Source organism: Acidobacteriota bacterium (assembly GCA_030949985.1).
Lineage (GTDB): Bacteria > Acidobacteriota > Polarisedimenticolia > J045 > J045 > JALTMS01.
Genome location: JAUZRX010000081.1, coordinates 1 through 57,671 on the forward strand (window position 1 = coordinate 1; position 57,671 = coordinate 57,671).

Annotated in this window: 44 protein-coding genes (1 of these 44 running past the window's edge); 28 read left to right on the top strand and 16 right to left on the bottom strand. The window is 69.8% G+C overall.

Translation table 11 applies throughout. The annotated features are described in order from the left end of the window. Positions 1-342: 342 nt before the first annotated feature. Positions 343-1,410: an XdhC/CoxI family protein gene (locus Q9Q40_13895; protein MDQ7008308.1), complete on the top strand. Its 1,068-nt coding sequence runs from the start codon at positions 343-345 to the stop codon at positions 1,408-1,410. Positions 1,411-1,427: 17 nt separating this feature from the next. On the opposite strand, the gene Q9Q40_13900 is transcribed toward Q9Q40_13895, so the two are convergent. Both Q9Q40_13900 and Q9Q40_13905 read right to left on the bottom strand, forming a co-directional pair. Next, positions 1,428-3,446 (bottom strand): Rne/Rng family ribonuclease, encoded by a 2,019-nt coding sequence (locus Q9Q40_13900; protein MDQ7008309.1) that lies wholly within the window; start codon positions 3,444-3,446, stop codon positions 1,428-1,430. Positions 3,447-3,506: 60 nt separating this feature from the next. Beyond that, the gene (locus tag Q9Q40_13905) at positions 3,507-4,421 is read right to left on the bottom strand and encodes a radical SAM protein (protein MDQ7008310.1); all 915 of its coding nucleotides are present in this window, start codon (positions 4,419-4,421) and stop codon (positions 3,507-3,509) included. A gap of 12 nt (positions 4,422-4,433) precedes the next feature. Here Q9Q40_13905 and Q9Q40_13910 point away from each other — a divergent pair, with 12 nt between their 5' ends. Further along, on the top strand, positions 4,434-5,645 hold the full coding sequence (locus tag Q9Q40_13910) for a hypothetical protein (protein ID MDQ7008311.1): 1,212 nt from the start codon (positions 4,434-4,436) through the stop codon (positions 5,643-5,645). Here Q9Q40_13910 and Q9Q40_13915 read toward each other — a convergent pair. Continuing rightward, a complete protein-coding gene (locus tag Q9Q40_13915) occupies positions 5,642-5,848 on the bottom strand; it encodes a cold-shock protein (GenBank protein MDQ7008312.1) in 207 nt (68 codons plus the stop codon). The genes Q9Q40_13910 and Q9Q40_13915 overlap by 4 nt on opposite strands. A gap of 170 nt (positions 5,849-6,018) precedes the next feature. On the opposite strand from Q9Q40_13915, the gene Q9Q40_13920 reads away from it, so the two are divergent. Then, positions 6,019-7,017: a TIGR00266 family protein gene (locus Q9Q40_13920; GenBank protein ID MDQ7008313.1), complete on the top strand. Its 999-nt coding sequence runs from the start codon at positions 6,019-6,021 to the stop codon at positions 7,015-7,017. A 1-nt stretch (position 7,018) separates the two neighbouring features. Here Q9Q40_13920 and Q9Q40_13925 read toward each other — a convergent pair whose 3' ends face one another. After that, entirely contained in the window at positions 7,019-9,442 is a 2,424-nt protein-coding gene (locus Q9Q40_13925; GenBank protein MDQ7008314.1) for a S9 family peptidase, read from the bottom strand. A gap of 104 nt (positions 9,443-9,546) precedes the next feature. On the opposite strand from Q9Q40_13925, the gene Q9Q40_13930 reads away from it, so the two are divergent. The 3 genes from Q9Q40_13930 to Q9Q40_13940 are packed head-to-tail and all read left to right on the top strand — an operon-like array spanning position 9,547 to position 11,678. Further along, the gene (locus Q9Q40_13930) at positions 9,547-10,524 is read left to right on the top strand and encodes an HD-GYP domain-containing protein (GenBank protein MDQ7008315.1); all 978 of its coding nucleotides are present in this window, start codon (positions 9,547-9,549) and stop codon (positions 10,522-10,524) included. Beyond that, positions 10,521-11,309 (top strand): cyclic nucleotide-binding domain-containing protein, encoded by a 789-nt coding sequence (locus tag Q9Q40_13935; GenBank protein MDQ7008316.1) that lies wholly within the window; start codon positions 10,521-10,523, stop codon positions 11,307-11,309. The genes Q9Q40_13930 and Q9Q40_13935 overlap by 4 nt, the downstream gene beginning before the upstream one ends. Positions 11,310-11,339: 30 nt before the next feature. Then, complete coding sequence (locus Q9Q40_13940; GenBank protein ID MDQ7008317.1) at positions 11,340-11,678, top strand: hypothetical protein; 339 nt, start codon at positions 11,340-11,342, stop codon at positions 11,676-11,678. A 179-nt stretch (positions 11,679-11,857) separates the two neighbouring features. Here the strand turns inward: Q9Q40_13940 and Q9Q40_13945 are convergent, their stop codons facing one another. Continuing rightward, positions 11,858-14,464, bottom strand: coding sequence for a hypothetical protein (locus Q9Q40_13945; protein ID MDQ7008318.1), 2,607 nt, complete (start codon positions 14,462-14,464; stop codon positions 11,858-11,860). A gap of 270 nt (positions 14,465-14,734) precedes the next feature. On the opposite strand from Q9Q40_13945, the gene Q9Q40_13950 reads away from it, so the two are divergent. Further along, positions 14,735-17,311, top strand: a complete 2,577-nt coding sequence (locus Q9Q40_13950) for a S9 family peptidase (GenBank protein ID MDQ7008319.1) — start codon at positions 14,735-14,737, stop codon at positions 17,309-17,311. 48 nt (positions 17,312-17,359) lie between these two features. Continuing rightward, complete coding sequence (locus Q9Q40_13955; GenBank protein ID MDQ7008320.1) at positions 17,360-18,127, top strand: thiosulfate oxidation carrier protein SoxY; 768 nt, start codon at positions 17,360-17,362, stop codon at positions 18,125-18,127. Between the two features lie 5 nt (positions 18,128-18,132). Here Q9Q40_13955 and Q9Q40_13960 read toward each other — a convergent pair whose 3' ends face one another. Both Q9Q40_13960 and Q9Q40_13965 read right to left on the bottom strand, forming a co-directional pair. Then, positions 18,133-18,654 (bottom strand): TerB family tellurite resistance protein, encoded by a 522-nt coding sequence (locus tag Q9Q40_13960; GenBank protein ID MDQ7008321.1) that lies wholly within the window; start codon positions 18,652-18,654, stop codon positions 18,133-18,135. Positions 18,655-18,710: 56 nt separating this feature from the next. Beyond that, the gene (locus Q9Q40_13965) at positions 18,711-21,413 is read right to left on the bottom strand and encodes a S8 family serine peptidase (GenBank protein MDQ7008322.1); all 2,703 of its coding nucleotides are present in this window, start codon (positions 21,411-21,413) and stop codon (positions 18,711-18,713) included. A gap of 140 nt (positions 21,414-21,553) precedes the next feature. Between Q9Q40_13965 and sppA the strand changes: the two genes are divergently transcribed. From sppA to Q9Q40_14005, 8 genes are all read left to right on the top strand, one after another. Then, complete coding sequence (sppA, locus tag Q9Q40_13970; GenBank protein MDQ7008323.1) at positions 21,554-23,281, top strand: signal peptide peptidase SppA; 1,728 nt, start codon at positions 21,554-21,556, stop codon at positions 23,279-23,281. Between the two features lie 186 nt (positions 23,282-23,467). Further along, on the top strand, positions 23,468-24,301 hold the full coding sequence (locus Q9Q40_13975) for an MqnA/MqnD/SBP family protein (protein ID MDQ7008324.1): 834 nt from the start codon (positions 23,468-23,470) through the stop codon (positions 24,299-24,301). 192 nt (positions 24,302-24,493) lie between these two features. After that, positions 24,494-25,348: a sigma-70 family RNA polymerase sigma factor gene (locus Q9Q40_13980; protein ID MDQ7008325.1), complete on the top strand. Its 855-nt coding sequence runs from the start codon at positions 24,494-24,496 to the stop codon at positions 25,346-25,348. 138 nt (positions 25,349-25,486) lie between these two features. Further along, positions 25,487-27,859, top strand: a complete 2,373-nt coding sequence (locus Q9Q40_13985; protein ID MDQ7008326.1) for a heavy metal translocating P-type ATPase — start codon at positions 25,487-25,489, stop codon at positions 27,857-27,859. A gap of 46 nt (positions 27,860-27,905) precedes the next feature. Next, positions 27,906-28,091: a hypothetical protein gene (locus Q9Q40_13990; protein ID MDQ7008327.1), complete on the top strand. Its 186-nt coding sequence runs from the start codon at positions 27,906-27,908 to the stop codon at positions 28,089-28,091. Further along, positions 28,073-29,926: a sodium/solute symporter gene (locus tag Q9Q40_13995; protein ID MDQ7008328.1), complete on the top strand. Its 1,854-nt coding sequence runs from the start codon at positions 28,073-28,075 to the stop codon at positions 29,924-29,926. Before Q9Q40_13990 ends, Q9Q40_13995 begins: the two co-directional genes overlap by 19 nt. Positions 29,927-30,141: 215 nt before the next feature. After that, positions 30,142-30,276 carry a hypothetical protein gene (locus tag Q9Q40_14000; protein ID MDQ7008329.1) on the top strand — a complete coding sequence of 45 codons (135 nt, stop codon included), beginning with the start codon at positions 30,142-30,144 and terminating at the stop codon, positions 30,274-30,276. Then, positions 30,273-30,764, top strand: a complete 492-nt coding sequence (locus Q9Q40_14005) for a PaaI family thioesterase (protein MDQ7008330.1) — start codon at positions 30,273-30,275, stop codon at positions 30,762-30,764. The genes Q9Q40_14000 and Q9Q40_14005 overlap by 4 nt, the downstream gene beginning before the upstream one ends. Positions 30,765-30,799: 35 nt before the next feature. Here Q9Q40_14005 and Q9Q40_14010 read toward each other — a convergent pair whose 3' ends face one another. Beyond that, a complete protein-coding gene (locus Q9Q40_14010; protein ID MDQ7008331.1) occupies positions 30,800-31,627 on the bottom strand; it encodes a phospholipase A in 828 nt (275 codons plus the stop codon). A gap of 73 nt (positions 31,628-31,700) precedes the next feature. Here Q9Q40_14010 and Q9Q40_14015 point away from each other — a divergent pair, with 73 nt between their 5' ends. The 7 genes from Q9Q40_14015 (at position 31,701) to Q9Q40_14045 (ending at position 42,454) form a co-directional block, all read left to right on the top strand. Next, a complete protein-coding gene (locus Q9Q40_14015) occupies positions 31,701-33,068 on the top strand; it encodes an iron-containing alcohol dehydrogenase (protein ID MDQ7008332.1) in 1,368 nt (455 codons plus the stop codon). Positions 33,069-33,267: 199 nt separating this feature from the next. Beyond that, on the top strand, positions 33,268-37,023 hold the full coding sequence (locus tag Q9Q40_14020; GenBank protein ID MDQ7008333.1) for a S8 family serine peptidase: 3,756 nt from the start codon (positions 33,268-33,270) through the stop codon (positions 37,021-37,023). 229 nt (positions 37,024-37,252) lie between these two features. Beyond that, positions 37,253-37,987, top strand: coding sequence for a DUF2202 domain-containing protein (locus Q9Q40_14025; protein ID MDQ7008334.1), 735 nt, complete (start codon positions 37,253-37,255; stop codon positions 37,985-37,987). 95 nt (positions 37,988-38,082) lie between these two features. Further along, entirely contained in the window at positions 38,083-39,384 is a 1,302-nt protein-coding gene (locus Q9Q40_14030; GenBank protein MDQ7008335.1) for a hypothetical protein, read from the top strand. Between the two features lie 65 nt (positions 39,385-39,449). After that, positions 39,450-40,754, top strand: coding sequence for a M48 family metalloprotease (locus tag Q9Q40_14035; protein MDQ7008336.1), 1,305 nt, complete (start codon positions 39,450-39,452; stop codon positions 40,752-40,754). 24 nt (positions 40,755-40,778) lie between these two features. After that, positions 40,779-41,651, top strand: a complete 873-nt coding sequence (locus tag Q9Q40_14040) for a hypothetical protein (protein MDQ7008337.1) — start codon at positions 40,779-40,781, stop codon at positions 41,649-41,651. Next, positions 41,645-42,454, top strand: a complete 810-nt coding sequence (locus Q9Q40_14045; GenBank protein MDQ7008338.1) for an alpha/beta hydrolase — start codon at positions 41,645-41,647, stop codon at positions 42,452-42,454. The genes Q9Q40_14040 and Q9Q40_14045 overlap by 7 nt, the downstream gene beginning before the upstream one ends. Here the strand turns inward: Q9Q40_14045 and Q9Q40_14050 are convergent. Then, positions 42,451-44,163 (bottom strand): glutamine--tRNA ligase/YqeY domain fusion protein, encoded by a 1,713-nt coding sequence (locus Q9Q40_14050; GenBank protein ID MDQ7008339.1) that lies wholly within the window; start codon positions 44,161-44,163, stop codon positions 42,451-42,453. The genes Q9Q40_14045 and Q9Q40_14050 overlap by 4 nt on opposite strands. A gap of 155 nt (positions 44,164-44,318) precedes the next feature. On the opposite strand from Q9Q40_14050, the gene gltX reads away from it, so the two are divergent. Then, complete coding sequence (gltX, locus tag Q9Q40_14055) at positions 44,319-45,818, top strand: glutamate--tRNA ligase (protein MDQ7008340.1); 1,500 nt, start codon at positions 44,319-44,321, stop codon at positions 45,816-45,818. 38 nt (positions 45,819-45,856) lie between these two features. On the opposite strand, the gene Q9Q40_14060 is transcribed toward gltX, so the two are convergent. Both Q9Q40_14060 and Q9Q40_14065 read right to left on the bottom strand, forming a co-directional pair. Then, on the bottom strand, positions 45,857-47,806 hold the full coding sequence (locus Q9Q40_14060; GenBank protein MDQ7008341.1) for a hypothetical protein: 1,950 nt from the start codon (positions 47,804-47,806) through the stop codon (positions 45,857-45,859). Continuing rightward, positions 47,803-48,630 (bottom strand): peptidylprolyl isomerase, encoded by an 828-nt coding sequence (locus tag Q9Q40_14065; GenBank protein ID MDQ7008342.1) that lies wholly within the window; start codon positions 48,628-48,630, stop codon positions 47,803-47,805. The genes Q9Q40_14060 and Q9Q40_14065 overlap by 4 nt, the downstream gene beginning before the upstream one ends. A 153-nt stretch (positions 48,631-48,783) precedes the next feature. Here Q9Q40_14065 and Q9Q40_14070 point away from each other — a divergent pair, with 153 nt between their 5' ends. The 4 genes from Q9Q40_14070 to Q9Q40_14085 all read left to right on the top strand — a co-directional run bounded on the left by Q9Q40_14070 (position 48,784) and on the right by Q9Q40_14085 (position 53,606). Further along, positions 48,784-50,352, top strand: a complete 1,569-nt coding sequence (locus Q9Q40_14070; GenBank protein ID MDQ7008343.1) for an MFS transporter — start codon at positions 48,784-48,786, stop codon at positions 50,350-50,352. After that, positions 50,349-51,101, top strand: a complete 753-nt coding sequence (locus Q9Q40_14075) for a hypothetical protein (protein ID MDQ7008344.1) — start codon at positions 50,349-50,351, stop codon at positions 51,099-51,101. Before Q9Q40_14070 ends, Q9Q40_14075 begins: the two co-directional genes overlap by 4 nt. A 130-nt stretch (positions 51,102-51,231) precedes the next feature. After that, a complete protein-coding gene (locus Q9Q40_14080) occupies positions 51,232-52,212 on the top strand; it encodes an ATP-binding cassette domain-containing protein (GenBank protein MDQ7008345.1) in 981 nt (326 codons plus the stop codon). Then, positions 52,209-53,606 carry an ABC transporter permease gene (locus tag Q9Q40_14085; protein MDQ7008346.1) on the top strand — a complete coding sequence of 466 codons (1,398 nt, stop codon included), beginning with the start codon at positions 52,209-52,211 and terminating at the stop codon, positions 53,604-53,606. The genes Q9Q40_14080 and Q9Q40_14085 overlap by 4 nt, the downstream gene beginning before the upstream one ends. Positions 53,607-53,618: 12 nt before the next feature. Here Q9Q40_14085 and Q9Q40_14090 read toward each other — a convergent pair whose 3' ends face one another. The 5 genes from Q9Q40_14090 to Q9Q40_14110 form a co-directional block, all read right to left on the bottom strand. Then, positions 53,619-54,407, bottom strand: a complete 789-nt coding sequence (locus tag Q9Q40_14090; GenBank protein MDQ7008347.1) for an enoyl-ACP reductase — start codon at positions 54,405-54,407, stop codon at positions 53,619-53,621. A gap of 54 nt (positions 54,408-54,461) precedes the next feature. Next, positions 54,462-55,358, bottom strand: coding sequence for an RNA polymerase sigma factor RpoD/SigA (locus tag Q9Q40_14095; GenBank protein MDQ7008348.1), 897 nt, complete (start codon positions 55,356-55,358; stop codon positions 54,462-54,464). 141 nt (positions 55,359-55,499) lie between these two features. After that, complete coding sequence (locus Q9Q40_14100; protein MDQ7008349.1) at positions 55,500-56,891, bottom strand: tetratricopeptide repeat protein; 1,392 nt, start codon at positions 56,889-56,891, stop codon at positions 55,500-55,502. Between the two features lie 20 nt (positions 56,892-56,911). Further along, the gene (locus Q9Q40_14105; GenBank protein ID MDQ7008350.1) at positions 56,912-57,589 is read right to left on the bottom strand and encodes a TonB family protein; all 678 of its coding nucleotides are present in this window, start codon (positions 57,587-57,589) and stop codon (positions 56,912-56,914) included. An 11-nt stretch (positions 57,590-57,600) separates the two neighbouring features. Continuing rightward, positions 57,601-57,671, bottom strand: the 3' portion of a protein-coding gene (locus tag Q9Q40_14110; GenBank protein MDQ7008351.1) for a biopolymer transporter ExbD. 343 nt of this gene lie beyond the right edge of the window; only the last 71 of its 414 coding nucleotides appear in the window; the start codon falls outside the window, past its right edge — the gene reads right to left on this strand; the stop codon is at positions 57,601-57,603.

Sequence of the window (57,671 nt, forward strand, 5' to 3'; positions counted from 1 at the left end):
CGAGGTGGACCTGCCGCCGACCTGGGAGGCGGTCTATCGCCGCCGCCTGCCCTTCCCGTCCCACCTGGAAGTCAAGCCCCACGACCTGAAGAACGCTTTCTGAGCGCGCCCGGCCGGCCCGGCCGATGGATCCCGGGGCGCCCCCGCGCCCGGCGGCGCCGGGAGGGGGGGCCTGCGGGCGCCGCCGGGCCGTCACCGGCTGGCGAGGGGGGGCTGCGGGGCGCGCTCCGGGGGGCCGGCGCCCGGCGGGAGGGCCCCCCCCGGCCGGGCAGCCGGGAACAACATTGTTCGCTCCACGGTGGGTATAATTGGCCGCCCCCCATCCGCCGGAAACGGCAGGTCATGAAAGAACTCGCAGACATCCTCGCCGCCTACGACGACGTGGGCCGGTCGGGGCCGGCCATGGTGCTGGCGACCCTGGTACGCACCTTCGGCCCCTGCTACCGCCGCCCAGGAGCGCGCATGCTCCTGATCGAGGGCGGGCACCAGGTCGGCCTGCTCAGCGGCCGCAACGTGGAGAAGGCCGTCCACGCGCGGGCCCGGAGCGTCGCGGAGGCCGGAAGGCCCGAGCTCTGCGTGTTCACCTCGGCGGAGCAGGCCCAGGGTATCGACGCGACGCCGGCGGAGAACCATGTCCTGCTCGAACCGCTCACCGGCGAGCCCGACGAACTGCCGTTGCGGCTGCTGCGCGCATGCCTCGAGCAGCGCCGTACCTACGCGGTCGCCACCGTCTTCGCCAGCAGCGGTCCCGACTGCCCGGCCGCCGGAGCGCGCTGGTTCCTCGACGAGCAAGGTCAGCTTTTCTCGCCCCCCGCCCCGGACGCCATCGACCGCGCCATTCGACGGGACCTGGAGTCCGCCAGCGCGGCCGGAGGGGCGCGGGCCCTGGAGTACGACTCGGATCAGGGCCGGGTGGAAGTCCTGCTCGAACGACTGACGCCACCGCCCGTGCTGACGATCTTCGGCGGCGGTCTCGACGTCTGCCCGCTGGTGAGAATGAGCAAAGAGCTGGGCTGGCATACCTGGATCGTCGACCCCGACCCGGCCTGTGCCAACAAGGGCCGCTTCGAACTCGCCGACCGGGTCATCGTCGCGCGTCTCGAGCAGTTCGAGGAGAACCTGCAGATCGACGACCACACCATCGCCATCCTCGCCACCCACAACTTCACCTACGACCTGCGCCTGCTCGCCTGCCTGCTCGGGCGGAATTGCCGCTATGTCGGCATAGTCGGGCCGCGGGAGCGTTCCGAACGCCTGCTCACGGCCCTGCGCCGGAAATCCCCCGCCCAGGCCCGAAAGGCCGCGGGGCGGGTCTTCGCCCCGGCAGGCCTCCAGATCGGCGCCGAAACACCGCAGGAAAACGCCCTGGCCATTCTCTCGCAGATACGCGCCCGACTCTCCGGCCGCTGAAGCGCGGCGTAGCCCCCTTACTCGGCGGCCGCCGGTTCCGCCTCGCCGACGGCCCGCACCCACCACAAGGGACGCGGATGGGGCCCCTCTTCGGTGTCGGCCCCGAGGGCCGGCAGGGCGGCGAGGGGGGCTTCCTGGCCGCCTGCGGCCGGCGACGGCGGCTCGTCGACCGCCCCCCCAGGCTCCGCACCGTTGCCGTCGTTCTTCTTGCGGCGGCGGCGGCGGCGACGTTTCTTCTTCGGCGTCTCGGCGTCGGCCGTATCCGCGTCGCCGGCGTCCACCGCTTCGGCCTCTTCGGCCGCCACCGCCTCGTCGGGCTTCTGGGCGGAGGCCCCTTCGTCGCCGGCCGAGCCCTCGGCAGCATCGGCCGCGGCACCGGTCTTCTTTTTCCGGCGGCGGCGACGGCGGCGTTTCTTCTTCGGCGTCTCGACGCCGTCCTGAGCATCTCCCCCCCCCTCGGAGGCGGCGGCCTCGGCTCCATCCTGCTCCTCTTCGATGGCGGCCATGATCTCGCTGTGTACCGGGGCTGCGACCACGGGCCGATGCTCGGAAGACCGGCTCCGCTCTTCCGTCAGCACTTCCATGTCGTCGCGCTTCATACCCGCACGCGCGTGCACCACGATGCGAGTCTCGAAACGCTCCTCCCAGCGGGCCAGCTCGCGCCGCTTGGCATTGAGCAGGTACTCGGCGACCTCCTGGGGAACCACCAGTTCGATGCGCTCGAGGTCGCCCTTGACCACCCTTGTCTGAAGCCGCCGAAGAACACCCAGCGCCGCGGCCTCGACCGTCTTGATCGACCCGGTCCCCTCGCAGGTCGGGCAGTCCGTGTATCGCAAGGAGGTCTTGTTGGGGTTCAAGCGCTGCCGCGAAATCTCCATCAGGCCCAGGCGTGAGATGCGCGTGATGTCGTAGCGCGCCTTGTCCTTCTTCAGCGCCTCCTTCATCGCCTTTTCCACCTGGCGCACGTTCTTCGACTGCCGCATGTCGATGAAATCGATCACCACCAGCCCACCCAGGTCGCGCAGGCGGAGTTGCCGGCCGATCTCGGCCGCCGCCTCCAGGTTGGCCTTCAGAGCCGTGTCCTCGATATGCCCCTCGTGGCGCATCCTGCCCGAGTTGACGTCCACCGACGTCAGCGCCTCCGTCGTGTCGAAGACCAGCGCGCCTCCCGACTTGAGCGGCACGCTGCGGCGGAAGATGTACTCGATCTGTTCTTCGAGATTGTGCTTGTTGAACAGCGGCCGCTCGCCCTGGTAGAAATGAACGGTCTTCTTCTTGTGCGGCAGGACGATCTCGAAGAACTGCTGGATCTCGCGCCAGGTTTCCTCGTCGTCCACCAGAATCTCGTCGATCTCCGGCGTGTAGAGATCGCGGATCGCTCGAATCACCAGGCTTCGTTCCTGGTAGATCAGCTTCGGCGCGCGGAGCTGGGCCGCCGCCTCGATCTTCTCCCACAAGCGGGTCAGGTACTTGAGATCCCGCTGCAATTCGGCCTTGGTCGCGGCGGCCCCGGCGGTGCGCACGATCAGCCCGAAGCCCTCCGGCGTCGGCAGACTCTCGAGGGTCTTGCGCAGCTTCTCCCGCTGCTTGTCGTCCAGCTTGCGTGAAATACCGGCACTCGAATCGTGCGGCGTGAGCACCAGGTAGCGGCCAGGCAGGGAAAAGTAGGTCGAGAGCGTCGGGGGCTTGCTGCCGTAGGCATCACGCACGACCTGCACGAGCAATTCCTGGTTGCGCTGCAGGTGATGCTCGATGCGACCGCGGGCCTGGTCGCCCCGGGGCGGGTGAATCTTGAAGTTCACTTCGTCAAGGGGAAGAAAACCCGCCCGGTCGTCGCCGATATCGACGAAACAGGCCTGCAAGCCCGTATGCACGGTCTCGATCTTGCCCTTGTAGATGTTGCCCTTCGTCGACCGGTGATCGAAGGTCTCGATTTCAAAGGTTTCGAGCACTCCCTCCGTCACGATCGCCACCCGGCTCTCTTCCGCGTGGGTGACGTTGATCAACATCAGGCTTCTTTTCTTTTTTTCGCTCACGCGCACATCTCCACGGGAGGTCGGGCCACGCCTCGAGGGCGACGTCACCGCTGATTCTCGTCATCCTGGTGTCCCCTCGGCGCTCGCGGGATAGATTTCCACGTCCACCGCGGGAAGCGCGGCGCGCACGACACGCGCAATCGCCTCGAGCGCGACGGCATCGAGGGCCCGGATCTCCGGACGGGGCGGCCGGCGGGCCACGGTGGTCAGTTGCACGGCCTGCAACCCACCGCCCGCGGCGACCAGCCCGGAGAGCCTCGCGGCATAGGCTTCGATCTCGCCCACCGCGGGAGCACGCCCCGCCTCTTCGAAGAAAAGGGATTGAATGACGAGGGGACGGCGACGGGCCTCCTCCTCGATGTTGTCGAGAATGCGGGAAAAGGGAATCTTCGTCACCGCCACGTGGCGGTAGAAGTCCTCCGTACCCGCATCCAGTTTGGCCCACACCCTCCCGCCGCGGGCGGCGAGGGCGTCGAGCCCCGCGCGCACCCGCGGCCGGTGGAACAGGCTCGCATTGGTGATCAGCGTCATGGGAGTCCCGGGCAGAGAGCGCTCGATGACGTCCCCGACACTCGTGACCAGTTCCGCCCAGCGCGGATAGCTCGTCGGTTCTCCGTCCCCGGAAAAAGCCACATCCGCCAGCCGCCGATGGGAGGGGGCGACCCCCTCGAGGGACGCCAGGGCGTCGAGCCGACCGGCGGCGGCGAGGCGGAGGATTTCATCCAGTTCCGCCAGCAGCACCTGCTCGTCGACCTGCCGCTCCGGCGGCGGCACCGTGCGATCGACCTGGCAGTAGAGGCAGTCAAAGTTGCACACCTTGTCCGGATTGAGATTGATGCCCACCGAAACGCCCCGGGCGCGCCGGGACAGGACGGCGTAGACGTAGCGCCGCCCTCCGAGACGTCTCGGGTGGCGCGTGAAGCTGAAGGCCTCTCGGCTGCGGGGCCCGGTCGCAGACCCTCCGGAGGGGCTCATCGAACCCCCACCGTGAGGAACCTCCAGGCCAAGGCGCCCGGCTCGGGGCGCGGGAAGAAACGCACGCTATCTCATCTCCAGGGCCTTACTATACTGGCGCCGGCCCCTACCCGGCCAGCCCACCTTCCCCGGGAGGTTCCCATCGACCCCCTCGTCCGTCACATCGACATCCTCGGTTCCCGGGCCCGGATCCTCACCGATTCGGCGGAACTGTGCCGCGTCCTCGAAGCCCGCCTCGGGGCTTTTCTCACATCGGTCGAGGCCGGCGGCCCCACCATCGAGGTTCGACTGGATCCGCCGCCGGGGCGGATGACCATCGCCTCCCAGCCACTGGACCTGGATCCCGCGGCCCCGCTGGAACAGGCCTTCGGCGTGATCTTCAGACACCTTCTCGACCGGGTCGGCGACTACCTGCTGCTCCACTCGGCGGCGTTGAGCGCGGGAGGACGGGCCCTGCTGGTGGCCGGGCCCTCGGGGTCGGGAAAGACCACCCTCGCGATGGCCCTGATCCGGCGCGGCCTGCGGCTGCTGAGCGACGACATGGCGCCGCTGGGCCTGGCCGACGGGCGGATCCATCCTTTCCACAAGGCCCCCGGAATCCGACCCGGCGCAGCGGCGAAGCTCGCGGGGGGCGCGACGGGCCCCCTCGATCCGGCCGGGCTCCCCCCCGGCACCCTCGAAGAGAGCCCCATGCCGCTGGGCGCGGTCTTCTTCATCGGGGGAGCGGGCGACGCAGTCGATCCCACGGCCGCCTATTTCTTCGTCCTGACCTTCTCGGGCCCTCCCACCGAGGAAGAAATCGCGGCTTTCAGCGCACTGCCGGGTGTCCACCTGGCGGCCCGGGAGGGCTGGGAGATCGTCCTGCGGATCGATCCCCGCGAGAATGCGACCGAGGCCTTCGAGGCCTGCCTGGCCCGTCACGAGGGCCGGCTCCTCGAGTACGGCACCATCGCCTCGGTGGATCGCTCGCAAGGCGACGCCCCCAGCGCCCAGACGATCCCGCCCAGTCGCGCCCTGGTGCTGCTGGCCCGTGAGGCACAGAACCGGCGTCGGGCCGGCGCCCTCGAGCAAGGTGCCGGCGGCGATCGTTGGCTCGCCGGCCTGGCCGAAGCGCTCAGGGACACGCCTTGCTGGAGCGTGGCGGCCGGCTCACCGGACCGGACCGCCGCCCTGATCCGCGAACTCTTCCTGGGCCCGCCCCGCCCCCGCAAGACAGCGGGCTAGCCTTCCGCGCGGGAGACGTTCTGGGCCTGCAGGCCCTTGTCCGTTTCGACGACTTCGAACTCGACGGCCTCGCCTTCCGCAAGGGTCCGGAAACCCTCGCCGGTGATGCTGCTGTAGTGCACGAAGACATCGGGTCCGTCGTCCTGGGAGATGAAGCCGAAGCCCTTCTCCTCGTTGAACCACTTCACTTTTCCTCTTGCCATGGTCCTCTCACGCTCGGTTTTCCGACCGCCTGCGGAATTCTATCGCCGAACCGGCCGGCGATGACAGTGGACAAGTATAGAATGGCTTTCGGGCGGTCGGACAGGCCGGAACAGCCCCGGAAGGAGCGCGACCTGGGCTCCCAGGATCATCGCAGCGGGAGGGAAGCGGAATGACCCAGTGGTACCTGAGTTTCGACGGCAAACAAATCGGCCCCCTCGACGAGGCCGCGGCGCAGGCGCAGGCCCAGGCGCGTCCCGACGGCCACTGCTGGCGGGAGGGCTTCACCGAGTGGTTGCCCGTCTCCCAGGTCCCCGAACTCGGCGGCCAGGCCTCGCCCCCGGCGCCGCCGGCCCACCCGCCCCGGTCGAAGGTCGCGGACGAAATCGACTACAAGCTGTTCGGCGAAGACATGCAATTCGTCGAGATCGAACTCGACCCCGGCGAGAGCGCCGTCGCCGAAGCCGGCGCGATGATGTACAAGGACGCCACGGTGAAAATGGAAACCGTCTTCGGCGACGCCTCCCAGGCCCAGCGAGGCTTCATGGACAAGCTGGTCGGCGCGGGCAAGAGGCTGCTCACCGGCGAGAGCCTGTTCATGACGGTCTTCACCCACGAGGGGTCGGGCAAGGCCCACTGCGCGTTCGCCGCTCCCTACCCGGGAACGATCATCCCCGTGTCGCTGCTCGACCACGGCGGCAGGCTGATTTGCCAGAAAGACAGCTTTCTCTGCGCCGCCAAGGGCGTGTCCATCGGCCTCCACTTCCAGCGCAAGATCCTCACCGGCCTGTTCGGCGGCGAGGGCTTCATCATGCAGAAGCTGGAGGGAGACGGCCTGGCCTTCCTCCATGCGGGAGGAACAGTGGTCGAGCGCCAACTCGCCCCCGGAGAAACACTGCACGTGGACACGGGCTGCATCGTCGGCATGCAGGAGTCCATCGGCTTCGACATCCAGCAGGTCGGTGGGATCAAGTCGATGCTCTTTGGAGGCGAGGGCATGTTCTTCGCCACGCTCCAGGGACCGGGCAAGGTGTGGCTGCAATCGCTGCCCTTCTCCCGCCTGGCGGGCCGCATGCTGGCGGCCGCGCCCCGGGCCGGCGGCAAGCGCCGGGGCGAGGGATCGGTGCTCGGCGGCCTGGGCGACCTGCTCGACGGCGACGGGAGTTTCTGACTCACCCGCCGTCTTCGTCCGGCGCTCCATGAATTTCAAGGGGAATCGCCGGCAGGTCGCTGACCTTGAGCTGCCAGCGATGATTCTCCTCGGGAATCTCGAACACCACGCTGACGGGCAGCACCGGGGGCTGGTGCTGTTCGCCGGCCCAGGCCTCGAGAGCACCCCGGCCCCAGAAGAGCACGCTCGCACCCTGGACCTCGAGCGGAACACCGATGGGCCGCAGCAGGGCTCCTTTCTCATCCACCAGAACGATGTCGGAACCGCCCCCGGAAGGCACCAGGCGCAGGAACTCCGGACCTGGCTCCCGGGCCGCGATCTGCAGGGAAATCTCGAGGAAGATCTTGCCTTCCGGAGGGCGGACGCCCGCGTACTCCTCCCGCAGACGGTGGCCCAGGGGAAGCAAGGTGACCGGATCTCCCGCCACCTCCCGGCCGGGAACATGGGGCCCCGCCACGCCCAGCACGTGCCGCGCCAGCCACTCTTCGATCCTCAGCAGGGCGTCGAGACGGTGACGGGGCTCGGCCAGGCCATGGCCTTCCCGGGGATAGAGCACCAGCTCGGTGGTGCGCCCCAGCGCCACCAGGGCGCGATGCAGGGCCTTGGCGTTGGTGAAGTAGGTATTGTCGTCCTCCCACCCGTGGAGGATCAGTATCGGGGCCGTGATGCCGTCGGCCCGGTAGAGGGGTGAGCGCTGCTGGTAGAGTGCGGCCTGCTGCCAGGGAGCCCCGCCCAGGTAGTGTTCCTCCCAGCTCGAGTAGGCGGATGTGGCGTAGTCCTGGGCCAGGTCGAAAATGCCGGCGATGGAGATCCCGGCCCGGAAGTGATCGGTGGTGGCCAGCATCCAGTTGACCAGGTAACCGCCATAGCTGGCTCCCGCCACGGCAGCCCGTTCCAGGTCGACCAGCCCCCGGCGCCGCAACTCCGCCAGGCCCGCTTCGATGTCCCGCACGTCACCGCCGCCCAGGTCTCCACGCAGGGCCAGGGCGTAATCCTGCCCCCCTCCCGACGACCCCCGGTACTGGGGCAGGAAGACCGCCCAGCCCGCGGCGGCCAGGGCTTCCGCATCGTAGACCCGGTAGGTATCGACGACCCGCCAATGGGGGCCGCCGTGGAGCCACGTCAGCACGGGAGGAGGAGCCGGGGTCGGCTCGGGGGGCAGCAGCAGCAGGCCCTCGTGATCGAAACCTTCGCACTGCCACGTGATGCGCTCCCGGCGCGCGCGTTGCCACTTTTCGGCGGGGGCGCCGAGGGCCGTGACGACGCGACACCGCCCGTCGGCCAGGTCCAGCAGAGCCACCTCGGGAGGCGCGGAGGCCGTTTCCATGACCAGCGCCAGCTTGCGGCAGGCGCGGGCCGCGCTCAGCCCGGAGAGGACCGCGCCCTCGGGGCCGACCAGTTCGAACCCTCCGTCGGCCGGATCGATGAGCGCCAGCCGGCTGACCATGCCCCAGGCCAGGAGCACCGCCACCCTCCCGTCGGGCAACGGCAGCATCTCTTCGAGATCTCGATCGAGGTCCCCCAGCAGGGGGCGCGGCGGCTGGTCCCGTCGCGCCAGGTCCCAGGCGAAGAGTTCCTGGCGGCTGTAGGAGACCTTGGGATCGGCCCAACCCCAGAAGAGCAGGAAGCGGCCGTCGGAGGTGAAACGGGGACCCGATTCGCACCCCCCCCGTCCTCCACTGACACGCACGGTATCACCCCGCTCGAGGTCCAGCAGCAGCACTTCCGCCCGGTCCTGGTCCTCGGGTCGCCCCGTGTGATCGGTGGAGTAGGCCAGCAGCCTGCCGTCCGGAGAGAGATCGAACTCCCCCACCCCCCGCCGCCCGCCGAGCAGACGGCGCGACTCGCCGCCCTCGAGGGGATGACTCCAGATCTCCCAGGTGGGAATCGCGGCGTGGGCCACCACCGCGTCGTCGTGGACCTCCCGCCGCTGCCGCCGCCAACTGCTCTCCGCCGGGGGGCGGGGCGCCTGCTGCAGGGTCACCACCGCCGTGCCGTCGTGGTTCCAGGTGCAGATCTCCACGCCTTCGGGAGCCTGGGTCAGCCGCCGCGCCTCGCCGCCCTCGGCCGGCAAGAGAAAGACCTGCCGTTTTTCCCCTCCATCCTCGCGCGCGTCGTCTTCTTCATCCTCGTGGGGTTGAGGCCGGAAAGTGACGAAAGCCAGGTGCCGGCCGTCCGGAGACCACCGCGGCTGTCCCGCATCGCTCAATCCCCGGGTCAGTTGCCGGGTCTCCACCGGGATCCCGCCGCCCCCGCTCAAATCGGCGAGATGTATCTGCCAGCGCTCCTCCCCCTTCTCCCAGTCCACCTCCCCCACGATGAAGGCCACCCGCCGCCCACAGGGAGACAGGCTCGGCTCACCCGGAACCTTGAGACTGATCAGGTCCCGCGCCGTCACGCGGCGGACTTGCCTGCTTTCGTTCATGGGACTCTCCTGGCGGCGGCGCATTCTACCGACCCGCCCCCGGCAGCCGCCACTTCCGCTCAAGCCTTCCAGGCCAGGGTCGATAAGCCCGGTGGGGAAAAACTGTGCCTGCCGATGTCGTCAGCCCGCCGAAAGCCTTTTTCTCGATCTCCCTCGAGATGATCGAGCCGGGCGAGCTGCTGCCCTGCGACCTGTGGCTCCGGCCGCCCGGCGGCGCACCGGTGCTCTACCGCTCCGCCCGGCTGCCGTTTCTCGAGGAACATCGCGAGCGACTGGAGCTGTCGGGTGTCGACGTGCTGCACATCTCGTTCGAGGACGCCGAAGCCTGGTCCGACTTCGTGGCGGAGCGGCTCAAGCGCCGCATCCTCGACCCCCACCGCCCCATCGAGGAGCGGGTCGACGAACTGATCAACAGCTCCCGCACGTTGATGCGCGAGGTCTTCGACGACCCCCGCGCACCCGGTGTGCGGCGCACCATCGAGCACCTGGGCGACACCGTCAATCGCCTGATCGCCGAACCCGGCGCCTTCCACAGCGCCGTCCGCCTGATGGAACACGACTACTACACCTACACCCACTGTTTCCATGTCTCGGTCTACGCGGTGGGCCTGGGACGAGCAGCGGGCATCGACGACCAGGACTACCTGACGAGCCTCGGCCAGGGGGGGCTGATTCACGACGTGGGCAAGACGAATCTTCCCGCCGGGCTGATCAACAAGCCGGGACGCCTGAGCGAAAGCGAGTTCCGGCTGATGAAGACCCACCCCGAGCAGGGCATTAAGATTCTCGACCAGATGAACTGGCGCGACCCGATCGTGCGGGACGTGACGCTCAGCCATCATGAACGCCTCGACGGCTCGGGCTATCCCCGGGGCCTGGCGGGAGATTCCATCTCCGTCGCCGCGCGCATCTCGGCGATCTGCGACGCCTTCGACGCGATGACCACGGACCGCTCCTACAGCCGCGGCATGAGTTCCCTCGATGCCCTGAAGATCCTCCGTGGCGACCACCGCAACCGCTACGATCAGCGCCTGCTCGAGACCTTCATCCGCATGCTGCTCGACCCGGAGAAATCATCATGAGCATCCTCGGCTTCCTCTTCGGCACCGCCCGGAACCAGGCCCCCGGCACCCCACGAGCCGGGGAGTTGGAGGAGACCCTCGCCGAGTACCGGCGTCGAGCGCGGCGCGAGCCCCGGCAGGCCGCCGACTGGCAGCGACGCATCGCCGAAACGCTGATCCAGGCCGAGCGCCGGGACGAGGCCGTCGAGGCCTACCTGAAAGCGGCGGAGATCTACGAAAAGGACGACCTGAATCTCAAGGCGATGGCGATCTACAAGGCGGTGCTCCGGCTGGATCCGGAAAACGAGGTGGTGCGCGGCAAGCTGGGCGAGCTGGCCCGCGCCGAAGAGCCGGCAGCCGCAGACCCGCCGGGCGACCCCGGTGCCATGACGCTGCGCACGCGCCTGCAGCGCTACGCGCCGCTCTTCTCGGAAATGGACCGGGAAACCCTCTGCGCGGTCGTCGAAGTAATGGCATGCCACCGGCTGGAAGCGGGCGAGGTGATCTTCCGCCAGGGGGATGCCGGCGACTCCCTGTTCATCATCACCTCCGGTGAAGTGGCCCTGACCGTGGAAGGCGCGGACAAGGAACCGATCGAACTCCAGCGCCTGAGCGATGGCGCCTGTTTCGGCGAGGTCTCGGCCCTCTCGCGCCTGCCACGCAACGTCAGCGCCATCGCCACCACACCCACCGAAGTGCTGGAGTTGAGCCGGGACTACCTGGAAGCCGTCTCGATCGCCCACCCCCAGGTCTGGACCATTCTCGAGCGTTTTCAGCAGCGCCGACTGGTGCCGGTGGGCTGCTAGCAACCCGCGCCGGTATGGGACAATGCTCCCATGCGCGCCCTGCTCAGAGCCTGGCGGCGCCGGCGACGGCAAGCCCGCCTCCACCGGTGCGCCCACCGCGAACTGGACCGACTCTTCTTCGAGCGACGGCAGGTGCTGGCCGCCGGTCGCCTCGAACCCCGCCACCGCTCCCGCATCACCCTGCTCGAAGTCGAAGCCGGTGCCTCCGGCGAGGTGAGACGCATCCTCTTCGGCATCATCCGTCATCCGCGGCCCCACCCCCTCGCACCCAGGGGTGACGAGGTTCTCGAGGTGCTCGAGTACCTGCCCGGCCGGGGGCGGCTGTCCGTGGCCGGCAGCCGCAACCTGACTCGTCGCGGCAAGCCCTGATCCCGCCGGGACCCGCCACCGAGGAAGAAGGGCAGGGGACGGCAACGCGGGAGGCGTGATCGCCTTGACCGACATCGGTGTCGACAAGTTCCATCCGGGACCCGGCGTCCCCGCCCGGCGCGCAGGGCCTCGCCCTCAGCGAGCCGCAGGAGCGGGTGACGCGGATCCCTTGTCGCCGGTCACTCCTCCGGCGGCTCTTCGTCGAAGGGATCCCGTCGGGGCCACAGGGCCCGGGCCACCACCAGGGCGAGGACCAGCAGGCCCGCGCCCAGGCTGGCCCAAAACGGCCATTCGACGCGCGGAGCGGCCACCACGCGGGTGTCGCCGTAACCGATGAAGCTGAACTCGACCGTACTCTCGCCGCTGACGGTCAACAGCTCGTTGCGGGCCGCCTTCAACGCCTCGATCTTGCTCTGCCCGCGCCCCAGCGCCCGGTAGAAGGCGGGCCAGAAGATCTTCCCGTCCCGCGGTTCGAGGTCCGCCAGGGGAACCAGCGCGGCCCGCGCACCGAGGGCCGCCACCCGCATCGCCATCCGCACCCACGAAGCGGGATGTCGCGCCCAGCCTCCCGCGGGGGCCAACGCCACCAGGCTCGGCCCCTCCCCGATTTCGAACAGATCCTCGCAGCTCGTGGTCGCCGGCTCCGCGTCCTTCCGGCCCCCGGGCAGGAGCAGAACGATCTCTCCCGTGCCCTGCCCGGCGGCGAGCAGGGGAAGCGCGAGGTGCACCACGCCCCCCAGGCCGCGCAGGCTGCGCCGGGCCCGGGCGGCGAGGTCGGGCGCCGGACCGAGCACCTGCGCAGGGGCGAAGGCCTCGGAGAGGTCGAGGCTGGTGCCGGGGAAACCCGGCACCGACTCGTTGACCAGGGCGAGGAAACCCGCCTTCTCCCGCTCGAGCCGCACCCGCGTTCCCGCGGGGTCGATGACCCCCCCCAGCGAAGCGACCAGGGCCACCTGCATCGAGCCGTCGAGACGCCGCTGATCGGGACGCGCGCGGGCTCCCTCCGGAGGCACCAGCCCTCCCCAGGGCACCGCGGACAGAAAGCCGTCGGGACAGATCATCAAGCCGGACTCGGCCGAGTAGCCGTCGAGCAATCCCCCGAGGAGCGTCCGCGACGCCGCCTCGACCACCGCGGTCGGCGGCGCCGGAACCGCCAGCGATTCCGCGGCCTCGAAAAGCCGGTCGCCGGCGGGCAGTTCGACGGCGCGGGTGATGCCGGGCTCCATCAGCCAGGCGAAGGTCCGACTCTCACCGATGGCGAAGTAGATCAGCCCGGTGTTGCGCGCGGCGAGGTAGCGGCGAATACGGGAAGCGTCGGCTTCCCAGCCGCCGGCGGCGAGCCTCAGGGCCGGATCGAGAGTGGTGCGGACTTTCTCGGCCTCCTCGAGCCGGGCTTCCGAGCGGGCGGAGGACTCGACCTTCTGGGGCACGGCGGAAGCGAGGGAAAGCTCGATGGCCCGGCGGGGCAGAACGGGATCGACCAGCCGCTCGCCGGGCATCCCGGCTCCGGGCCACGCGGCCAGGGCGGCCTGGGCATGAACCTTGGCCAGCGGGCGACGCCCCCCCCAACGAGCCTGCACCGCGCGATCCATCTCCACGACCGCCAGCCAACGGGACGACCCCGCGGCCCGCGCCAGGTCCGCGGCCCGCGACAGGCGGGAGGAAGCCGACACGTCGTCTCCCTGCTGCAGATCCACCCAGCTCCCGGCGATGGCTCCCAGCAGGGTCATCCACAGCGGGTCGCCGGCGGCCGCCCCGGCCCGCTGGAGGGCGCGCCGGGCCTCGCCCGGACGCTCGAGGTGCGCCAGGGCCAGGGCCCGCAGCACTTCGATGGTGCGCAGCGTCTCCGCGTCCGGATCGAGGGAAGCGACACGGTTGAGCACGTCGAGGGCCCTGCGAGCCTCGGCGGCCTGCCGGGTGCGGACGAGGACCCACGCGGCGTCGAGACCCGCCTGCCGCCGTACCGCCAGGTCGACGACAGGGCTGGCCATCGCCCTTTCATGGGCCGCCACCAGTGCGACCCGGGCCGCCGGCAGACGCCCGAGCAGGGACTGGGCCGAGGCCTTGCAGACCGCGGCCCGGTACTGCAGGCGCGGGTTGCCGCTCACCAGGTCGGCCACCAGTGAACACCAATAGGCGGCGGAGGGCTCATCCTCGAGGGCCAGCAGCCATTCGCCGGCCCTCAGGGCCACCCGGGGGTCCACCTCGGCGGACTCGCGCCCGGCCGCGAAGCGGTGGAGGACTCCCAGCGCGGCCAGGCGCTGGTCACACAGCGCTCTCGCCTCGGCCACCATCAACGCGGCCTCGGGCTCGGCCGGCCGCCAGGGAGCCAGGCTCCCGAGCAGACGCTCCGCCTCGTCGCAGCGCCGGCCGTGCGCCAGGTCCAGGGCGCGGGCCGCCCGATGCAGGCCGTCACCGTCCTCGGCCAGGAAGACCCGGCCTTCCTGCCCCGGCCCGTAGTGCACGAGGCTGCGATAGAGCGCCGCGATCACCTCCCCGGACTCCCCGGAGCGGTGACGCAGAACACGGAGGATCCGGGGGAAGGCCTGCCGGGGAACGCCCCGGGCCGCAGAGAGCCGCACGGCCGCCAGGGCCCGGACGGCCGGATCGGCGGGCAGACCGGGGATCGCCTCGGGCCCCCGGACCAGGCTCGCCGCGCCGGCCTCCCCGATGGCGATGCGCACCCGGCGCTCCACGTCCAGCACACCGGCCGCCTCCTGGCCTCCGGCGACGAGAACCGACCCGATCCCCACCCCGGCCAGCAGCAGCGCTCTCCCTCGCAACACCCGACGTCTCCTCGCCCCCGGCCGGCATCGTCACCGACGCGACGCTGTGGCCCGGGCCGGCGTCCCGGCCGGGCACCGCCGAGGAGGATAACCCGTCCACCCAATCCCGGTCAGCGACTTGGCGCCGACAGCGCCCGCCCGCCATCGATCGCCCGGGAACCGCGCCGCCAGTCGCGGCGAACACCAGCTTCGCCGGCTCGCGCCCGGCCCTGCCCGCTGAACGCCGCCTCGGTAAGATGGGGGGCGAGCGCGGAGAGCGCGGAGGAACCGATGAACGGAATCCGGCCGACATCGACGTCCGTCGCCACCCTGGCCCTGGTGGCCCTCGCACTGGCGACCCCTGCCGGAGCGACGGCAAGCGAGACTTCCGGGTCGGGCCCGCAGCCGGGACAGTGGCTTGTGGCGGGCCCCCTGCCCGCGCCGGCGAGCCCGCCTCCCGGCCTCCTCGCCCCGGAGATCGAAACCGTCGCCGAAATCGACACCCATCGCGCCTGGCCCGTGGCGGGTCGACCCCTGGCGGAAACCCCCGACCTCCGGTGGCAGGCCGTCGAGGCGGAGCCGGGGCCGCGCCTCGAGCAGGCCGGCATCTACTGGGTCGCCACACGCCTGCACCTGCCGCGCTGGACCGAAGTGACCCTCGAGGCCCGCAGCGCCGCCGGCCTGACCGTCTACGCCGACGGCGAAGAGATCGCCTCCCGCGGGGCCCGGTCCGAGCCCTCGTCCCTCGAGGCCACGGTGGCCCACGCCCGCGGCCTGGTCTCCCTGCTCCTGCGGGTCGAGGTGGTGGACCCGACCCCGCTGCCGGCAACCCTCGCGCTGGCCGCCGCCGGCCGGCCCGCCGTCTCCCTCGCCTGGTCCGCCACCGGGCCGAGACCCCTCTTCGACTACGCCGACCGGAGACGGCTGGCCGACTACACCAGCCTGGCCGTCTCCACCGGCGGCCAGTGGATCGCCCGCAGCCTGCGTCGTGACTCTTCGGGTGCCGGCGCGCCCCTGTCGACCCTCGAGGTGCTCGACCCGCGGGGGGCGCTCGTCGCTTCAGGACTGGCCGGAGAGGGCGCCCGCGCGCTGGCCTTCTCTCCGGTGGAAGACCTGCTGCTGATCACGCGGCCCCACGGCGAGGGCACCGATCTGCTGACCTGGAAGGCGCCGCGGGGCCCCCTGCGCCGGGTGCTGGTCGGTGAAGAGGGCCTCGCCTGGGCAGGCTTCGCCCCCACGGGCAAGGCACTGCTGGTGCTCTCCTCCACCGGCGCCAGGCGCAGCCGGCGGGACGACGAGACGGCCCGACGGCGAACGGCGCCGCGGGAAGGGCTGCCCGACTACCTCACCGGGCCCCACCTCCACCTGGTCGATCTGGCCACGGGCAACCGCCGGCGCCTGACCCTGCCCGGCGATTTCGTCCTCGACGGCGCGTGCTTCGCCGACGACTCGCACGTGGTGTACGCCCGCACCGTGCCCCGCCGGGAGCGCCCCTGGTTCCAGACCGAGCTGCGCGAGATCGACCTGCGCAGCGGCGCCGACCGGTTGCTCCGGGTCTTCGTAGCGGGCTGGGAATTCCGGCCCCGGGCGCTGATCGCCGAGCCCGCCGGGGAACGCGTCGCCTTTCTCGGACCGCCCGCCGAACTCGGCCCCGGCAGGGGGGAACACAACGTCTACAACGCCCAGATCTGGGTCCTCGACCGAGCGAGCGGCAGCCTCGAACGCATCACGGGTTCCGGCGCAGAGGCCTACGGGGGACGGGGCGGCGTTCTGGTGTGGGCGGGGGCAGGCCGAATGGTGGCCACAGCCACCACCGGGGCCCGGCGGCGGTGGGTACGCGTCGAGGAGACGGACGACGGGTGGAACGTGCTGCCCCTGCCGGCGGAAGGCGAAGTTCTGACCCGCGCGGCGGCCTCTTCCGACGGCCGTTTCCTCGCCTCGGTCCTCTCCTCCCCGACCCGTCCGGCGGCGCTGTTCTTCACCTCGCTCGAACAGGGCACCGGGAATCGGGTCGAAGAGCCCAACGCCGCCGTCGCGGAAGAGTGGATGCTCAGCGCGGCGCGGGACGCCTCCTTCCGCGGGCCGGGCGGCGAGCGTATCGAAGCCTGGTACTACCCGCCCCTTTTCGCCTTCGAAGCGCGCCGGATTCCGCTGGTGGTCTACACCTACGGCGGTGCCGTCCCCACCCTGCGCGCCTTCGACCCGATGCACCAGTTCCTCGCGGCCCACGGCTATGGGGTGCTGGTGATCAACCCCCGGGGCGCCTACGGCCGCGGTGAGCGTTTCGCCGATCATCACGCCGGTGACTGGGGCCCCAAGGCGGCGGCCGACGTGCTGGCGGGCATCGACGCCCTGCTGCGCGCGCACCCGGAGATCAACCCCGCCTCCGTCGGGCTCTACGGCGGCTCCTACGGCGGATTCCTCACCGCCTACCTGCTTTCCACCACGGATCGCTTCGCCGCGGCGGTCTCCCTCTACGGGATCTCCAGTCTCGCCTCCTACTGGGGCCAGGGAGACTGGGGGTGGACCTACGGCGACATGGCGTCGGCGGGCGCCGCCCCCTGGACCGATCCCGACCTTTTTGTCCGGCACTCGCCGCTGTTCCGCGCGGAAAAGATCCACACCCCCCTGCTCCTGCTCCACGGAACCGCCGACGGCAACGTCCCTCCCACCGAGTCCCGGCAGCTCTTCACCGCGCTGAAGATCCTCGGCCGCCCGGTGGAATGGGTCCTCTTTCCCGGCGAAGACCACGGCATTTCGGGGACCTTCGAGCGCCGCACCGAACACCGCACCATGATCCTCGAGTGGTTCGACCGCTTCCTGCGGGACCAGGGCGAGGCGTGGGAGCACCGCTGGAAGAACCCGTGACCCGTCCCCCGGCATGCGGGGGGCGGGCACGCAACGAGAGGAGTCTGCATGCAGGAGTCTTCGGTCCCCCCGCGCCGTTTTCCTGGACCCCGCACCTGGCTGCCCGCCCTCGGCATCCTTTGCGTCCTCGTCACGCCGCCCGCGCCTCCGCCGGCGGCGGCAGAAGCCGTCGTCAGTCCGTCGATCGCCGGGATCCTCCAACACCTCACCGGCGTCGGGGCATACACCCCAAGCGACGCCATCGCACTGGTGGTTCCCGATCGGGCGGACCGGGGCGAGCGGGTCCCCGTCACCGTCCACGTCCGGGACCGGGCCGTCGACGCCCTGTTCGTCTTCGTGGAAAGCGCCGCCGAGCCCCTCGCGCTGCACCTGTGGCTGACTGATGGGGTGACGCCGCGGATCGTCACCCGGGTACGCCTGTGCAGGACCGGCCGCGTCGTCGCCGTGGCGCAGACGGCCGAGGGGCTGATCGGAACCGCGCGCACGGTCTACCTGGGGGCCCGGGCCCGGTGTGCGCCAGCGGCCGAGGTCGTCGACGGGGGCGGCACGCTGCAGGTCCGCACCCGGGTGCGCAGCCGCCGCGGACGCGTCCGCTTGCGCACCCGGGTCGCGCCGCCACCGCCCCCCGGCACCCGCCTGGCGAGCCTCTCCCTCCATCACGGGGACGAGGCGATCTTCCAGATGCAGGCGGGCGCCTCACTGGCCGCCACGGCGCCCCTCGAACTCTCGTTCACCACAGCGCCGAGCGCCTACCTGCACCTGCGCTGGACGGACAACCACCAGCGCTCCGGTGAACACTCGCTCCACCTGCCCTGAGCCCGTCAGGAATCCCGCAGCACGTTGAGGTGATCACGGTAGCGGGAGCGGATCGCGATGAAGTCCCGGTGTTCGAGGTTGAGTTCGCGGGAGATGTTCCGGATCTCGTTGTCCTCGACCACCGAGATCCCCCCCTCGGCGGCCGAGACCGCGAAAAGGCAGTCGAGCAAGGCCAGCTTTTGCTCCCGAGTGGCCATGCGCTCGAATTCCCGGGTGACGGAAAAGTTCTCCCGACCGCCGAAGAGAATATTCTGGCTCTTGGCCATCTGTACGACGATCACCGCCTGCTCGAGGGGCAGTCCGCCCCGTTCGTGTACCAGGCGCTCCATTTCGCGGGTCTCGTCCTCGCCGATCTCGTTGTCGGCATGGGCCACCCGGCCCAGCAGCCAGGCGAAACAGGCGATGAAGCGGGCGCGCCGGGGTTCGAGCTTGTCGAGGGCGTCGACGATGCGCCGCACTGCGGTGACCCGGGCCGGATCTCCTTCCATGGCCGTGCGATCGAACCCGAGAAAAGACAGCAGAGACATCGGTCACCTCGTTTCGGGCACCACCTCACCACGATCGCCGGCGTCCCGCAAACGGCTCAGGGCTGAATCGATTCCACCCGGTAGAAGTACAGGGCAGGCGTCGGGGCCGCCGCGTCCACGTCGGTGAAGCTCTCGAGTACGGGCCGGCCCACGGTGGAAAAAGGCCCCTGGGCGGCGGTCGAGCGCTGCACCCGATACCCCAGCTCCGGATCCCGCCCCCCCGCGGCGGAGGGCGGATCCCAGCTCACTTCGATGTGACCTCCGGGAGCACGGGCCAGGCGCACTGTCGCGCCCACGGCATCCGGCGCGGGGTCGGCGGCGATGGACCAGGGCTGGCAGTCGAGGGATATCCCCGTCAGCGTCAGATCGTCGAGACCGCCCTCCACCACGTCCTCGCCGCCGGCGTCCTCCACGAGAAAGCGCACCGAGGTGGTGGCCGAAGGCGTCATCAGGTCGGACAGGACGATCCGCCGACGTCGCCAGCGGTTCTCCGTGGCGGTGATCTCCTCCACCAGGGTCCAGTCGGTTCCGTCGGCGCTGGCCTCCACCAGGTAGCGATCCTCGCCGCCGGCGTCGGCCCCGTAGAACCAGCGATGGAAGACCAGTTCCAGCTCCCCGTGGACCGAGGCGTCCACGGCAGGAGAGGTGAGCACGGTCCGGCCGGCGTCCACGTCCGCCGCCAGGGGATCGGTGGGACCGTTACCGCTGACCCAGGCCACCGTCCCGGGATCGGCGCTGTGGTCCTGGCCGGGATTGGCGGCGGTCCCCCCGTGCAGCGTGCCCACCGGGACCTGGCGCACCCAGGCCCCCGCCGTGGCCGTGCCCGAGACGGTGAAACCCGCCGCCTGCTCGAACTCCGTGGCGATCAAGTCCTCCCGGGTCTCCGTTCCCACCGGCACGAACACCGCCTCGATCCGTCGCCGACCGCCCTCCCGCACCTCCACCTCCAGGCGCACCCGCCTCGCACAGGTGCCCGGCCCGAACTCCGCGGAGAGATGCGGCGCGACGGTGGAAGCCGTGGCCTGGGGGCCGATGGCTCCGATCCACTGGTAGCCGTCCCGCACCTGGACTTCCGAGCCGGCCCCCAGCAGCACCTCCACATCGGTCAGGGTGGACGAAGAGGTGTTGGCCACTTCGACGCGCAGCCGGTCGATCTCGCCCTCGTCGGCCGCCCCATCGCCATCGCCCCGGGGCGGACCGGGGTCGATCACCTCCACCACCCGCACCTCGAGGGGCGGCCCCAGGGCCGAGGTCGCCGCGAGAGCATCGGGGAACCCGGCACCGAAGCGGTTGTCGCGACCTGCCGGCCCCTTGTCGACGGCGGTCTCGAGCAGGGCCCGCGCCACCTCGGCGGGGCTCGCCCCGGGGACGGCCTGCAGCATCAGGGCCGCGATCCCGGCGACCCGCGGCGCCGCGGCGGAGGTGCCCCCGTAGGAAACGTAACCCCCTCCGAGGGCCGTCGTCGTGGAGTTGTCGCCGGGGGCGACCAGGTCCGGTTTGCCCAGGCCCGGAGAGCCGTCCCAGGTGGGATAGTCCCGGTACCCGGGGGGCATGTCGAAGGGGTAGGAGGCATCCCGGTGGGCCTTGATGTCGGTCCACTCGGACGGCCCGTGGGCCGAGGTGACCGCGATGGACAGGGAGCGGGCGTCCACGTTGCCCACCGCCAGTACGCTGGCCAGCCCTTCCTGCGGCGTCTGCTCGGGGTGATGCCACGGCGGCGGGCAGTTGGCCGGCGCCGCCACGTTGTAGGGGACCGGTTCGGCGTCCAGGGCAGCCCCGGTGTTGCCGGCGCTGTTGACGTGCAGCACCCCCGCGGCCAGTTCCACTTCCGCCTGACGGCGCCACGAGGCGTAGTCGGGCGAGAAGGACCACTTCCAGGAAGAGGACTGGCTGATGATCGCCGCGCCGTTGTCCACGGCGTACTGGCTGGCCTCCCACATGGCCGATTGAGTCGAGCCTCTCCGCAACACCATCAGCGTCGCGTCGGGCGCGACACCGGTCTGCTTGCCGGCACTGCCGTCGCCCGCGATCAGGCCGGCGCTCTTGGTGCCGTGACCGGAAAGATCGGAGGGATCGTTGTCGTTCGAAGAAAAATTCCAGCCCCGGTCGTCGTCCACGTAACCGTTGCCGTCGTCGTCGATGCCGTTGCCGGGGATCTCGTCCTCGTTGACCCACAGGTGGTCCGCCAGGTCGGGATGGGAAAAGTCGACGCCGGTGTCGATCAGCGCGACGACGACGCCCCGACCGGTCAGTCCCCGATCCCAAACCTCCGGCACCCGCAGGGCGACCAGGGGGGGTTCGGGAGGCACGCCGCGATTGGGGCCTTCACCCTGATCGTCGATCTCGGCGTCGCCGCGGGGGGGGTCGGCGAACACCGCCTCCACCGTCGGCAGGGCGGCGACTTCCCGCCAGGCGCCGTCGTCGGCGTGGGCGCAGACCACGGAAGGCCCCCACAGGACCCGGACGTTCTCCGCCCCGGCCGCCGCCAGGCGCGCCAGCACGTCCCGCGCGGCGAGCGCCGTCTCCCGGCGCAGGTCGTCCACCAGGCGGCGCCGCATCTCACCCGCCGGCAGGTCTTGCCAGCGCCGCACCCTCTCGAGCGGGCGGATCGCCCGCACCAGGCGCGCACAGCGCGGCTCGAACGCGGCGGGCGCCGCCGGCGACGGCACCGACCCCGCCACCAGCGACAGGACGGCCGCCGCCAGCAGGGGCATGCCCCGCGGCATCCGTGATGCGCCTGTCCGGCCCTGGCTCTTCATCGGCGGTTCCCGGCTCCTTCTCCTGCTCCTGTCTTGGAATACGGCGCCCGGCCAGCGCGAGCAAGTCGCCCGCGGCGCCCCCGCGACCGGCGCCCACCCCCGGGGGGGGTAGAATGCCGCATCCAGGAGGAGAGCCCTCGATGACACGAGCCGGCAAGCTGGCCCTGCTTTTGATCGCCTTGACCATCGCCCTGGCCATGGTCGCCATGGTGGGAATCGTAGCCTTCCTGTCGGGCGGGGGCATGCCCACCGGGCCACGCCCGGTACTCGCCGTCTCCCTCGGCGGGCCGCTCCCTGAAAACCGGGCCCGCGGACCGCTCGAGGGGTTCTTCGGCGAGGGGGGCCCCAGTCTGCGAGAAATCCTGGAAGGCATCGACCAGGCGCGGAAGGACCCGAAAATCCAGGGACTGCTGGTGGAGGTCGACTCGGCTCCCGGCTGGGCCCAGGCCGAAGAGCTGCGCAAAGCCATCGAGGCCTTCTCCGCCGACGGCAAGTGGTCGGTCGCCTTCACCGAGAACGCCGGCTCGGCGGGAGCCTACCTGCTCGCCACGGCCTGCCAGGAGGTGGTGCTCGCGCCGCCGGGTGAAGTGGGCCTCTACGGCCTGCGCGCCGAAACGCCCTTCCTGCGCGGCCTGTTCGACAAGCTGCACATCCTGCCCCAGATGGCCCAGCGCAAAGAATTCAAGAACGCCGCCGACGTCTACATGCGCCGCGACTACAGTCCGGCCCACCGCCAGGCGATGAACAGCCTGCTGGGGGCGATCTTCGGCGACCTGGTGGACAGTATCGCCGGGGCGCGGGGGCTGACTCCCGAGCGGGTGCGGGAGCTGGTCGACCAGGGCCCCTTCCTCGCCAACGAAGCCCTCGAGGCCTCGCTGGTCGACCGCCTGGCCTACAAGGACGAAGTGCTCAGCTCGATCCGCGCCCGGGTCGGAAGGGACAAGCCCTTCATTCGTGTCGAAGACTACATCCGCCGCCACCGGGCCCACCGGAGCCGGGGCGCGGGCATCGCCCTGATCTACGCCGTGGGCACCATCGCCCGAGGCGAATCCGAGCAGCGGCCCCTGGGCGACACGATGATGGGCTCGAAGACCATCATCCGCGCCCTGCGCGAGGCGCGGGAGGACGACAGCATCAAGGCCGTGGTGCTGCGCATCGACAGCCCGGGTGGATCCTACGTGGCCTCCGACCTGATGCGCCGGGAGATCGTCCTGACCCGGCAGAAAAAGCCGGTGATCGCCAGCATGGGCAACGTGGCGGCTTCCGGCGGCTATTTCATCGCCATGCAGACCGACCATATCCTGGCCGACCGGGCCACGATCACGGGCTCGATCGGTGTGCTCTCCGGCAAGCTGGTGACGGGCCGGTTCTGGGACGACATCACGGGCATCCATTTCTCGGGCATCCAGATCGGCGAGAACGCCGACATGTATTCGAGCCTCGAACCCTTCGACGAGCAGGGCTGGAAACGACTCAACGCGATCCTGGACGCGATCTACGCCGACTTCGTCGGCAAGGCCGCGGAGGGACGCTCGATGACCTACGACCAGCTCGAGCCCCTGGCCCACGGTCGGGTCTGGACCGGCTCCCAGGCCTTCGAGCGTGGCCTGGTGGACGAGATCGGAGGCCTGGGCCGAGCGCTCGAAATCGCCGCCGAGCGCGGGGGCTTTGCCGAAGGCCAGTCGTACCGCCTGCTGGTCCTGCCCCGCCCGCCGGGCTTTTTCGACATGCTGCGCCAGCGCCGGGGCCTCGTGCTGGCCTCCGAGCTTCCCGCCTCCCTCACCGACCTGGCACGGGTCATGCGCCTGCTGCAAAGCACCTCGGGCGATTGCTACCTCTACGCGGCCGACCTGCCCCGAATCCGCTGACCGACGGACGATGAAGCCGACCTTCCCGCTGGAACTTCCCGACGGCCCATGCAGCGATCGGCCGCCGCGGCCCCGTGCGCACGGGCCCGGGCGCGAGGGCCCGGGGGTCGGCCAGGAGCCCGGAACCCCCGTACCCGTCTCCCCCGAAAAGCCGCGCGGGGCCGGACGACCGGGGGAGGCCCGACCATGAAACGCCTGCGCGTGGGAGTTTCCACCTTCCTCGAGACCCGCCCTCTGAGTTGGGGGCTGGACCTGCCCCCCTGGAACGAGCGCTTCGCGGTGACGTCCTTCGAGGATCCCCGCCAGGCGGCCGGCGCCCTCGATGCCGGCTCGCTGGACCTGGCGCTGCTGCCCCCGGACCTGCTGGCCCCCCGCGCCGGGCGGCTGGAAATCGTTCCGGGCCTGGCCGTGACCTCCCGCGGAGGCTGCGGCGTCGCACGCCTGCTCTACCAGCCGCCCCTCGGTCGGATCGGAACCGTGGGTTCTTCCTGCCCCGGGCACGGCGCCGAATCGCTGCTGGCCCTGCTCTTCGCCGCCAGCGGCAGGACGGTCACCTTCGACGAAACGTCCCGGCAGGCGCGGCTGGTCACCCTCGGGTCGGGGGAAGAGCCGCCGGGAGCAGACCACCGGGTTCTCGACCTGTCCACGGCCTGGTGGGAACTGACGGGTCTGCCCATGGTCTGGTGGACCTGGGCCGCACGACCGGCGGTGGTGACCCGTGACGTCTACGGCATCCTGCACAACGCCCGGACGCGGGGCCGCCACGACCTCCAGCGCCATCTCCGGCAGTGGCTGCCCCACAAGCCGGAACAGCACCAGTCCGTGGCCACGACCTTCGAAGAAAAGATACGGCTGCGGCTGGGCAACGACGAGATGGCCTCCCTCCGGCGGTTGTGGCAGGAACTCGAAAGCCTGGCCCTGGTACCCGTTGCCGGTGCACCGCGACTGCTGTCCTTCGGCAAGAGGGGACTCTGCGGTCCCGCTCCGGGCAGCGGGAATGCTTCCCGACCGCGAAATTGAACAAACCAAGTTTTACTCAAAGCTTGCGCCGACCGAGAAACCCGCGGCAGCGCCCTTCCATCCCGCCCCCAACAGCAGTATGCTCTGTGATTGGAAGCGGAGACTCTCCCGACATGGCTCCCGACGCGGGGCGAGACGCACTCCCGGCACCACGGCGGGGCCGTCGCAGCGAAGGGTCTTCCGGGAGGGGAAATGCCGCACGTGGATCCGGGCGAACCCGACGCCCGGCGGCGGATCATCGACTGTTACCTGCACGATGTGCGGAGACAGTGCCCGGCTGCCGCAAGGCCCGGTCGCCGCGGCGAGCAGCCGGCCGCTGAGACCCAAGCCGGAAATCCGGTCCGCGACCTGGTCGAGCCTCACCTTTTCTACGTGGTGAAGGTGGCCGGCGAATACAGCTCCAAGAACATCGCTTTCGAAGACCTGCTGGCCGAAGGCAACCTGGGGCTCGTCGAGGCCGCCCACCGTTTCGACCCCCGGCGGGGGGTGCAGTTCCTGACCTACGCCACGTGGTGGATCCGCAAACGGATTCTCGAGTTTCTCTCCCGGGAAAGCTCGTGCGTGCGCCTGACGCGCTATGCGCGCGAGCAGCGCAAAGAAGTCGAACAGGCCCGCGAGAAACTGCGGGGCACCCTGGGCCGGGAACCCGATCTCACCGAACTCGCCACAGAGACCGGCCTGGACGAAAAAGCGGTGACCCTGCGCAGCATGAAAGAGCCCCGGGTGCTCTCCCTCGAGCGCCCCGCGGACGACACCGGCAACCGCCTGGGAGACCTGCTGCCCGACCATGAGAGTCGGCCCGACCCCGAACAGCGCCTGGTCGATGCGCGTCTGCGGGACAGGGTCCGTCACGAGGTCGAAAAACTACCGCCTACCGAAAGGTGGATCGTCTGCAATCGCTTTCAGCTCACCGAACAGACTCCGCTCACGCTCCAGGAGATCGGCAATCGCCTGGGACTCAGCCGTGAGCGTGCGCGCCAGATCGAGCAACGAGCGCTGGCCCGGCTGCGGCGTCGCCTGCGAGCCGCCCTGGACCCCCCGGGCTAGTTGCCGACATCGAGCGGCGCGAGACGGCGACGAGCGTTGCCGGGGCACTGTCGGCCCCGGGGCGGGATGGTGCACACGGCGGCAGCTTCGAAGGCATGGCTCTCCGTGACTTCACTTTCCTTCTGACAGGAGGTCCCCATGGAACCCATCTCCGGCAACACTCCGGCGACCACGGATCCGGTCTGCGGCATGCCGGTCCCGCCGGCTTCCGCATTTCACTTCAAACACGACGGCCGTGCCTATCGCTTCTGTTCCGAGCACTGCCAGCAGAAATTCCAGCACGACCCCCAGGCCTTCACCGGGGCCGCCCGGCCGCCCCGCGGGGGGCACCCCCACGGGACACACGACCACCACGGCGAGCACCGCAGCCCGACTCGGGCAGGCCGACCCGCATCCGCCTACACCTGCCCGATGCATCCGGAGATCGTACGGGACACCCCCGGTGAATGCCCGATCTGCGGCATGGCTCTCGAACCCCTCACAGCCACCGCCGGCAGCGAAGACACCCATCCCGAACTCCGGGATCTCACTCGCAGGCTCTGGGGCAGCACCCTCCTGGCCACCCCCGTCTTCGTGCTCGCCATGGTCGCCGACCTGGCCCCCGGGTGGCTCCCGGAGGCGCTCTCCATGCACACGGTGCAGTGGATCGAGTTCGTACTGGCCACGCCGGTGGTCCTCTGGGGAGGATGGCCGTTCTTCGTCAAGGGCTGGCGCTCGGTGGTGACATGGAACCTCAACATGTTCACCCTGATCGGCCTGGGGGTGGGCGTAGCCTGGATCGACTCGGTGGTCGCCCTGCTGGCGCCGGATCTCTTCCCGCCGCTGATGCGCACGGAAGACGGCCGCGTCGCGGTCTACTTCGAAGCGGCCGCCGTCATCACCGCCCTGGTCCTCCTCGGCCAGGTGCTCGAACTGCGGGCTCGCTCCCGCACCAACGCGGCGATCAAGATGCTCCTCGGCCTGGCCCCCAACACCGCCCGCATCGTGCGGGAGGATGGCGGCGAGGAAGACATTCCTCTCGAGAGGGTCCACCCCGGAGACGTGCTCCGGGTGCGTCCGGGCGAGAAGGTGCCTGTGGATGGCGTGGTGGTGGAAGGGGAGAGCAGTATCGACGAATCGATGGTCACCGGTGAACCGATGCCTGTACACAAGGGGGCCGGCGACCCCCTGATCGGCGCCACCGTCAACGGCACCGGCAGCCTCCTGATGCGGGCCGAAAAGGTGGGTGCGGACACCCTGCTGGCCCAGATCGTCGACATGGTCGCCCAGGCCCAACGCTCGAGGGCACCGATCCAGAAACTGGCGGACACGGTGGCGGGCTTCTTCGTCCCCGCCGTGGTGCTCGTCGCCCTGGTCACCCTGGTGGTGTGGGGCCTGTGGGGCCCGGAACCGCGCCTGGCCCACGCCATCGTCAACGCCGTCGCGGTGTTGATCATCGCCTGTCCCTGCGCCCTGGGCCTGGCCACACCGATCTCCATCATGGTCGGTACCGGGCGGGGCGCGCTGGCCGGCGTGCTGATCAAGAACGCCGAGGCCCTCGAGATCATGGAAAAGGTCGACACCCTGGTGGTGGACAAGACCGGCACGCTCACCCGGGGACAACCCGAACTGGTGGCCGTCGAAACCTCGGGTGAGATCACCGAGTCACAGGCCCTTTCCCTGGCCGCCAGCCTCGAGCGCTCGAGTGAGCACCCCCTCGCAGAGGCCATCGTGCGCGGCGCTCTCGAGCGCGGCGCGGTCATGACCCGGGTCGAAGACTTCGAATCGATCACCGGCAAAGGTGTGGTGGGTACGGTTTCCGAAACTCGGGTGGCCCTGGGCAACCTGGCCCTCCTCGAGAGCCTGGGCATCGATGCCGGCCCGCTTCCGGCCCGGGCCGACGCTCGCCGCAGCGAGGGGGAAACCGTCGTCTTCCTGGCGGTCGACGACCGGGTCGCAGGCCTGCTCGCCGTGGCCGACCCGATCAAGGCATCCACCCCGGAGGCCCTTGCGGCCCTCCACGAGGAGGGCATCGAAGTCGTGATGCTCACCGGCGACAGCCGCAAGACCGCCGAGGCGGTGGCCCGGCGCCTGGGCATCGACCGCGTGGAAGCGGAAGTCCTGCCCGATCAGAAAGCGGCGGTCGTCTCGCAGCTCCAGCAGCAAGGCCGCGTCGTCGCGATGGCGGGTGACGGCATCAACGACGCCCCCGCCCTGGCCCAGGCCCACGTGGGCGTGGCGATGGGAACGGGCGCGGACGTGGCCATGGAAAGCGCGGGGGTCACGCTGGTCCGGGGCGATCTGCGGGGCATCGTCCGCGCGCGACGGCTGAGCCGCGCGACCATGCGCAACATCCGCCAGAACCTCTTTTTCGCCTTCATCTACAACTCGGCGGGCGTCCCGGTGGCCGCCGGGGTGCTCTACCCCTTTTTCGGGGTGCTGCTTTCGCCGATCCTCGCGGCGGCGGCGATGAGCGTCTCCTCGGTGTCGGTGATCGCCAACGCCCTCCGGCTGCGCCGGGTCAAGCTCTGACCGGTCCGCTTGCCCCGGCGCGCCGGCCGCGGTATCCAAGGGGACGATGCTCTCCTTCTGGTACCAGGAAATCGTCGGCGGCGCGATCTTCGTGCTGGGCCTGGCGCTGGCCTGGCGCGGTGGCGAACTGGGATTGAACCGGGCCGGCCGCGGCCGGCTGGCGGTGCTGCTGGGTGGTCTGCTGGCCCTGGCCGCGCTGCAAGGCGCCTTCGAGTGGGCGGCGGCCAGGTGATCGACGGCCTGGACCTGGGCGTCCTGATCGCCTACTTCGTGTTGATCATCGGCTTCGGAGCCTGGGCCGCCCGTCACAGTCGCGGGCTGACGGATTTCCTGCTCGGCGGCCAACGCTTCGCGTGGTGGCTGGTGGCCTTCTCCTGCGTGGCCACCGTGGTCGGCTCCTATTCCTTCGTCAAGTACTCGGCGGCCGGCTTCCGCTTCGGCCTGAGTTCCTCCCAGACCTACCTCAACGACTGGTTCTGGATGCCCCTCTGGCTCTTCGGCTGGCTGCCCCTGGTCTACTACGGGCGCATCACCTCCGTCCCGGAGTACTTCGGCCGGCGCTTCGGCCCCGTCGTCCGGCAGGTGGCCATGGCCTTGCTGCTGCTGTACCTGCTGGGCTACCTGGGCATCAACTTCCTGACCATGGGCACCGCTCTCGAAGCCATGGTGGGCTGGCCGCTGCTGGCCTCGGCCGCGGGCGCCGCCCTGGTCTGCGGGGTCTACACCTCCCACGGCGGTCAGACGGCCGTGATCTTCACCGACCTGCTCCAGGGGGCGCTGCTGATCGCCGCGGGCGTGGGTCTCTTCCTGGCGGGCATCGCCGCCGTCGGCGGCCCCGGTCCCTTCTGGGACGGACTGGGCCCCGGCGGGCGCCACGCCCTGGCCGCCTTCAATACGCCCCCCGACTTCAACTTCGTGGGTATCTTCTGGCAGGACGGATGCGCCGGGGGCATCGCCTTCTATTTCATCAACCAGGGCATCCTGCTGCGCTTTCTGTCGGCCCGCAGCCTGGGCCACGCGCGCAAGGCCGCGGTGGTGGTCCTGCTGGTGCTGATGCCGCTGGCGGCGGTGGCCGTCTCGGGTGCCGGCTGGATCGGCCGGGTCATGGTCAGCCAGGGTACGCTCCCCGAGACCACGGCGGCGGCGGGCATCTTCGTCACCGTCGCCGAGCGCGTGCTGCCCGCCGGTCTTTTCGGCCTGGTCGTCGCCGCCCTGGTCGCCGCACTGATGTCCACCGCCGACACCCTGATCAACGCCATCGCCACGATCAGCGTGGTGGACCTCTGGCGTCCCTGGCACGCCCGGCACGGCCGACGCCCCGACGACGGACGCGCCCTTGTCGCCGCCCGCTGGGCCTCGGCCCTGGCCACCGTGGCGGGACTCGCCCTGGTCCCGCTCTTTGCCTCGTTCCGTTCGATCTACCGGGCCCACGGGACCTTCACCGCCGCAATCACACCGCCACTGGCCGTCGCCCTGCTGCTGGCCTTCTGCTGGAAGCGCGTCAGTCCGCGGGCCGTGCTGCTGGTGATGCTCGGCGGGGTGACGCTGATCGCCGCTTCTTTCATCTGGCCGGGCCTGGTCGTTCCCTTCGCCCATGGCATCGACCTGGAAGCGGGAGCCAAGTCCTACAGTTACATCCGCGCCCTCTACGGACTGGTGGTCTGCCTGCTTCTGGGAGTGGCGGGCACCCTGCTCTGGCCGGCGAAGCGCGTCCCCCCGGGCCACCTGACCCTCGGACCCGTGACAGAAAAAATGCGCGTTTTCAAAAGCGGCCGGCCACCCCGCCCCGGGCCGGGCCCACGACTCGTGCTGAAGCTGACCGACGGCGGCGACGAAGACGAAGCGGTGCGGCTTCACCCCGCGGACGCCCGGCGCCTCGACGTCGAAGACGGCGACCTGCTGGCCATCTGCGAAGCCCACTGGCTGCGGGGCGGCTTCCAGGCCTTCGGCGCGCCGGTGGCCATCAGCCCCGAGACGACGCCCGGCACGTTGCGCGCCCCCGACGCCCCCCTCGCCCGGCTGCGGCTGGCCCCCGGCAGGCGGGTGGCCGTACGCCGGGAACTCTGACTCCAGGCGGCTTGCCATATCCCCGTTACGGTCATATGCTCTATCCGCCCACCCCGCGAATATCGAGGACAGGCACCATGGCCAACAGAAACCACCGAGGGCCGGCCGAGCTGGGACCGGCGACAGGACGCCGTCGCGGACCCTGCGGACGGGGAGCCACCCATCGCCACGGGCAGGAGCAAGACCATGCACCGGGCTGTCGGCGAGGCCTCGGCATGGGGCCGCGCTGGATCGAACATCTCCCTCCGAACGAACAGCGCCACTGGCTCGAACAGCGTCGAGCCATGATCGACCAGCGGCTGGCGGAGTTGCCCCCCGTGCCGGAAAACGATGGATCGGAACCGTCATGAGCGAGCAGCGGGCCTTCCAGGACGACTATCCCGATGACTTCAACCACTGCTACGGTTGCGGCCAGCTCAACCCGGAAGGTCTGCGCATCCGCACCTACTGGGACGGAGAGACCACCCTGACGCGCTACACGCCGCGGGCCTGCCACACCGCCATTCCCGGCTACGTCTACGGCGGTCTGATCGCCTCGCTGATCGACTGCCATGGCACCGCCAGCGCCGCCGCGGCAGCCTGTCGCCGGGACGGCCGACCGATGGATGCGTCCCCGCGGCAGCGCTTCGTCACCGCCAGCCTGAAGGTGGACTACCTGCGCCCGACGCCCCTCGGCCCCGAACTGGAGTTGCGTGGCCGCATCACCGACCTCGGCCGGCGCCGCATCACGGTGGAGGTCGAGCTCAGCGCCGCCGGTCGCGTCACCGCCCGCGGCACGGTGGTCGCCGCCGCGCTACCCGAGAACTGGGGCCGGGGCGGAACGCACCGGAAAGATTGACCGCCGCCGGAAGCGGCGGCCTCGGCCGATCCGGATCAACGCACCAGCATCAGGCCGATGCGGACCTGCGAGGCCCGCTTGCGATCGTAGTCCAGCAGGCTCTCACCCCAGCCGGCGAAATACTGGACGTGGAGGTAGGAGTCGAAACGACCGGAGAAGAGCCGGTCGAGGGGGTAGCTGGCATGGATCTCGATGCTGCCGTAGGCGCGGCGTGAGCCCTTGCGCCCGATCACCGAAAAACCCCAGCTGTCCTGCTTTTCCACCTTCAGCAACACCTCGGCCCAACCCCGGTAGTCTGCGATGTCCGGGTTGTCGCTCAGGTCGCCCACGTAGAGCCAGAACTTGGGCGCCAGGGTCCAGACGTAGCCCCGCGTCTCGCCCCAGGCCAGCAGGGGCCGCACGAAAACCGTGTTGACGCTGCGCGAAGCCTCCGCCGAACGGCCGTTGGACTCGTGTTCGAGCCCCGCCTGGATCCCGCAGCGCCGCGCCCCCAACCAGTGCCGACCGAGATCGGAGCGGAAGAAGAAAAGACTCGGCCGGTAGGAAGTGTCGCGAAAGGGCGCCGACTCGGAGCCGATGTCCCACAGGGAGGTCTGGGTGTAGCCGAAGTAGAGGTGGGCCGCCAGGGCATCGCCCGCCGCCCCCCCGTCGGCGCCGACGAAGCGATAGCGGAAGCTGAGCTGAAAGCGCGCGTTGGCCGATTCCCGCCACCCCACCGAGAAGTACATCGGCTCGTTGAGGGAGAACTTCCTCGCATATCGGGCGGGCAGGGGGCTTTCGGTGGTTTCCCCCGAGTTCACGTCGGCCGCCGCCGGCGGGATGACGAGCACGCACAATGCGATCACAATGGCCAGACGCGTCATCCGGAGCCCTCGACGATGGTGGGCCGCCACGACGCCGGCCCACGGCATGATAGCCCTCAGCGGAGAAAGCGGCTTGTCTTCCTCGCCTCTTCCGGACTCACTGGCCCGCTGGCTCGACCGGCCCTTCGAGGGCTGCCCCTGCGGCCGCGTCCACCGGGTGCCGATCACTCGCCTGGGATGGGGGGCGGGACTGATCGACGCCGTCGCGGAGTTCCTCCCCCCGCCCGCCGCCGCCGGAAACCTGTTGCTGATCTCCGACCCCGACACCTGGCAGGCCGCCGGCGGGACAGTGGCGCGAACCCTGCGGGCCGCGGGGCACACCCTCGCCGAACAGCACCTGCCCGCCGCCCCCCACGCCGACGACGCCACCGTGGCCCACCTGCTGGACACGCTGCCCACGGAGCCGGGCTGGGTGATCGCCGTCGGCTCGGGCACGATAGGCGACCTGGGCAAGGTGATCGCCGCCCGCACCGGGGCCCGGCAGTGCACTGTCGCCACGGCCGCCTCCATGAACGGCTACGCCTCGTCCATCGCGGCCCTCACCGAGCGCGGCCTGAAGGTGACGCGGCCGGTGGCGCCTCCCGCGGTGATCGTGGTCGATACCCGGGTGCTGGCCGCGGCGCCGCCGCAGCTGGGAGCCGCGGGTTTCGGGGACCTGCTCAGCAAGCCCCTTTCCAGCGCCGACTGGCTGCTCGCCCACTGGCTGCTGGACGAACCCCTCTGCCCGACGGCGCTCTCCCTGGCGGACCAGGCGGTGCAGCAGGCCCGCCGCCATGCCGCCGGCCTGCCCCGGGGCGACCCCGCCGCCCACGGCGCCCTGATCGAGGCGCTGCTGCTGTCGGGGATCTCGATGTCCATCGCCGGGGCTTCCTCGCCGGCTTCGGGGGGCGAACACCTGCTCTCGCACTACCTGGACATCAGCGCCGAGGCCTGGGCCCGCCCCAGCCGCCTCCACGGAGAGCAGGTCGCGGTGGGGACCCTGGTCTGCCGCCGCCTCTACGCCTACCTCCGCAGCGCCGGGCCGCCGCAGGGCCCCGCCGGCGCCGAAGAAGACGACACCACCCTGCGCCGCCTCCACGGGCACCTGTCCCCGGGCGCTCTGGCCGCCTTGCTCGACGAAGCCCGCGCCGCCCGCCGACGCCGGCCCGACCGCCGGGCCCGCGTCGCCCGCCTGCAGCGGGATTGGCGTGCCCTCTGGCGCACCCTCGACACCCAGCTCCAGCCCGCCGGCGACCTCGAGCGGGACCTCGAGGCCGCCGGCTGTCCGACCCGTTTCTCCCAGATCGACGTGGATCCCTCCCGCGCCCGGCGACTCCTCGCGCGGGCCCGGCACATGCGCAGCCGCTACACGGTGCTCGACCTGGCCGCCGACATGGGACTCCTCGAGCCCTTCATCGCCCGGGAGTGCGGCGGCGGCCCGGAAGACCCGCCCCCGTCCTGATCCGCGCCCCGTCCCGCGCGAGAGCGGGGACACCGCGCCACCCGGTCGACCGGGCGATGTCGCAAGGCCGACGGAACGGCACCGGACGCGGGCCCCCCGGCGGGAAAGGCGGCTCGGGCCCGCCCGGCCTTCTGCCCAAGATTCGCTTCTCCGCCGGGAACGATCGCGGTATCTTTGGCGCACGAGGAGGTACCCCCCCATGCGCAAGTTGTTGACCCTGCCCGTTCTGTCGTTGTGTCTGCTCGTCGCCGGCCCCCCTTTCGCGGCGGCGGAGACCGACCTTCCGCGCCCCGAAGTGGGCCTCGAACAGCTCGAAACGGGCACGGCCATCCGCGTCACCACGTCAAGGCCCGACGGGACGCGACACACCGAAACCCTGCGCACGACCCGGGCCCGGGTCACCGCCCCCCTCAGCGGCGCGGATCCCGCCTCCCAGGCGGTCTTCGCCCTGTGGGACGAGGACGGCACCCGGTGGACCGCGACCAGCCGCGACGGGGGCCTCCACTGGTCCGACGCGACACCGATCAAGGTGGAACTCCGCCTCAGGGCCGGCACCCTGCCTCCGGGGGCGCCCCCCCCGCAGCCGCCGGCGGACCTGGCCTCCCGGGGCGACGAGCGGCTGTTCATCGTCCAGTTCCGCACCCGCAGTCTTCCCGAGTGGCGCGGCAGCCTCGCCGCCGCGGGCGCCGAAGTCCTGGCCTACTTCCCGTACAACGCTCACATCGTGCGCGCCGACCCCGCCGTCATCGAGCGGGTGGCGAGCCGCGATTTCGTCGAGCGCGTGTTGCCCTACGAGCCCGCGTGGCGCCTGTCGCCGGAACTGCGGGCCTGGGTCGAGGGAAGCGGCGAGCCTCGACGCCGCAGGGTACGGCTGATGGCCTTCGAATGGGGCAGCGCCGGCAAAAGCCGCATCGCCGCCGCCGCCCAGGCGCTGGGAGCCGAGATCTTCACCAACTGGCCCAGCGGTCACATCATCGAGATCGACCTCGACCGGGATCAGCTCCGCCGCCTGGCCCACCACGACGACGTGATGTGGGCCGACCCCTGGAGCGCCCCGGAAACCGACATGGACCTGGTGCGCGAGGACGCGGGGACGAACTGGGTGGAGAACAACTTCGGCTACTGCGGCCAGGACGTGCGCGGAGAGGTGATGGACGCCGGCGTCCAGGAAGACCACATGGACTTCGACGGCATCCTGCTCCACGGAGGGCATGACGTCGCCTCTCACGGCACCAGCACCTACGGCATCGTCTTCGGCAACGGCGATCGGGACGGTGACGGTGAGGCCAAGGGCACCGGGCACATGCCCTGCCCCGAGGCCCAGGGCATCTTCGCCGACTACGGCAACGTGGGCGACCGTTTCGCCCACACCCAGGAGCTGAAAAACTCCCCCTACTTCGCCTCCTTCCAGACCAACTCCTGGGGCGACGCCCGGACCCGGTCCTACACCAGCGTCTCCCACCAGATGGACGACATCATCTGGCGCCTGGACATCGCCATCACCCAGTCGCAGTCCAATGCGGGCAACCAGGATTCGAGACCGCAGGCCTGGGCGAAGAACATCATTTCCGTCGGCGGCGTGCGCCACAAGAACACCCTCGACACCTCCGACGACGAGTGGGCCTCCGGCGCCTCCATCGGCCCCGCCGAAGACGGTCGCATCAAGCCCGACATCAACTACTGGTACGACAGCATCTACACCACCACCACCGGCAACGGTTACACCGCCACCTTCGGCGGCACCTCCGCGGCCACCCCGGAGTCGGCGGGCGTGTTGGGCCTGATGGTCCAGATGTGGGCCGACAACGTCTGGGGCACCGACCCCCAGGGCACCACGGTCTTCGAAAAGCAACCCCACTTCGCCACGATCAAGGCGCTGATGATCAACAATGCCCAGCAGTACGACTTTTCGGGAACCGATCACGACCTGACGCGTGTCCACCAGGGCTGGGGCCGTCCCAGCGCCCGGCTAGCCAAGGAACGGGCCTCCCGCAGCCTGATCGTCGACCAGGACGTGCCGCTGCAGCTCGGCGAAACCGTCTCCTACGACGTGGACGTGCAGGCCGGTGAAAGCGAACTGAAGGTGACGATGATCTACCCCGACCCCCCGGGTACGACGTCAGCTTCCCTGCACCGCATCAACGACGTGAACCTCAAGGTCACCTCGCCCTCGGGAACGGTCTACCACGGCAACGTGGGCCTCGACGCCTCGCCTTACTCCACCCCGGGCGGCGCACCCAACGACGTGGACACGGTGGAGAACGTCTTCGTCCAGAACCCCGAGCAGGGGCTCTGGACAGTGGAAATCTCGGCCGTGGAAATCAACCAGGACGCCTTCCTCGACACGCCGGAAGACGACGTCACCTTCGCGCTGGTGGTCACCGGCGGAACCGGTTTGGTCTGCGACGGACCGGCCACCGACTTCACCATCACGCCGAACCCGGCGCGCGTGGGCGACAGCGTCCTCTTCGACAGCACGGTCAACGGCGGCAGCGGCGGTCCCTACACCTACGACTGGGATTTCGACGGCGACGGGATCACGGACTCCACCGAAGCCGATCCGACCCACGTCTACAACCGTCCCTACAACGGCCCGGTCACCCTCGAGGTGCGGGACAGCGGTGACTGCCCGAGTTCCGTCGAGCACAGCATCACCGTCACCGGCCCGGACATCCGCTTCCACGAATACATCAACCTGACCGAGATCGACGGCAACGCCAACGGCGCCATCGACCCGGGCGAGATCTGGGAACTGACCGTCAACCTGCGCAACGACGGCGACGAGACCGCGGTGGCTGTCGAAGCCGACCTCTCCCTCGGCGAGGGCACCGCCGGCCCCGTCTCCCTGCTCACCCCCTCGGCGGCCTACCAGGACATTCCGGCCACCGCGATCGCCGCGGGCTCTCCGGCCTACCGTTTCCAGGTCGGCCAGGACTTCCCCTGCGGTTTCAACATCTACTTCGACGTGGTCGACATCCGCTCCGCCGATCCGGCGGTGACCTACCCCGCCGAGCCCCGGGCGATCAAGCTCCTGGTCGGCGGCGCGGGCCCGGCGGTGGATTTCTTCCAGGACGGCTTCGAGACCAGCAACGGCTGGTCGGCCGCCGGAGGCGGCGAGTGGCAACGCGGCGCCCCCCAGGGCCTGGGCTCCGGCACGACGTTCCCGGGCTCGCAGGCCTACCCGGATCCCGAAACGGCCTACGAGGGCACCAGCGTGATCGGCACGGACCTCAGCGGCCAGGGCCTGGTCAAGGGCAACTACGAGGACTCGATCACCTCCACCTACACTTCGCCGGTCATCGACGCCTCGGGCTCGGTGGGCGTCGAGATGCGCTTTCAGCGCTGGTTGAACGTGGTCCCCCAAGACCGGGCCTACCTTCAGGTCAGCCCCGACGGCTCGAGCTGGACCACGATCTGGGAAGCCACCGGCGGGCTGACGGAAAACACCTGGACGCCGATGTTCTTCGACGTGTCGGACTACGCCGATCGCCAGGCCGGGTTCCGGATTCGCTTCGGCATGGATTCCGACGACCAGGCCACCGCCTCGGGCTGGAACATCGACGACCTGGTCCTCAGCGGTGTGACCAAGGATTCCTGCGAGCCCGTGTCTCGCGCCGTACCGGGGGCCAGCGGTGGCCTGCGGGTCACGCGGGCGGCGGGAGGTGTCCTCGACCTGGGCTGGAACGCCGACTGCGGCGCGGGCACGGCCTACGGTGTCTACCGCGGCGACCTGCGCCTGGGCTACGCATCGATCGCCGCCGAGCCGGGCCTCTGCTCGGTGGCCGGCACCGGCGCCACCGTCGACGAAGGCCCGGGGCAGGCCGACTTCTTCCTGGTCGTCCCCAACGACGCCGCCTTCGAGGGCGGCTACGGCAGCGACAGCCAGGGAGCCCCCCGCCAACCGGCGGCGGCGGCCTGCTATCCCCAGGACCGGGTGGACGCCTGCGCCCCCTAGCAGCCCCGGGCAGCAGCCTTGCCGGCGCGGGGAGACGAGATCGTCGAACGTTCCCCGCCCGGCGGCAAGAATCGTCGAAGCCGACGACCTTCCCGGATCACCGGGAAGGTCGTTTGCTTTCAGCACCTTGAAAGTCCTTTTTCAGGACCGCCTCCCCGTGGCACGAAAAGTGCTTATTCCCCTTCCGTCGGCGCTCACCCACCCGGGCGGCCCGGCAAGGAGGAAACCGATGAGACGCATCCTGACCAGCCTGCTGATCGTGGCCCTCGCAGCATCCTTCACCCTCGCCCGCGGAGGCCCCGGAGGCGGCCCCGGGAACAGTGCCTGTGATCTGCCCTCGATCGTCAAGGATCTGCCCTACGAAGAGCTGAGCGCCGCCGAACGCGATGGCGTGATCTACATGATCGAGGAAGAGAAGCTGGCCCGCGACGTCTACCTCGCGATGGACGATCTGTGGGGTCTGCGCGTGTTCCGCAACATCGCCCGGGCCGAGCAGTCTCACATGGATGCGGTCTTTTCCCTGATCGAGAAGTACGGCCTGCCGGACCCCGTGGGTGACAACGGCCCCGGCGAGTTCACCAACCCGGACCTGGCCGCCCTCTACAACCAGCTCATCGAGCAGGGCAGCCAGTCCATCAACGACGCCCTGCTGGTGGGCGCCACCATCGAAGACATGGACATCTCCGACCTCCAGGTCGACCTGCCCGAGGCGGACAACGAAGACGTGCGCACCGTCTACCAGAACCTGATGAAGGGCTCCCGCAACCACCTGCGCTCCTTCTATGACCTGCTGCAGTCCAACGGTGTGGACTACACGCCGCAGTACCTCTCTCAGGCCGATTTCGACGCCATCGTCTCCAGCCCCAAGGAACGGGGCATGCTCGATGCCGACGGCAACCCGATGCCCGGCTGCAGCGGCCCCGCCGGCCGCGGCGGGGGCCGGGGCCGCGGCGGACGGCGCTGACCTCCCTCCCTCCCTCTTTTTCCTTCGGCGCCCGGCTTTCCCCGGCCGGGCGCCCAACTTGCCACCGGGCGGGCGATCGGCCATTGTTGCCCGGGATGAGCCAGCCGAAACCCCAGACGCCGCCGGCGACCCCACCCCGAAGGGTGCTCCTGCGCTGCCTGCTGCCGGCGGCGGTCTTCACCGGGCTGATGGCCCTGTTCTTCACGACCTACGAGCCCTACCAGCAGATCGGCGACAACCTGGTGCCCTGGGAGCAGGTGCGGGAAGAGGCCCCCCCGGCGGACAGCGCGTCGTGGCGGGGGAACTGGAGACGGGTCCACCGGGAAGCGGACGGCGGCCCGACCGGCGGCCCCTGCCTGCGGCTCGATCCCGGCGAGGGACGCGGCGGGATGGTGGAGTACGTCCTCGAGCAACCTCGCCGCTTCGACCATTTCACCGTGACGGGCTGGATGCGAACCGAGGACGTGACCGTGGGGCGGCGTCCCTGGAACGTGGCCCGCATCCTGCTCTTCTTCCGCGATGGAGAGGGCAAACCCCACTGGAAACACCGCCACACCGTCTGCCTCGTCGAGGGCACGCAGCCGTGGCGCCTGTGCCGCGGCGTCATCGATGTTCCGGAGTTTGCGGTCACCGGGCACCTCTACGTCCAGAACGCCGGCGCCACGGGCACCCTGTGGATCGATGACGTGACGGTGCGGCCGTCCGCGCCGCGCAGCGCCTACCCCCTCTGGCGGATGCTCTTCGCGGCCGGGTGGGGGGCGACGGCGCTCTACTGCGCCACCTTCCTCGGCCTCTGGCGCCGCTTCCTCGGACTGGCGGTGATCGCCAATGCCCTGGTCATCGTCATCGGGCTGACCGCACCCGAAGGCGTGCTGCAAAAGGCCGCCGAAGAGCAGATCATCCTGGCCGACACGGTTCGCCAGGCGCTGCCGGAGTTCGGCGGCACCGGCGCCCCGGCTCCCGCCTCGGCGGAGACCCGCCCCGCCCCGCCGCCGGCCCGGAAGCAGAAAAAGGCCGCGGCCCGGCCGGAAAAACCGGCCCGCCCCGCGCCCCGGGTCGCCCCCGAGCGGCTGCGGGAGTACATCGATTGGGCCAAGACCCGCTCCCACCAGGTGCTCTTCGCCCTGCTCGGCTTTTTCGCCATGCTGGCCCTGGCGACGGGTATCGCGCCCGGGACACCCGCGCCCCGGCAATTCGGCCTGGCGGCCCTGGGTATCGTGGGGCTGCTGCTCTTCGCCGGCGCCACGGAAATCCTCCAGTTCGTCTCCCTCAGCCGGGCCCCGACCTGGGAAGATTTCATCTTCGACAGCGGAGGCCTGGCGGTCGGTGTCGGCGCGGCCCTCATCGCGCTTCCCGTGCTCCGCCGTCTCCGGCCGACGCGCCGCGCAAACGGCTGATTGCCCGCCACGCGCTCTTCGGCCTATCCTGATCGGGCACCAGGGGGACGGCAGGAGAACCGACCATGTCTTTCCATTCCGCCAGGCCGCTCATCGCCCAGGCCCTGATGGTCTGCCTGCTCTTTTCCTGCGCCACGACGAACCTGCCGCCGATCTCCGCCGCGGGGCAGGCCTTCGAGCCCACGCGGGACGAAGCGCGACTGTGGCAGGAATCGCGGGAAGAAGAAAACAAGCTGCTCGAGAAAGTCTCGATCTACGACGACCCGCTGCTCGAGGACTACCTGCTCGCCATCGTCGGACGCCTCAATCCCGCCTCGATGGCCGCCAACCCGCTGATCTCCTACCGCGTGCGTGTGATCGAAGAGCCCACCCTCAACGCCTTCGCCTATCCCCACGGCTCGCTCTACATCCACACCGGCCTGCTCGCCCAGATGGAAAACGAGGACCAGCTCGCCACCGTTCTGGGCCATGAAATGACCCACGTGGAAAATCGGCACATGCTGCGCTACCAGCGCTCGGCGCGAAACAAGCAGATCGGTCTCTTCGCCCTGGCGGTGGCCGGCGCCCTGTGGGCCGCCAGCGAGTCCGCCCACGCGGCCAGCGAGGGGCACTACGGCCGGGCGGCGCGCATCGACGTGCTCTCGGACCTGCTCATCGGCCTCGGCCTGCAGCTCGCTTTCATCGCCGCGGTCAACGGCTACGGCCGGGAGCTGGAGCGGGAAGCCGACGAGGGGGGATTCGCCAAGATGCTGGACGGCGGGTACGACACGCGGCAGGCGGAGAAGGTCTACGAGAAGCTGGCGGAAGAAACCGCCAGGTCATCCAAGCTGGAAGCCTTCTTCTTCGGCTCCCATCCGCGTATCGAAGAACGCATCGTCTCGGCCCGCCAGTGGGGCCGGGCCCATCCGGCCACGGAACCCGGGACCACCGAAGCGGGCCTGAGTACTTTCGAAAAGCGCCTGCGCCCGGTGATCCGCGACGACGCCGCCCTCAACCTGGCCCTCGGGCGCCTGGGCCGGGCCGAGGAAGAGCTGCGCCGCGCCCTGGCGATGGAACCCCGGGATCCGCGCACCCTGACCCTGATCGGAGAGCTGAAACTGGCCCAGGCCGAGCAGACCGGGGGCGAGGAGAAGGCCGACCTGGAGGCCGCCGCCCAAGATGCCCTGCAGCAGGCGATCGAGCTGGATCCCAGGAGTCCCAAGCCTCACCGGGAACTGGGCCTGCTGGCCTACCGCCGGGGCGACGGCGCCTTTGCCTGCCGCGAGCTGCGGGCCTACCTCGACCTCTCCCCGGCGGGCGCCGAAGACCGTACGAAGATCCGCGACTACGTGCTCGAACTCGAGCGCGACGGCCTCTGCGAGTCGCCCTGACTCCACCGAGCAAGGAGCCCGAGCATGCAACCCACCCCGACCCTGCAACAGGAGCGCAGCACGACCTGGATCGTCATCATCGTCGCTTTGCTGGTGGTCGGCGGGCTGTGCTGGTGGCTGTGGACCCGGCAGACGGAAGGGGGCTCCGCGGAGGCGACGGTGGAGGCTGCGCCCACGGAACCCGCCGCCAAGGCCGCCGTCCGTGACGAGCCGGCCGGAGAGCCCGCCGCACCGGCGGCGCCGCGCGACGAGTGGGCCGCGGCCGTCACCGCACTGCCCGACTTCTCCTGGCCCCCGGACAGGAGCGCGGCCATCGCGGCGCGGGAAGACCTGCTCCGGGCGCTGGCGCGCCTCGACCCCGGGGCCGGGGGAGCGGGGCTCTACGCCCGGCTCTCCGCCGCGGCCATCGCACTGGCGGACCACCCCCCGGCGGCGGGAGAGATCCGCGACCCGCTCACCCTGCTGGCCAACGTGCTGCACCTGGCCCGGGTCCTGGGCAAGCGCCGCACCGTCGAGTTCAAGACTCTTGTCGGGGCTTCCGACGTGGACACCGAGACCCTCGCCGCCGCCCTGTACACCTGGCTGCTGACCCGCGAGGCCGCCGAGGATCCGCGGGAACGATCGATCACCCTGGAGCGGCTCTACGCCTACGCGGGCTGGCTGCTCGACTCGGTGGGCGGCCGGGCCCTGCTCGCCCGCCGACAGCCCCGTCACGAAGCGCTGGCCGAGTTCTACGCCCTGGTCACGGTGGACCTGGCCCGCCGTGCGCAGATCAGCTCCCGGGGCACCGATCCCCGCCCCCACTTCGCCCGCTGCCGCCGGCTGATCGAAACCCAGCGACTGGACCGCAAGCAGGCCTACCTGGACGCCCTCGAGCGGGTGGAGAGCCGGTGGTAGACGGCGTCGCCCCCGCCGGCGCCCCGCTCTTCCACCGTCTCCGAGGTCGGGGTCCGGTGGTGGTCCTGCTCAACGGGGTCTCCATGACCCTTTCCGCCTGGGAAAGCGTGGCCACGCTCCTCGAGGGCCGGTACCGGGTGCTGCGCTGCGACTTTCGGGGTCAGCTCCGTTCCCCCGGCCCGCCACCGGCCACCCTCGAAGGCCACGCCCGCGATCTGCTGGCGCTGCTCGATCACCTGGGCCTCGAGCGCGTGCACCTGGTGGGGGCCTCTTTCGGGGCGGCGGTGGCCCGCCGTGCGGTGACCCTCGAGCCGGAGCGGGCCCTCTCGCTGACCTGCGCCACGGCCGCCGCGGGCCGGACGGCGACCCTCGAGCGGGCCGCCCGCCGGTGGCTGGCCGCCGCCCGCGCGGTCCTGGCGGGCGGTGATCCGGGCGCGGTTTTCGACGCCTTCGAGCCCTGGGTCTACAGCCCGCGCTACCTCGAAGAGCATCCCCGGCACCGCCAGGTCTTCCGGGCCCAGGTGGCCACGTTGCCCCGCCGCTGGTTCGTCGGCCTGGCGACCCTGCTCGAGTGCGTGCTCGCCGACGACGAACGGGCCGTGACGCGGGCCCCGTGCCCGGCCCTGGTGATCGCCGCGGGCGCCGATCGCCTGGTCGCCGTCGAAGAAGCCGCCGAGCTGGCCACGGGCCTCGGGGCGGCCTTCGAAATCATCCCCGGCGCCGGGCACGCCCTGGCGATCGAGCACCCGGCGGCCTGCGCCCGCGCCTGCCTGGGGTTTCTCGACCGCCTCGGGAGCCGCTAGCGGCCCGCGGCGAGTTGCCTGGCGATCTTGGCCCAGGTGTCGCGCAGGGTCACGGTGCGGTTGAAGACGGGATGCCCGGGGCGGCTGTCCGCGTCGAGGCAGAAATACCCCAACCGCTCGAACTGGACCCGGGCGCCGGCCTCCAGCTCTCCCAGGTGGGGCTCGAGGCGGGCGTCGGTGATCACCTCCAGCGACGCCGGGTTGAGGTGGTCGAGGAAGCTCCCCCCCGGATCCACCTCGTCCGGATTGGGCCGCACGAAGAGCCGGTCGTAGAGCCGCACCTCCCCCGCCCGGGCGTGGGCGGCGGAAACCCAGTGCAGGGTGCCCCGGACCCGGCGGCCGTCCGGCGCGTCGCCGCCCCGGGTCGCCGGATCGTAGGTACAGCGCAGTTCGACGATCTCGCCGTCGGCATCGCGCACCACTTCCCGGCAGGTCACCAGGTAGGCGTAACGCAGGCGCACTTCGCGCCCCGGCGCGAGACGGAAGAATTTCTTCGGCGGATCCTCCATGAAATCCTGGCGTTCGATGTAGATCTCCCGGGAGAAGGGCACCTTGCGTGTGCCGGCGGAGAGGTCCTCGGGATTGTTCACCGCATCGAAATACTCCACCTCTCCCTCGGGGTAGTTCTCGATCACCAGCTTGAGGGGGCGCAGCACGGCCATGAAGCGGGGGGCCCGCCGGTTCAGGTCTTCCCGCACGGCGTTTTCGAGCAGGGTGACGTCGATGCGGCTATCGCGCTTGGCCACGCCGATGCGATCGCAGAAGGCGCGAATCGACTCCGGCGTGTAGCCCCGGCGGCGCAGGCCCGAGAGGGTCGGCATCCGTGGATCGTCCCAGCCGTTCACGTGCCCCTCCTCGACGAGCTGCAACAGCTTGCGCTTGCTCAGCACGGTGTATTCGAGGTTCAGCCGGGCGAATTCGATCTGCTGGGGATGGCACTCCACCCCCAGCTCGTCGAGGATCCAGTCGTACAGCGGCCGATGGTTTTCGAATTCCAGGGTGCACAGGGAGTGGGTGATCCCCTCGATGGAATCGGAAAGACAATGGGTGAAGTCGTACATCGGATAGATGCACCACTTGTCGCCGGTGCGGTGGTGGGAGACCTTGCGGATCCGGTAGAGAGTCGGGTCCCGCATCACCACGTGGGGTGAAGCCATGTCGATCTTGGCCCGCAGCACGTGTTCGCCGTCGGCGAACTCGCCGTTCTTCATCCGTTCGAAGAGGTCGAGGTTCTCCTCCACGCTGCGGTCGCGAAAGGGACTGTTGCGCCCGGGGCGGGTCAGGGTCCCGCGGTACTCCCGAATCTGCTCGCCGGACAGGCTGTCGACGTAGGCCTTGCCCTGCCGGATGAGCTGCACCGCGTACGCGTAGAGCCGGTCGAAATAGTCCGAGGCGAAGAACTCGCGCTCTCCCCAGTCGAAGCCGAGCCAGCGCACGTCGTCCTTGATCGCGTCGACGTACTCCTGCTCTTCCTTGCAGGGGTTCGTGTCGTCGAAGCGCAGGTTACAGGTGCCGTTCCACTCCGCCGCCACGCCGAAGTTCAGGCAGATCGACTTGGCGTGACCGATGTGGAGGTAACCGTTGGGCTCGGGCGGAAAACGGGTGGCCACGCGCCCCCCGTGCTTTCCGCTGCGCTGGTCGGCGGCGATGATCTCCCGGATGAAATCGAGGGACTCCTCCCGGGGAGCCCCGGGGTCCTTTGTGGACATGGCCTTTTCGTCCTTTCCCGCAGGTGGCGGCGCGCCATTGTGCCCCAGCTTGGCAAGGCGCGACAAGGCAGCCGGCACGTTCGACACCGCCGGGCGGCCGGACTAACCTGTCGCCCCCGGTGGAACCGCCTGACGACCGGGGCCAGAGGTGCACGATGACGAATTCCGAGGTCCGGGTCCGGGTGGCGCCCTCTCCCACCGGGGACCCCCACGTGGGCACGGCCTACCAGGCCCTGTTCAACTACGCCTTCGCCCGCAGCCGGGGCGGCAAGTTCATCCTGCGTATCGAGGACACCGATCGGGCCCGCTCCACGCCTCAGTCCGAAGCGGCGATTCTCGAGGCCCTGGGCTGGCTGGGGCTGAAGTGGGACGAGGGGCCCGACGTGGGGGGGCCTTACGGACCCTACCGGCAGAGCGAGCGGGCCGAGATCTACCGCGAACACGTGCAGAGACTGCTGGACGAGGGCCACGCCTATCGCTGCTTTCTCAGCCGGGAAGAGCTGGAGAAGATGCGGGCCGAGCAGCGGGAGAAGGGCCTGCCGGCGTTCAAGGATCTCGAGGGGCGCGAACGGCCGGAGGAAGAATCCCGCCGCCGCGCGGAGGCCGGCGAGCCCTTCACCGTCCGGATGAAAACGCCCCTCGACGGCGAGTGTGTCATCGAAGATCTGCTCCACGGCGAGGTGCGCAAGGACTGGGCGTCCATCGACGACCAGATCATCCTCAAGTCGGATGGCTTTCCCACCTATCACCTGGCCAACGTGGTGGACGACCACCTGATGGGCATCACCCACGTGATCCGGGGCGAGGAGTGGATCAACTCGGTGCCCAAGCACCTCGAGCTCTACCGCTTCTTCGGCTGGCAGCCGCCGGTGTTCTGCCACCTGCCGCTGCTGCGAAACAACGACAAGAACCGCTCCAAGCTTTCCAAGCGCAAGAACCCCACCTCGATCCTCTACTATCGGCGGGCGGGTTTCCTGCCCCAGGCCCTGCTCAATTTTCTCGGCCTGCTGGGCTGGTCGATGCCCGGTGAAGAAGAAAAGTTCACCCTCGAGGAGATGATCGCCGCCTTCCGCCTGGAAGACATCAACCTCGGCGGCCCGGTCTTCGACGTACAGAAGCTCAAGTGGCTCAACGGCCGCTACATTCGCGAGGACTACGACGCCGCCGGCCTGCGCCGTGAGCTGGAGAAGTGGGCGATCAACGCCGAGACACTGGAAAAGATCCTGCCCCTGGCCCAACCCCGCCTGATGACCCTTTCGGACTGGGGCTACCTGACGGCCTTCTTCTTCGCCGACGAGGTGCCCCTCGACCCCGGGGCGCTCGAGCTCAAGGGCGGCAGCGCCGAGGACCTGGCGCGCCTGTTCCAACTGGCCGTGTGGAAACTGGAGGCCCTGCGGGACTTCAGCAGCGAAAACCTCGAGGCCCTGTTCTCGGAGCTGGCCCAAGACACCGGCCTCAAGCTGCGGGATCTGACCCGGCCGTTCTACGTCGCCCTGACGGGGCGCAGCGCCGCCACCCCCCTCTACCAGTCCATGGAGATCCTCGGCTCGGACATGGTGCGCATGCGCCTGCGCCGGGCCATCGAGGCCCTCGGCGGCCTGTCCGCCAAGAAGCTCAAGGCTCTCGAGAAGGAGTACGCCGCGGGGCGCCGGTAGCCCGCGCGACGCGCTTGTCCGCCACCCTCCCCCGTCCCTCAGGGAGCGCAGGTGCCCGCGGTGTCCTTGATGGTTCGACAAATCGTGGACCGGGACGAACGCTCGCTGCCGTCGGCGGCGCTGCCGTGGGAGCCCTCGACGTCGCCGGCGGCATCGTCGGCCACCACCACCAGGCCCACGCCGCCTCCCGGCGGCGGCCCCGTCCAGGTGCCCGAGGTGCCGATGTCGCAGGTCTCGTCCACCACCACGTAACCGGCAATCTGGGCCAGGTCGTACCAGACGATGTGATGGCCGTCCGCCGGGCAGGCCCCCGCGTCCCAGTCGACCGTCAGTTCGCCGCCCGTCGCCTTGATCACGGTGAGCTGGGTCCCGGCGACGCTCCTGCCGTCGGGCACGGGAGGCGGTGAAGCCGGCGGAGGCTGGTCCTCGAAACGCACCGAGGCGATGAGCTGATTGCCCGCCAGCGAGCTGTTCTTCATGTACTGGGCGATCATCCACAACCGGTTGGTATCCAGCGGGTCTTCACCGATGGCGTGGTAGTCGCCGTGGCGACCGGAGGTATTGGCGCGGGTGCCGTCGACCACCGCCTCGGCGCCCCGCAGGGTGCCGTCGGCGGCGAAGTTCCAGTAGCGCGCCCCGACGAAGATGTCGGGCCCCGACCACGCGGTGAGCAGGGCGAAGTCGTCGTCCTCCCGGTCGGGCAGCACGTAGGGCATGAAGGCGTCATACCCGGCCTCGGAGATCTCGTAGGTCTGTTGCCGCACCGCCGGATCGGCGCTCACGTCGATCCGGTGCACCCAGCAGGTGATATCGCTGCCGCTGACGGCCTGGGCGGTGAAGAGTTTCCCGCCGCGGTAGTAGACGTTCCACAACTGGGCGTCCCGGGCGGTGACGCTCGCCCCTCCCGACTGGCGCGCGCTCCCCGGGGCGAAGTACAGCGCGGGCAACGCGACCGATTGGGTGGTCAGGGTCGGCGAAGCGAAGCGATCACCGCTGAGGCGGAAGAGGTCGAGCGAGGAACCGAAGCTGTTGTTCACGTGCGCCAGGAAGTACTCGTCCCCCGCCACCACGTCGACCACCGTGGCCGGGCGCAGCACGAAGGGCACCCCCCCGCCGCTCGTACGCACGTCGATCAGGTGGGTGTTGTCCAGGGGCAGGCCGGCATATCCGTCGGCCTTGTCGTAGATGAAGATCGTCACGTTGCGGAAGTTGTCCCCGCGATCCCACATGTTGGCCGTCAGGTAGACCGCGTTGCGGTCGATGCCGATCGATGCGTAGTCGGCCCAGTTTCCGGCCTGCCCGTCGTCCGCGTCGATCCAGTAGGTGTTCCACGACCCGGTGGGATCGGCACTCTGCGAGAAGGCGATGTAGATGCGCGAATCCTGGGCTCCGCCGTTGTCCGCCAGGGCGGTGACGATGAAGCGATCTTCGAAGGGGTCGTAGACCGCCAGGGGATCGAAGCGGGAGAAGCCGGAAGGAATGCCGAAGAAGGCCCCCAGGCTGGTCGGACCCGAGAGCAGGGTTCCGCTCTTGTCGTACATGGCGATGCGCTGGTTGATCAACACCACCACGTGGTCGCTGCCCGCTGCCATGACGGGATCCGGCGGATAGAGACCCCCGTGGTAGGGCCCGTCGAAACGCCGGTCGATGGCGGGCGGCGCAGCGTCCCCGGCTGCCCGAAAGCCGTCGCCGGTCCGGGTCGGCACGAGACGCCGGTCGGCGGAGCCCACTTCCGGGCGCCCGGCCGCCCCACCGCCGGGACCGATCAGGCGATTGGGCACCGCCTCGGGCACGACATCGACCTCCCCGTCGGCGACCGCCAGTTCGGCGGCCGCCACGGCCCGCAGCCGGGCGGGTTTCGGGCCGTGGTGCACCCTGGCCGGAGCGGGAGCCGCCCCGGCCAGGGCCCCGGAGACGATCAGCACGCAGCCGACCCACAGCCCTTTCGGGCCGAACCCGGCCCGTCTTCTCGAAGCGCTCGGTTTCATCGCGTTTCCTTTCCGTCGCCCGGCAGGGGGACGATCTCTCGCAGGCGGATCGGCCGGAGCGGCACGTGAGACTTGTCGACCTCGAGGCGCTCGATGGTTTCGAGCACGTCCCAGCCTCCCACGACCCGGCCGAAGACCGTCGCCCGGCCATCCCGGGCGGGCAAGTCACGGAAGGCCAGCAGGAAGCGCTCGTCGGCCTCGCCGGGCCAGAGATTGGCGGTGGCCACCGCCCCCCGCTGCACCGGCCAGGGAGAACGGCCCCGCGTGTACTCGAACCCCAGCGCCTCGAGCAGCCACAGGCGAGAGCGCCCCTCGAGGGCGTCGGTTCCCGCCATGCCTCTTCGCCGCAGGCCCTCGATCAGGGTCTCGAGTCCCAGGGGCACGGCCCGCCCCGCATCGACCAGGTGCCGGTAGCGAGGGTAGATCTCGAGCTGCCAGAGGTTCTGTCGCGCGGCGGCGTCGCCCAGGCTCCTGCCGCCGAGGCCCATGGCCCGGGCGTCGATCTCGTCCGGCTGCTCACCGGCGCGCCCGCTGGGACCGGGTCTCGCCCCGCTCTCCGCGCCGGGCCGGCAACCCCAGGTGACCCAGCCCCCGGCGCGCAGTTCGCAAACCACGGTGCCGCGATAGGACACCGGACCGTCCCCCCCCGCGGCGCCCGCCCGCGCGAGAAAGCGTTGCACCGTGACCGGCGCCACCGCGGGGAAGAGCGCGATCTCCACCGGCCCCAGCGACGTGCGCAGGACGACGCGCGGGTCTTCCCCCTGGCTGAATCCGGGAGCCGGGAGCAAGGCGACGAACAGCAGCAACAGGCCTCGAATCATCATCGGGCGGGGGGCTTACCTTGTCGTGATTCCGCACGAGCGCGTCGAGCCGGTAATGTACGAGGTGCATTCCACCCCGGCCACAATCTTGTGCCCCGGGGTCGATGAACACTCGGGGCCACTTGCTGTAGGCTGGCCCGACTCCAAGGAGCGCCCGTGAGCACCTCTTCCCCGTCGATCTGGAAACGATTTCCCCGGGCCTTTTGGGCCGCCAACACCATGGAGATCTTCGAGCGCATGGGTTGGTACGGCTTCTACGCCGTCTCCTCGCTCTACCTCACCGGAGCCGTGGCCGACGGGGGGCTGGGCCTGAGCTCCCAGGACCGGGGCGTGATCCAGGCCCTGGTGACCTTCTTCCTCTACCTCTTCCCGGCCTTCTTCGGCGCGCTGGCCGACCGCTACGGCTACCGGCGGATGTTCCTCGCCTCCTGCGCGGTGATGATCCCGGCCTACCTGCTGCTGGGCCATCCCCGCACCTTCTGGACGTTTTTCGCGGTCTACATGCTCGTGGCCATCGGCCACGGGATGTTCAAGCCCGTGGTCATCGGCACCGTGGCACGCACCACCGACGCCACCACGGGCACCCTCGGCTTCGGCATCTTCTACATGATGGTGAACATCGGCGGTTTTCTCGGGCCCATCGCGGCGGGCGTCGTGCGGGGCTGGAGCTGGCGCTACGTCTTCTACGCCTCGGCGGGATGGATCGTCCTGCTGGGGCTGACCTGCCTGCTCTTCTACCGCGAGCCGGAGGGCCGCCAGGCGGGCGCCGGCCATCACAGCCTGGGCCGGGTGGTCGCCGACATGATCGCGGTGATCGGCAACTTCCGCTTCTTTCTGCTGGTGGCCGGAGAGATGCTGATCCTGGTGCTCGGAGCCAAGTGGCTCGAGCCGGGCACCTTCCTCGGCCTGGCCGCGGCGTGGCTGCTGCTCAACCTGGGCTGGGACGCCCTGTTGCGCGCCCGGGGGATCGGCGGCGGCGGCCCGTTGACCCGCCCGATGGAGGTCGGCGAAGGACGCTACCTGGTCTTCCTGCTGCTGATGGCCGGGTTCTGGACCTCCTTCAACCAGATCTTCATGACCCTCCCCGAGTACATCCGTGACTACGTGGACACCTCCGACCTGGTGGGCGCCTTCGGCCCCCTCGGCCGGTGGATCATGGAAGCCTTCCACAACGACTTCTTCCTCTCCCTCGGCATCGACTCGAGCACCTGGGCCCGGGGCGTGCTCGAACACGGACAGATCAAGCCCGAGCACCTGATCAACCTCAACGCCCTGGGCATCATCCTCGGCCAGGTGGCCATCTCTTACCTGGCGCGCAACCTCCGGCCGTTCACCACCATCATCAGCGGTGTGCTGATCACGGCGATTTCCTTCCTGGTCTACCTCGGCGGCGCGGGCGGCTTCTGGATCGTCGTCGGCGTGCTGGTCTTCTCCGTGGGCGAAATGCTGGCCTCGCCGAAAAGCAAGGAGTATGCCGGGCGCATCGCCCCGCCGGACAAGGTGGGACTCTACATGGGCTACTTCTACTGGTGCGTGGCCCTGGGCAATCTCTTCGGCGGCCTGCTGTCGGGAGTGATGTACCAGTACTTCGGCCCCAAGGGTATCGACCGCCCCGGCGTGATGTGGCTCGCCTTCGCCGCCCTGGCCCTGGTCAGTACGGTGGCCCTCGCGGTTTACAATGCCTGGCTGCAGCGGCAGGACGCCGCCACCCGACGAGAGCCATGAAATCCCGCATCCGCCTGCTGGGCCACGCCATGTTGCTCGGCTGGTACGACCCGCTGCGGGCCGTGCTGACCTGGCGCCGGCCGGTGCCCGTCAACGAGAAGCTCACCCGGGTCTGGGCCCAGTCCCTGACCCGGCGGATCGGCGCCCGGCTGGTGCCCCTCGAGGGCGCCGAGCTGCTGACCGACCGGCGCTGCCTCTACTTCTTTCCCCATCGCAGCTTCGCCGATCTCTTCCTGCACAAGGAAATCACCCGGGGGCTGGGGGCGACCCTTTCCCGGGCGGGGATGGGGGTGGCCTTCCCCCTGACCTGGCTGACCACCCGTACCGACCGCTCGACGTGGTTCTTCCGCAGGGACAAGCGGCGGGGGGTGCGCGCGTTCTTCGAGTGGCTCGACCGGGAGTTCGACCTCTGCCCCCTCAACGGCCTGATCGTCTATCCGGAGGGAACCCGCAACCGGAGCGAGCAGCCCCTGCCGCTGAAGGGAGGCATGATCCACTATGCCTTCTCCCGCGGGTTGCCGATCCAGGTCATCGCCACCCACCGCACCGAGCGCGTGGTCAACGAGGCGGAGTGGACCTACCACTACGACCAGGCGGTTCCCTACCGGATCGAGCCCCCCATCGACCCCGCCGACTACGAAGACCGGCGCAGCTTCCACGCGCGGGTGGAGGAGGTTTTCGGCCGGGCCTTCCGGGAAGTCACCGTGGGCCCCCTGCCGGGTGTGGAACCGCCCTCCCCCGACCGCTGAGCGCCGCCCGCCGACCGCTGGCGCGGCCCGCGGCGCGACCTGCAAGGCCGCGCGATGTGAAGCGTATCGGGCGGGTATGATGCAGACGCGAGTCGGCGGGCCCGACCCGCCGCGAAGAGGAGAAGCCCAGGTGCAAGAGGCAATCCTGCTGGAAGGCATCCGCAAGACCTTCGGCGAGAAGGTAGCGGTGGACGACTTCGACCTGGTGGTTCCCCAGGGCCGGCTCTACGGCTTCATCGGCCCCAACGGCGCGGGCAAGACCACCACGATCCGCATGATCATGTCGATTCTCTTCGCCGACCGCGGTCGCCTGACCGTGCTCGGCCGCCCCTCGGCCCTCGAGGCCAAGGACCGCATCGGCTACCTGCCCGAAGAGCGCGGCGTGTACAAGAAAATGAAGGTCGCGGCCTTCCTCGAGTTCATCGCCCAGCTCAAGAACGCGCCCCGGCGGGACCTGCGCCGGCGGATCATGGGCTGGCTCGAGCGGGTGGGCCTGGAGGACGTGGCGAAAAAGAAGTGCGAAGAACTCTCCAAGGGCATGCAGCAGAAGATCCAGCTCCTTTCCTCGATCATCCACGAGCCGGACCTGCTGATCCTCGACGAGCCCTTCAGCGGCCTCGACCCGGTGAACATGCGCCTGCTGCGCGACCTGGTGCTCGAGCAACACCGACGGGGCGCGACGGTCATCTTCTCGACCCACGTGATGCAGCAGGCCGAACAACTCTGCGAGAACATCGTGATGATCAACAACGGCCGCAAGGTGCTCGACGCGCCCCTGGAAGAGATCCGCAGGCGGTTCGATCCCCGCGCGCTGATCCTCGAGCCGCTCGAGGCCGACGCCGACCTGGCGCCGGTACAGGAACTGTCCTGTGTCGAGCGGGTAAAGCCCTCTCCCCAGGGCGTGGAGATCGGGCTGACGGAGGGCACCGACCCCTCCGCCGCCATCGCCGCCATCGCCGGGACGCTGCCGGTGGCCCGGGTGGAGATCCACCGGCCCACCCTCGAGGAAATCTTCATCGAGATCGTCACCGGTGACCGCCATGCCTCCGATGAGCGGGCGCGGACCCTTCGCGCCGCCCTGCAGGACCCGGACCGGGGAGGTGTCCGATGAAGATCTCGCGCGTTCTCTGCATCGCCCGCCGGGAATTCATCGCCACCGTGCTGACCAAGGGCTTTCTGATCGGCGTGCTCGTGGTGCCGGTGATCGTGTTGACGATGGTCGTGGTGATGCCGCTCCTGATCAACGAAGAGGCCCCCGGCGTCGAAGGCGAGGTGGCGGTGATCGACCCCACAGGCGCCGTCGTGCCGGGCCTGGGCGACTATCTCGCGCCGGAGGCCATCGCCGCCCGCCGCAGCGAAGAGACCGCCGCCGTCGCTGACGAACTCGCCGACCGCGCCCGAATGGCCGAAAACGACGCCGTCGGGGAGGCCATCGACCAGGCGGTCCAAAAGAGTCTCGGCGAGGTGCCCCTGTTCCACGTCACCCCGCTCGACCCCCGCAGCACGGACGTGGAACAGGAAAAGCAGGCCCTGCTGACCGACACCCCGGGCGCCGTGCGCCGACTGGCCCTGGTGATCCTCGACGATCATGTCATCCGCGAGAATGCCGACGGAGCATTCGGCTCCTACCGGATCTTCGTGCGGAGCAAACTCGACGACCGGATCGTCGACGAGATCCGTTCCGGCCTCCGGCGCTCGATCATCGAGGCCCGCATCGAAACCCACGGGATGGACCCGGAGTTGATCAACCGGCTGACCCGCGTCGAGCGGGTCGCCGCCACCGCGGTCACCGCCTCGGGCGAGAAGACGTCCAACGAGGTGCTCAACATCCTGGTGCCCATGGGCTTCATGGGACTGCTGTTGATCTCCGTGATGACCGGCAGCCAGGGCCTGCTGACCTCCACCATCGAGGAGAAGTCCAACCGCGTGGTGGAGGTGCTGCTCTCGGCGGTCTCACCCATGGAACTGATGAGCGGCAAGATTCTCGGCCAGATGGGCGTCGGCCTGTTGATGCTGCTGATCTATGCCGGCATGGGCATTTTCGGCCTCTCCGCCTTCGCGGTGCTGGGCCTGATCGATCCCCTGCTCTTCGTCTTCCTGATCATCTTCTACTTCATCGCCTACTCGACCCTCGCCGCGCTGATGGGAGCCATCGGGGCGGCGGTCAACGAGTTGCGGGAAGCCCAATCCCTGATGACGCCCGTGATGCTGATCGTGATGATTCCCTGGCTGCTGTGGATGCCCATCAGCCGGGATCCCAACTCCGTCTTCGCCACGACGCTCAGCTTCATCCCGCCGATCAACACCTTCGTGATCCTGATCCGCATGGCTTCCACGGCTCCCCCGCCCCTGTGGCAGGTGCTGCTCTCGGTGCTGGTGGGCATCGGCGGTGTCTACGTGGCGCTCAGGATGGCGGCCAAGGTTTTCCGCATCGGGCTGCTGATGTACGGCAAGCCGCCGAGTTTCAAGACCCTGCTGCAGTGGATCCGGATGGCGGACGCGTAGCGCCCGCGCCGATCAGAAGCCGACGAAGTTGGCGCCGCAATCGACGAAATGGTTCTCACCGGTCACGCCGGAGGCCAGGTCGGAGACCAGGTACACGGCCGCGCCCCCCACCTCTTCTCCCCGCACGTTGCGCTGCAGGGGCGAGCGCCGGGCGTCGTGGTTGAGCATGTTGCGAAACCCCTTGATCGCCGAGGAGGCCAGCGTGCGCAGGGGGCCGCCGGAAATGCTGTTGACCCGGATGTTGTCGGGCCCCAGGTCCTGCGCCAGGTAGCGCACGCTGCTTTCGAGGGCCGCCTTGGCCACGCCCATGGCGTTGTACCCGGGAACGGCGCGCTGGGCGCCCAGGTAGGTCATGGCCAGGATCGACCCGCCACCGCCGGCCTTCATCTGTTCGCGGGCATGGCGGGCCATGGACACCAGCGAGAACACCGACACGTCCATCGCCTGCAGGAAACTCTCACGCGGCGTGTCGATGAAGTTGCCGGGCCGAAGATAGTCCTTGTCGGCGAAGGCGATCGAGTGAATGACAAAATCGAGACGCTCGTGGTCCTTCCGGTAGGCCTCGAAGATCGCCTGGAGGTTGCCGGGCTGCGAACAGTCGCAGGGGTGGATCCACTCTTCCTTCAGCTCGAGGGCCTCGATCGCCAGCCGCGCCCGGGCTTCCATTTTCTCCCCCGGAAACACGCCGAAAGCGCAGTGCGCCCCGTGGTCGATCAGCGCCTTGGCGATGTGCCAGCCATAGGACCGCTCGTTGGCCACGCCAAAAACGATCCCTTGCTTACCCTGGAGTAAGTTGCTCATCGTCTCACCTCTGTCGGGTCGTCGGGCCCCGGGCCCCCGGAGATGGACGTGAAGCTACAAGATTGCCCGGTGCTTGGCAAACACGCCCCCGGGCCGGTTCCGCCGGCCGCAGGACGGCGCCGCCGGGCGCGGGGCGGGACTCAGGAGTCGCCGGAGGCGGGCGCGGGTCTGCATCTCGATCTGGCGGACCCGTTCCCGGGAACAGCCCAGGCATCGCCCGATCTCCTCCAGCGTCATCACCTGCGCTCCGCCCAGTCCGTAGCGATGCTGGAGAATGAACCGCTCCTTGGAGGGAAGCCTGCCGATCGCCCGATCGAGCCGCGCCATTCTCTCGCGCAGCAGTACCTGCTGCTCGGCATCGGGCCGCTCCTCGTCGACCAGGCGATCCTCCATCGAGGGGCCGTCCTCGTCCTCCCAGCGGCCGGAGAGAGACAACTCGCCATGGCCCTGGGTCTGTTCCGCCTGCTCGACCTCCCGCCAGGTGAGTTCGGTCCGCTCGATCAGTTCCTCGTCGGTGGGAGTCCGGCCGAGAGCGGCGGTCATCTCACGCCGGATCTCCCGTACCTTGCGTTCGATCCGGTGGCGGTACTCCGGGGTCCGGACCAGGGGATGGTCCCGCAGCACCCGCAACATGGCCTTGCGGATCCACCAGACGGCATACGTCAAGAAGGTCGTTCCCCGCTCCGGATCGTAGCGCAGCGCGGCTTCCATCAGGGCCAGGTTGCCCTCGTTGATCAGGTCGAGGCTCGACACACCCCGGCGGCTGTAGAAGCGCGAGAGGCTCACGACGAAGGGAAGGTTCGCCGAGACCAGCGTCGCCAGGGCCTCGTCGTCACCCTGCTGGGCGCGGCGGGCCAGTTCCTTCTCGCCGTCGCGATCGACTCTCGGGCAGCCACGGAGATCCTGGAGATAGAGGCTGAAGAGCATGTTTTGCCGGCCGTAGGTCGCCATGGTGCGTCCCTCCCAGTGTTCGTTCCGAGGATAGGACGGGCTCCTACCAACCGCGTGACGGGGGGGTCACAAGCCTGAAAACCGCTTCCGGCGGAGCCGCGGTCGAGGCGCTATCGCCCACGCGTGGCGGGCCGGGGCGCCTCAGGTGCCGCGGCGGGCGACCCGCTGAACCTGGTCGAGGTAGCGCCCCACGTCTTCCCGGGGGCGTATTTCCTGGGCCCGCTCGAGCAACGGTACGGCTTCCGCGTAGCGCGACTGCCCCACCAGGACCTGGGCGTGCCGCACCCGCGCCACGGCTTCGTAGTCTTCCAGCGCTTCCGCCCGCTCGTAGTAGAGGATGGCGCGCTGCGGCTGGCCGGCCCGGGCGAAGTGATTGCCCAGCAGGATCAGCGCATCGCCGTCGAGGGGATCGAGGTCGACGATCTCCTCGAGCACGCGCACCACCCGCTCGCCCTTCTCGCCCGACGCCATCGCCACCCGGGCCTGCACCTTGAGCACTTCCCGGCGGGAGGCGTCGTCCAGTCGACCCTCGTAGACCCGCGAGATCTCTTCGAGCAGGGAGCCGGCCTGGGCGAACGCGCCCCGCTGCGCGAGAATCCGGCACCAGCGGAGCGGTACCGAAACATCCTGCTCCGGGTCCAGTTCGAGGGCCCGGCGATAAGCCCCCGCCGCCAGATCCCAGAGTTCCTGGTTGACGTAGATATCTCCCAGGATGCGCTCGCTGTCGACCGTGGCCTTCCCCATCCGGCTGACGATCTCGTAGTTCTCCGCCGCTCGGAGCGGTTTGCCGAGCCCGATCCAGGCATTGGCCTGCATCAGCCAGAAGTCCGCCCGGTCCGGGGAACGTTCGATCAACTCCCGGCAGAGGCTCACCGCCTCGGCGTACTTTTCCTGGCGCAGCACGCTGTGGGTCAGCCCGATCTTCCAGTCCTCGGTGGTCGGATCGAGCAGCATGGCGGTGCGGTAGGCCGACTCGGCGGCGATGTGCCGGCCCGTCTGGGAGTAGGCGTAGCCGAGCAGGCCATAGGTCACGCCGTCCGCGGCACCGAGCTCGATCGCGCGGCTCAGGGGCTCCAGGGCCTCGGCGAACTTCCCCAGCCGAACGTAGATCTGTCCGAGTTGACGGTGCGCCCTGCGAAAACTCGGAAACTTGACGATGGCCGCCGAATAGCTCGCGGCCGCCGGCTCGAGCTCACCGTCCTGGTAGTGAAGATTGCCCAGGAGAAAATCGAAGACCGCGCTGCTCTCCGGCGTGATCACCGCTTCCACCGCCGCCTTGGCCGCGGCGGTGTCGTCCCCCGAGACCAGGGGGAGCAGCTCCTGCAGCGTGGCCTGGTCGGTGGCGCTCAGACGCGGCTCGATCTCGGCGTTGACGCCGTAGCTTCCCGTGAAACTGCGACGCCAGGATTCGCTGTCCCAGATGCCCAGATCGCCGACGCTCCCGCCGGCCTCCCCGGCGACAGCGAGACCCGACGCCCCGACCGACGCGACCGTCAGGGCCAGCAGCGGCAACATGGCAAATCGTCTGAACATGAGTAAGCCTCGGCGCGCCGTCATCCGGCGTTGAAGCGGATCGGGATGCGCAACTTGAAGGGCACCGCGCGTCCATTGCGGGTACCGGGTTCGAATTTCCACTGTTTGACGGCCTCGAGGGCCGGCTTCTCGAAGAGCGGGTCGGAAGACTTCTCGACCTTGGGATTCTTCACTTTCCCGTTCTGATCGACGAGGAAGACCACGAAGACCGTGCCGGTCTTGCCCTTCTTCCGCAGTTCCTGGGGGTAGCGCGGCATACGCTGGAAGATGAGGGACGGCTTCTGATCCAGGTCGTCCAGCGAGAAGACCTCGTCGATCGCCTCTTCACGCCGCCCCGCCGTCAGCTGGGCCGCGATATCCACGACAAAGTCGCCGAAGGCCCCCCCCACCGGATTCGGGTTGAGGGCCAGTTCGAGCTGGGCCAGGTCGAGGGGCGCCGCCTGCTCCTCGAGCTGCGGCGGCGGCTCCTCCTCGGGCTCCTCTTCCACTTTCTCCTCCACGGGCGGCGGCGGTGGCGGCGGGTTGAAGTCGGCCACATCCACCGGCTCGAGCACCAGGTCCGCCGGTGCGGGCGACCCGATGGCCTGCATCAACGGCAGCAGCACGAAGAGCCCGAGGGTACAGGCCAGCGCGCCGACCACCACCAGCGCTTTCTGCAACATCCAGAGCAGGGGATGGATCTTCGGCTCGAGGGTCATCGCGTCTCTCCCTAGTCGACTCGCCGCTGTGTGGCGATGCTGACCTTCTGCGCCCCGGCCATCTTGGCCTCGTCGATGACCC

Excerpts from the sequence above, each read along its gene's own strand:
- Q9Q40_13895 (MDQ7008308.1), top strand. The coding sequence starts at position 343 with ATGAAAGAACTCGCAGACATCCTCGCCGCCTACGACGACGTGGGCCGG.
- Q9Q40_13905 (MDQ7008310.1), bottom strand. The coding sequence starts at position 4,421 with ATGAGCCCCTCCGGAGGGTCTGCGACCGGGCCCCGCAGCCGAGAGGCC.
- Q9Q40_13915 (MDQ7008312.1), bottom strand. The coding sequence starts at position 5,848 with ATGGCAAGAGGAAAAGTGAAGTGGTTCAACGAGGAGAAGGGCTTCGGC.
- Q9Q40_13920 (MDQ7008313.1), top strand. The coding sequence starts at position 6,019 with ATGACCCAGTGGTACCTGAGTTTCGACGGCAAACAAATCGGCCCCCTC.
- Q9Q40_13925 (MDQ7008314.1), bottom strand. The coding sequence starts at position 9,442 with ATGAACGAAAGCAGGCAAGTCCGCCGCGTGACGGCGCGGGACCTGATC.
- Q9Q40_13935 (MDQ7008316.1), top strand. The coding sequence starts at position 10,521 with ATGAGCATCCTCGGCTTCCTCTTCGGCACCGCCCGGAACCAGGCCCCC.
- Q9Q40_13940 (MDQ7008317.1), top strand. The coding sequence starts at position 11,340 with ATGCGCGCCCTGCTCAGAGCCTGGCGGCGCCGGCGACGGCAAGCCCGC.
- Q9Q40_13950 (MDQ7008319.1), top strand. The coding sequence starts at position 14,735 with ATGAACGGAATCCGGCCGACATCGACGTCCGTCGCCACCCTGGCCCTG.
- Q9Q40_13955 (MDQ7008320.1), top strand. The coding sequence starts at position 17,360 with ATGCAGGAGTCTTCGGTCCCCCCGCGCCGTTTTCCTGGACCCCGCACC.
- Q9Q40_13960 (MDQ7008321.1), bottom strand. The coding sequence starts at position 18,654 with ATGTCTCTGCTGTCTTTTCTCGGGTTCGATCGCACGGCCATGGAAGGA.
- Q9Q40_13965 (MDQ7008322.1), bottom strand. The coding sequence starts at position 21,413 with ATGAAGAGCCAGGGCCGGACAGGCGCATCACGGATGCCGCGGGGCATG.
- sppA (MDQ7008323.1), top strand. The coding sequence starts at position 21,554 with ATGACACGAGCCGGCAAGCTGGCCCTGCTTTTGATCGCCTTGACCATC.
- Q9Q40_13975 (MDQ7008324.1), top strand. The coding sequence starts at position 23,468 with ATGAAACGCCTGCGCGTGGGAGTTTCCACCTTCCTCGAGACCCGCCCT.
- Q9Q40_13980 (MDQ7008325.1), top strand. The coding sequence starts at position 24,494 with ATGCCGCACGTGGATCCGGGCGAACCCGACGCCCGGCGGCGGATCATC.
- Q9Q40_13985 (MDQ7008326.1), top strand. The coding sequence starts at position 25,487 with ATGGAACCCATCTCCGGCAACACTCCGGCGACCACGGATCCGGTCTGC.
- Q9Q40_13990 (MDQ7008327.1), top strand. The coding sequence starts at position 27,906 with ATGCTCTCCTTCTGGTACCAGGAAATCGTCGGCGGCGCGATCTTCGTG.
- Q9Q40_14000 (MDQ7008329.1), top strand. The coding sequence starts at position 30,142 with ATGGGGCCGCGCTGGATCGAACATCTCCCTCCGAACGAACAGCGCCAC.
- Q9Q40_14005 (MDQ7008330.1), top strand. The coding sequence starts at position 30,273 with ATGAGCGAGCAGCGGGCCTTCCAGGACGACTATCCCGATGACTTCAAC.
- Q9Q40_14010 (MDQ7008331.1), bottom strand. The coding sequence starts at position 31,627 with ATGACGCGTCTGGCCATTGTGATCGCATTGTGCGTGCTCGTCATCCCG.
- Q9Q40_14020 (MDQ7008333.1), top strand. The coding sequence starts at position 33,268 with ATGCGCAAGTTGTTGACCCTGCCCGTTCTGTCGTTGTGTCTGCTCGTC.
- Q9Q40_14025 (MDQ7008334.1), top strand. The coding sequence starts at position 37,253 with ATGAGACGCATCCTGACCAGCCTGCTGATCGTGGCCCTCGCAGCATCC.
- Q9Q40_14030 (MDQ7008335.1), top strand. The coding sequence starts at position 38,083 with ATGAGCCAGCCGAAACCCCAGACGCCGCCGGCGACCCCACCCCGAAGG.
- Q9Q40_14035 (MDQ7008336.1), top strand. The coding sequence starts at position 39,450 with ATGTCTTTCCATTCCGCCAGGCCGCTCATCGCCCAGGCCCTGATGGTC.
- Q9Q40_14040 (MDQ7008337.1), top strand. The coding sequence starts at position 40,779 with ATGCAACCCACCCCGACCCTGCAACAGGAGCGCAGCACGACCTGGATC.
- Q9Q40_14050 (MDQ7008339.1), bottom strand. The coding sequence starts at position 44,163 with ATGTCCACAAAGGACCCCGGGGCTCCCCGGGAGGAGTCCCTCGATTTC.
- gltX (MDQ7008340.1), top strand. The coding sequence starts at position 44,319 with ATGACGAATTCCGAGGTCCGGGTCCGGGTGGCGCCCTCTCCCACCGGG.
- Q9Q40_14060 (MDQ7008341.1), bottom strand. The coding sequence starts at position 47,806 with ATGAAACCGAGCGCTTCGAGAAGACGGGCCGGGTTCGGCCCGAAAGGG.
- Q9Q40_14065 (MDQ7008342.1), bottom strand. The coding sequence starts at position 48,630 with ATGATGATTCGAGGCCTGTTGCTGCTGTTCGTCGCCTTGCTCCCGGCT.
- Q9Q40_14075 (MDQ7008344.1), top strand. The coding sequence starts at position 50,349 with ATGAAATCCCGCATCCGCCTGCTGGGCCACGCCATGTTGCTCGGCTGG.
- Q9Q40_14085 (MDQ7008346.1), top strand. The coding sequence starts at position 52,209 with ATGAAGATCTCGCGCGTTCTCTGCATCGCCCGCCGGGAATTCATCGCC.
- Q9Q40_14090 (MDQ7008347.1), bottom strand. The coding sequence starts at position 54,407 with ATGAGCAACTTACTCCAGGGTAAGCAAGGGATCGTTTTTGGCGTGGCC.
- Q9Q40_14095 (MDQ7008348.1), bottom strand. The coding sequence starts at position 55,358 with ATGGCGACCTACGGCCGGCAAAACATGCTCTTCAGCCTCTATCTCCAG.
- Q9Q40_14100 (MDQ7008349.1), bottom strand. The coding sequence starts at position 56,891 with ATGTTCAGACGATTTGCCATGTTGCCGCTGCTGGCCCTGACGGTCGCG.
- Q9Q40_14105 (MDQ7008350.1), bottom strand. The coding sequence starts at position 57,589 with ATGACCCTCGAGCCGAAGATCCATCCCCTGCTCTGGATGTTGCAGAAA.